At 72.5% G+C, this 57,671-nt stretch carries 48 protein-coding genes and 1 tRNA gene (1 of these 49 only partly in view); 8 read left to right on the forward strand and 41 right to left on the reverse strand.

From position 1 onward, the window contains the following. Together AC061S_RS00260 and AC061S_RS00265 are read right to left on the reverse strand one after the other, a co-directional pair. A protein-coding gene (locus AC061S_RS00260; protein ID WP_478684076.1) for a serine hydrolase domain-containing protein crosses the window boundary here: on the reverse strand, window positions 1-909 show its 5' portion. It extends 255 nt beyond the left edge of the window; only the first 909 of its 1,164 coding nucleotides appear in the window; its start codon is at window positions 907-909; the stop codon falls past the left edge of the window. A 100-nt stretch (window positions 910-1,009) separates the two neighbouring features. Further along, window positions 1,010-1,663: a TetR/AcrR family transcriptional regulator gene (locus AC061S_RS00265; protein WP_478683727.1), complete on the reverse strand. Its 654-nt coding sequence runs from the start codon at window positions 1,661-1,663 to the stop codon at window positions 1,010-1,012. Between the two features lie 114 nt (window positions 1,664-1,777). Here AC061S_RS00265 and AC061S_RS00270 point away from each other — a divergent pair, with 114 nt between their 5' ends. Both AC061S_RS00270 and AC061S_RS00275 read left to right on the forward strand, forming a co-directional pair. Continuing rightward, window positions 1,778-2,410, forward strand: a complete 633-nt coding sequence (locus AC061S_RS00270) for an NADPH-dependent FMN reductase (RefSeq protein WP_478683728.1) — start codon at window positions 1,778-1,780, stop codon at window positions 2,408-2,410. Between the two features lie 13 nt (window positions 2,411-2,423). Next, entirely contained in the window at window positions 2,424-3,923 is a 1,500-nt protein-coding gene (locus AC061S_RS00275) for a DHA2 family efflux MFS transporter permease subunit (protein ID WP_478683729.1), read from the forward strand. Between the two features lie 30 nt (window positions 3,924-3,953). Here the strand turns inward: AC061S_RS00275 and AC061S_RS00280 are convergent, their stop codons facing one another. From AC061S_RS00280 to AC061S_RS00370, 19 genes are all read right to left on the reverse strand, one after another. Beyond that, the gene (locus AC061S_RS00280) at window positions 3,954-4,850 is read right to left on the reverse strand and encodes a hypothetical protein (protein WP_478683730.1); all 897 of its coding nucleotides are present in this window, start codon (window positions 4,848-4,850) and stop codon (window positions 3,954-3,956) included. Window positions 4,851-5,072: 222 nt separating this feature from the next. Further along, the gene (locus AC061S_RS00285; protein ID WP_478683731.1) at window positions 5,073-6,977 is read right to left on the reverse strand and encodes a GMC oxidoreductase; all 1,905 of its coding nucleotides are present in this window, start codon (window positions 6,975-6,977) and stop codon (window positions 5,073-5,075) included. Continuing rightward, a complete protein-coding gene (locus AC061S_RS00290; RefSeq protein WP_478683732.1) occupies window positions 6,974-7,408 on the reverse strand; it encodes a hypothetical protein in 435 nt (144 codons plus the stop codon). The genes AC061S_RS00285 and AC061S_RS00290 overlap by 4 nt, the downstream gene beginning before the upstream one ends. A 195-nt stretch (window positions 7,409-7,603) precedes the next feature. Beyond that, window positions 7,604-8,560 carry a sensor histidine kinase gene (locus tag AC061S_RS00295; RefSeq protein WP_478683733.1) on the reverse strand — a complete coding sequence of 319 codons (957 nt, stop codon included), beginning with the start codon at window positions 8,558-8,560 and terminating at the stop codon, window positions 7,604-7,606. Between the two features lie 152 nt (window positions 8,561-8,712). Then, window positions 8,713-9,396: a response regulator gene (locus tag AC061S_RS00300; RefSeq protein ID WP_478683734.1), complete on the reverse strand. Its 684-nt coding sequence runs from the start codon at window positions 9,394-9,396 to the stop codon at window positions 8,713-8,715. A gap of 23 nt (window positions 9,397-9,419) precedes the next feature. After that, entirely contained in the window at window positions 9,420-12,092 is a 2,673-nt protein-coding gene (locus AC061S_RS00305; protein ID WP_478683735.1) for a M16 family metallopeptidase, read from the reverse strand. Then, window positions 12,082-12,729 carry a GOLPH3/VPS74 family protein gene (locus AC061S_RS00310; RefSeq protein ID WP_478683736.1) on the reverse strand — a complete coding sequence of 216 codons (648 nt, stop codon included), beginning with the start codon at window positions 12,727-12,729 and terminating at the stop codon, window positions 12,082-12,084. Before AC061S_RS00310 ends, AC061S_RS00305 begins: the two co-directional genes overlap by 11 nt. Continuing rightward, a complete protein-coding gene (locus tag AC061S_RS00315; protein WP_478683737.1) occupies window positions 12,668-13,654 on the reverse strand; it encodes a phosphotransferase in 987 nt (328 codons plus the stop codon). Before AC061S_RS00315 ends, AC061S_RS00310 begins: the two co-directional genes overlap by 62 nt. Beyond that, a complete protein-coding gene (locus AC061S_RS00320) occupies window positions 13,651-14,313 on the reverse strand; it encodes a flavoprotein (protein ID WP_478683738.1) in 663 nt (220 codons plus the stop codon). The genes AC061S_RS00315 and AC061S_RS00320 overlap by 4 nt, the downstream gene beginning before the upstream one ends. Beyond that, window positions 14,310-15,368: an LLM class flavin-dependent oxidoreductase gene (locus AC061S_RS00325; RefSeq protein WP_478683739.1), complete on the reverse strand. Its 1,059-nt coding sequence runs from the start codon at window positions 15,366-15,368 to the stop codon at window positions 14,310-14,312. Before AC061S_RS00325 ends, AC061S_RS00320 begins: the two co-directional genes overlap by 4 nt. Further along, complete coding sequence (locus AC061S_RS00330; RefSeq protein WP_478683740.1) at window positions 15,365-17,152, reverse strand: ABC transporter ATP-binding protein; 1,788 nt, start codon at window positions 17,150-17,152, stop codon at window positions 15,365-15,367. The genes AC061S_RS00325 and AC061S_RS00330 overlap by 4 nt, the downstream gene beginning before the upstream one ends. Continuing rightward, window positions 17,149-18,420 carry an ABC transporter permease gene (locus tag AC061S_RS00335; RefSeq protein ID WP_478683741.1) on the reverse strand — a complete coding sequence of 424 codons (1,272 nt, stop codon included), beginning with the start codon at window positions 18,418-18,420 and terminating at the stop codon, window positions 17,149-17,151. Before AC061S_RS00335 ends, AC061S_RS00330 begins: the two co-directional genes overlap by 4 nt. After that, window positions 18,417-19,316 (reverse strand): ABC transporter ATP-binding protein, encoded by a 900-nt coding sequence (locus tag AC061S_RS00340; RefSeq protein ID WP_478683742.1) that lies wholly within the window; start codon window positions 19,314-19,316, stop codon window positions 18,417-18,419. Before AC061S_RS00340 ends, AC061S_RS00335 begins: the two co-directional genes overlap by 4 nt. After that, window positions 19,309-20,295: a methyltransferase gene (locus AC061S_RS00345; protein ID WP_478683743.1), complete on the reverse strand. Its 987-nt coding sequence runs from the start codon at window positions 20,293-20,295 to the stop codon at window positions 19,309-19,311. Before AC061S_RS00345 ends, AC061S_RS00340 begins: the two co-directional genes overlap by 8 nt. A gap of 157 nt (window positions 20,296-20,452) precedes the next feature. Continuing rightward, on the reverse strand, window positions 20,453-20,620 hold the full coding sequence (locus AC061S_RS00350; protein WP_327681803.1) for a hypothetical protein: 168 nt from the start codon (window positions 20,618-20,620) through the stop codon (window positions 20,453-20,455). Between the two features lie 87 nt (window positions 20,621-20,707). After that, on the reverse strand, window positions 20,708-20,911 hold the full coding sequence (locus AC061S_RS00355) for an LxmA leader domain family RiPP (protein ID WP_478683744.1): 204 nt from the start codon (window positions 20,909-20,911) through the stop codon (window positions 20,708-20,710). A 73-nt stretch (window positions 20,912-20,984) separates the two neighbouring features. Beyond that, a complete protein-coding gene (locus AC061S_RS00360) occupies window positions 20,985-22,028 on the reverse strand; it encodes a T3SS effector HopA1 family protein (RefSeq protein ID WP_478683745.1) in 1,044 nt (347 codons plus the stop codon). After that, the gene (lxmK, locus tag AC061S_RS00365) at window positions 22,025-23,155 is read right to left on the reverse strand and encodes a class V lanthionine synthetase subunit LxmK (protein WP_478683746.1); all 1,131 of its coding nucleotides are present in this window, start codon (window positions 23,153-23,155) and stop codon (window positions 22,025-22,027) included. The genes AC061S_RS00360 and lxmK overlap by 4 nt, the downstream gene beginning before the upstream one ends. Before the next feature lie 98 nt (window positions 23,156-23,253). Next, window positions 23,254-23,889: a LuxR C-terminal-related transcriptional regulator gene (locus tag AC061S_RS00370; protein ID WP_478683747.1), complete on the reverse strand. Its 636-nt coding sequence runs from the start codon at window positions 23,887-23,889 to the stop codon at window positions 23,254-23,256. 385 nt (window positions 23,890-24,274) lie between these two features. Between AC061S_RS00370 and AC061S_RS00375 the strand changes: the two genes are divergently transcribed. Together AC061S_RS00375 and AC061S_RS00380 are read left to right on the forward strand one after the other, a co-directional pair. Further along, window positions 24,275-24,739 carry a hypothetical protein gene (locus tag AC061S_RS00375; protein ID WP_478683748.1) on the forward strand — a complete coding sequence of 155 codons (465 nt, stop codon included), beginning with the start codon at window positions 24,275-24,277 and terminating at the stop codon, window positions 24,737-24,739. 7 nt (window positions 24,740-24,746) lie between these two features. Then, complete coding sequence (locus AC061S_RS00380) at window positions 24,747-24,983, forward strand: hypothetical protein (RefSeq protein ID WP_478683749.1); 237 nt, start codon at window positions 24,747-24,749, stop codon at window positions 24,981-24,983. Between the two features lie 92 nt (window positions 24,984-25,075). Here the strand turns inward: AC061S_RS00380 and AC061S_RS00385 are convergent. From AC061S_RS00385 to bldG, 11 genes are all read right to left on the reverse strand, one after another. After that, window positions 25,076-25,149 (reverse strand) — tRNA-Thr (locus tag AC061S_RS00385). A 105-nt stretch (window positions 25,150-25,254) separates the two neighbouring features. Further along, entirely contained in the window at window positions 25,255-26,826 is a 1,572-nt protein-coding gene (locus tag AC061S_RS00390) for an alpha/beta hydrolase (protein ID WP_478683750.1), read from the reverse strand. 234 nt (window positions 26,827-27,060) lie between these two features. Next, window positions 27,061-28,272: a DNA polymerase III subunit delta' gene (locus tag AC061S_RS00395; RefSeq protein WP_478683751.1), complete on the reverse strand. Its 1,212-nt coding sequence runs from the start codon at window positions 28,270-28,272 to the stop codon at window positions 27,061-27,063. 139 nt (window positions 28,273-28,411) lie between these two features. Then, window positions 28,412-31,660 (reverse strand): dTMP kinase, encoded by a 3,249-nt coding sequence (tmk, locus tag AC061S_RS00400; RefSeq protein WP_478683752.1) that lies wholly within the window; start codon window positions 31,658-31,660, stop codon window positions 28,412-28,414. A 301-nt stretch (window positions 31,661-31,961) separates the two neighbouring features. After that, window positions 31,962-34,796, reverse strand: coding sequence for a type I DNA topoisomerase (gene topA / locus AC061S_RS00405; protein ID WP_478683753.1), 2,835 nt, complete (start codon window positions 34,794-34,796; stop codon window positions 31,962-31,964). A gap of 398 nt (window positions 34,797-35,194) precedes the next feature. Next, window positions 35,195-35,392, reverse strand: a complete 198-nt coding sequence (locus tag AC061S_RS00410; protein ID WP_478683754.1) for a hypothetical protein — start codon at window positions 35,390-35,392, stop codon at window positions 35,195-35,197. Between the two features lie 151 nt (window positions 35,393-35,543). Further along, window positions 35,544-37,121, reverse strand: a complete 1,578-nt coding sequence (locus tag AC061S_RS00415) for a DUF7059 domain-containing protein (RefSeq protein ID WP_478683755.1) — start codon at window positions 37,119-37,121, stop codon at window positions 35,544-35,546. Between the two features lie 143 nt (window positions 37,122-37,264). Continuing rightward, window positions 37,265-37,831 (reverse strand): small secreted protein, encoded by a 567-nt coding sequence (locus tag AC061S_RS00420; RefSeq protein WP_478683756.1) that lies wholly within the window; start codon window positions 37,829-37,831, stop codon window positions 37,265-37,267. A gap of 164 nt (window positions 37,832-37,995) precedes the next feature. After that, window positions 37,996-40,413, reverse strand: coding sequence for a sodium-translocating pyrophosphatase (locus AC061S_RS00425; RefSeq protein ID WP_478683757.1), 2,418 nt, complete (start codon window positions 40,411-40,413; stop codon window positions 37,996-37,998). Between the two features lie 633 nt (window positions 40,414-41,046). After that, window positions 41,047-41,487 carry an ATP-binding protein gene (locus tag AC061S_RS00430; protein ID WP_478683758.1) on the reverse strand — a complete coding sequence of 147 codons (441 nt, stop codon included), beginning with the start codon at window positions 41,485-41,487 and terminating at the stop codon, window positions 41,047-41,049. A 101-nt stretch (window positions 41,488-41,588) separates the two neighbouring features. Continuing rightward, window positions 41,589-41,930: an anti-sigma factor antagonist BldG gene (bldG, locus tag AC061S_RS00435; RefSeq protein WP_243339893.1), complete on the reverse strand. Its 342-nt coding sequence runs from the start codon at window positions 41,928-41,930 to the stop codon at window positions 41,589-41,591. Window positions 41,931-42,011: 81 nt separating this feature from the next. Between bldG and AC061S_RS00440 the strand changes: the two genes are divergently transcribed. Continuing rightward, entirely contained in the window at window positions 42,012-44,648 is a 2,637-nt protein-coding gene (locus AC061S_RS00440; protein ID WP_478683759.1) for a DEAD/DEAH box helicase, read from the forward strand. Between the two features lie 134 nt (window positions 44,649-44,782). On the opposite strand, the gene AC061S_RS00445 is transcribed toward AC061S_RS00440, so the two are convergent. The 7 genes from AC061S_RS00445 to ssd all read right to left on the reverse strand — a co-directional run bounded on the left by AC061S_RS00445 (window position 44,783) and on the right by ssd (window position 49,810). Further along, complete coding sequence (locus AC061S_RS00445) at window positions 44,783-45,145, reverse strand: Rv3654c family TadE-like protein (protein ID WP_478683760.1); 363 nt, start codon at window positions 45,143-45,145, stop codon at window positions 44,783-44,785. Next, window positions 45,142-45,495 carry a TadE family type IV pilus minor pilin gene (locus AC061S_RS00450; RefSeq protein WP_478683761.1) on the reverse strand — a complete coding sequence of 118 codons (354 nt, stop codon included), beginning with the start codon at window positions 45,493-45,495 and terminating at the stop codon, window positions 45,142-45,144. Before AC061S_RS00450 ends, AC061S_RS00445 begins: the two co-directional genes overlap by 4 nt. Next, a complete protein-coding gene (locus AC061S_RS00455; protein ID WP_478683762.1) occupies window positions 45,482-45,706 on the reverse strand; it encodes a DUF4244 domain-containing protein in 225 nt (74 codons plus the stop codon). The genes AC061S_RS00450 and AC061S_RS00455 overlap by 14 nt, the downstream gene beginning before the upstream one ends. A 123-nt stretch (window positions 45,707-45,829) precedes the next feature. Beyond that, window positions 45,830-46,606, reverse strand: a complete 777-nt coding sequence (locus tag AC061S_RS00460; protein ID WP_478683763.1) for a type II secretion system F family protein — start codon at window positions 46,604-46,606, stop codon at window positions 45,830-45,832. Continuing rightward, complete coding sequence (locus AC061S_RS00465) at window positions 46,606-47,490, reverse strand: type II secretion system F family protein (RefSeq protein WP_478683764.1); 885 nt, start codon at window positions 47,488-47,490, stop codon at window positions 46,606-46,608. The genes AC061S_RS00460 and AC061S_RS00465 overlap by 1 nt, the downstream gene beginning before the upstream one ends. Further along, on the reverse strand, window positions 47,487-48,635 hold the full coding sequence (locus tag AC061S_RS00470; protein ID WP_478683765.1) for a TadA family conjugal transfer-associated ATPase: 1,149 nt from the start codon (window positions 48,633-48,635) through the stop codon (window positions 47,487-47,489). The genes AC061S_RS00465 and AC061S_RS00470 overlap by 4 nt, the downstream gene beginning before the upstream one ends. Continuing rightward, window positions 48,632-49,810, reverse strand: a complete 1,179-nt coding sequence (gene ssd / locus AC061S_RS00475) for a septum site-determining protein Ssd (RefSeq protein ID WP_478684077.1) — start codon at window positions 49,808-49,810, stop codon at window positions 48,632-48,634. The genes AC061S_RS00470 and ssd overlap by 4 nt, the downstream gene beginning before the upstream one ends. A gap of 510 nt (window positions 49,811-50,320) precedes the next feature. On the opposite strand from ssd, the gene AC061S_RS00480 reads away from it, so the two are divergent. Next, window positions 50,321-51,190, forward strand: coding sequence for an HAD family hydrolase (locus AC061S_RS00480; RefSeq protein ID WP_250745380.1), 870 nt, complete (start codon window positions 50,321-50,323; stop codon window positions 51,188-51,190). Between the two features lie 369 nt (window positions 51,191-51,559). On the opposite strand, the gene AC061S_RS00485 is transcribed toward AC061S_RS00480, so the two are convergent. Then, window positions 51,560-52,438 (reverse strand): Fic family protein, encoded by an 879-nt coding sequence (locus AC061S_RS00485; RefSeq protein ID WP_478683766.1) that lies wholly within the window; start codon window positions 52,436-52,438, stop codon window positions 51,560-51,562. Window positions 52,439-52,547: 109 nt separating this feature from the next. Between AC061S_RS00485 and AC061S_RS00490 the strand changes: the two genes are divergently transcribed. Beyond that, on the forward strand, window positions 52,548-53,558 hold the full coding sequence (locus AC061S_RS00490) for an ATP-binding protein (protein WP_478683767.1): 1,011 nt from the start codon (window positions 52,548-52,550) through the stop codon (window positions 53,556-53,558). Here the strand turns inward: AC061S_RS00490 and AC061S_RS00495 are convergent. Continuing rightward, a complete protein-coding gene (locus tag AC061S_RS00495) occupies window positions 53,512-54,861 on the reverse strand; it encodes a polysaccharide deacetylase family protein (RefSeq protein ID WP_478683768.1) in 1,350 nt (449 codons plus the stop codon). The two genes, AC061S_RS00490 and AC061S_RS00495, sit on opposite strands and share 47 nt — an antisense overlap. A gap of 235 nt (window positions 54,862-55,096) precedes the next feature. On the opposite strand from AC061S_RS00495, the gene AC061S_RS00500 reads away from it, so the two are divergent. Further along, on the forward strand, window positions 55,097-57,532 hold the full coding sequence (locus AC061S_RS00500; RefSeq protein ID WP_478683769.1) for a bifunctional SulP family inorganic anion transporter/carbonic anhydrase: 2,436 nt from the start codon (window positions 55,097-55,099) through the stop codon (window positions 57,530-57,532). Window positions 57,533-57,671: the final 139 nt, after the last annotated feature.

Below are 57,671 nucleotides of genomic sequence, written 5' to 3' on the forward strand. Positions count from 1 at the left end.
CGGCAGGGCCGGTACGACATCCAGGCGCTCGGCCTGGGTGGCGGGGGTGAGCAGCTCGCCCGTGGCCAGCACCTTGGCCCACCGCCGCAGGTCCGGAAGGTCGGAGATCATCGCTCCGGCGGCCCAGCCCCAGGAGGGGTTCCAGTCGGCCGCGTCCTCGGTCTTCCCCGAGGCCGTCTGGTCGGTGTAGCCCTGGGCGTGCGGGGTCGGGAACTCCGCGCCGGTCGGGAAGAGGGTGTTCTTCAGCCCGGCGGGCTCGATGACCTCCTCGGTGATGTAGTCGGCGAGCGTCTGCCCGCTGATCTTCTCCACGACGAGCCCGATCAGGATCAGGTTGGTGTTGCAGTAGTCGAACTGCGCGTTCGGCTCGAAGAGCACCGGGTGCTTGAAGGAGTAGTCGAGCAGCTCCTGCGGGGTGAAGGGCCGCCGGGGATCGGTGGTCAGCGCCTTGAAGAAGTCCTCGTCGGCCGAGTAGTTGAACAGCCCGCTGCGCATGCCCGCCAGCTCGCGCAGCGTGATGCGGTCGCCGTTCGGCACGCCCTCGATGTACGTGCCGATGGGGTCGTCCAGCCCGATCTTGCCCTCGTCGACCAGCTTCAGCATCGCGGTCACGGTGAAGGTCTTGGTCTCGCTGCCGATCCGCATGTTGAGGCCGTCGGTCATGGGCGCCCCGGTGGCCTTGTCCGCCACGCCGAAGGCCCGTACGTACGCTCCCTTGCCCGGCGCCGACAGGGCCACTTGAACCCCGGGCACCTTCGCCTCGTCCATCACCTTGCGGATGGCGTCGTCGAGTTGGCGCGCCACCGCGGGGGTGAGCTGCGGAAACTCGTCGGAGACGGCCGGACTGCTCGCCGCCGGGGGTGTCGGCACGTCCACCGCGTACCCGACACCGGCCCCCACGGGCACCATCAGGAGCCCCACTGCGGCCGCTCCCACAGCCGCCCTGCGCAACCGTGTCGTGCTCACCCGTCCAACGTAGCCCCGGGGCGGGGGCCGGGCGACCGGGGGCTCAACCGGCCCGGTAGGCCCGCAGGAAGGCGCCCACGCCGCCCGCGATCAGATGGTCGGTCTGCTCCCTGGGGAAGGGCACGACCCCGTAGTGCGAGAGCTGCGAGATGGAGTGCGCGGTCAGCGCCATGAAGTGGGCGCCCGCCAGCATCGCGTCACCGCGTACGTCGAGCAGCCCGGCGGCGTCGAGGCCCGCCATCGCGTCCGCGAGCGCGCGGGACACCGGGCCGGGGCCGGCGTTCACCCAGGCCTCCAGCACCTCCGGCGGCACGTGGTCGGCCTCGGCGTGGATGTGGCGGACGAGGGCGAAGTGGTCGGCGTAGTCCGTCATGAGGCCGATGATCCGCTGGGCGAAGGCGACGAGGTCGCGCTCCAGATCCTCGGGGCGGGGCGGGCGTTCGGGGTTCAGGACGGCTTCGATCTGGGCGATCTGGGCGTCGCTCACCCGTCCCGAGGTCCAGGTGACGACGGTGGCGAAGAGCATCGCCTTGCCGCCCGGGAAGTGGTTGTAGAGCGTGCGGGTCGAGACGCCGGCCGCGGCGGCGAGCTCGTCGACCGTGGCCCGGGCGTAGCCCTGACGGCCGAAGACCCCGCAGGACGCGCTCGCGATGGCGACCTGCTTCTCCAGCTTCTTGGCATGGGTGCCGCTGCTCACTTCGCCTCCACAGAAAAAGTACAACGACCGTTGCATTTTTTACAACGCTCGTTGTAGTTTACCGGAGGAGCGGCCGTACCGAACGGCCGCCTCGCCAACGAGGGGGACCCTGCCATGCCCGACACCGCTTCCGACACCGCTTCCGCCGCCCCCCACGAGGACGCGCCGCTGCGCGTCGCCGTCATCCTCGGCAGCGTCCGCGAGGGCCGTCAGGGCCCCGCCGTCGCCGACTGGTTCCTCGGCGCCGCGGGCGCCCTCGGCGGCCTGGACCTCGACCTCATCGACCTCGCCGACGTCGACCTGCCGCTGGTCATGCCCGGCTGGGGCGGCACCCCGGACCCGCGGGCGGCCGCCGCCCTCGCGGAGGTCAGCCCGCGGCTGGCCGCCGCCGAGGCCTTCGTCATCGTCACCCCCGAGTACAACCACAGCTTCCCGGCCGTGCTGAAGAACCTCATCGACTGGCACCGCGAGGAATGGCACGCCAAGCCGGCCGGCTTCGTCTCCTACGGCGGCCTCGGCGGCGGCCTGCGCGCCGTCGAGCAGCTCCGGCTGGTCTTCGCCGAGCTGCACGCCGTGACCGTGCGCGACTCCGTCAGCCTGCACGGGCCGTGGTCCGGGCTCGGCCCGGACGGCGCACCGCGCGACACCGCCGTGGCCGAGGGCGCGGTCAAGGGCATGGTCGGCCAGCTGGCCTGGTGGGGACGGGCGCTGCGCGAGGCCCGCGCGAGCCGCCCGTACCAGGGCTGAGGGGGGCACGGGGATGCGTACGATCCAGGAACCCGGCGGCCCCGAACCGACTGCGGGGCCCGCGGGCGCCGCGGGGCCCGCCGACACCGCCGACCCGGCCAGCGCGTCGGCGTCATCGACTTCATCGGCTTCATCGGCTTCATCGGCTTCATCCGCGCGGCTGCTCCGGCGGACCGCGGGCGTGGTCATCGTCGGCTCGGTCATGTCGGTGCTCGACATGACGATCGTCAACGTCGCCCTGCACCGCCTCTCCGAGGCCTTCCACGCACCGCTGGCGACGATCCAGTGGGCCGCCAGCGCGTACACGCTCGCGCTCGCCGCCGTCATCCCGGCCTCGGCCTGGGCGATGGGCCGGTTCGGCGCCAAGCGGACCTACCTGGGCGCCCTCACCCTGTTCTCGCTCGGATCGCTGCTCGCCGCGTGCGCCTGGAGCGCCGGGAGCCTGATCGCCTTCCGCGCGGTACAGGGCCTCGGCGGCGGGCTGCTCATGCCCGTCGGCATGGCCATGGTGATGCGCACGGCGGACCCGGCCCGGCTCGGGCGGGTGATGGCCCTGCTCGGGCTGCCCATCATCGTCGGGCCGGTGGCCGGGCCCGTGCTGGGCGGCTGGCTGGTCGACTCCGCCTCCTGGCAGTGGATCTTCCTGGTCAACCTGCCCGTCGGGGCGGTGGCCCTGATCCTCGCCGCGAAGCTGCTGAGCTCCGACGCCCCGAGCGAGCAGGCCGCCGCGCCCCGGCTGGACGTACCCGGCCTGCTGATGCTCTCCCCCGGCCTCGCCCTGCTCCTCTACGGTCTGGCCCGGGGCGGGGAGGGCGGCACCTTCACCGCGCCCGACGCCCTGCTCCCCACCCTGGCGGGCGCCGCGCTCGTCGCCGCCTTCGGCCGCCGCGCGCTGACGGCCCGCGAGCCGCTGCTCGACCTGAGGCTGCTGAGCGACCGCACCTTCCGGGCGGGAATCGCCACGCTCACCCTCTTCACCTGCGGCTACTTCGGATCCATGCTGCTCGGACCGATGTACTGGCAGCAGGGCCGCGGCATGAGCGCGACGGCGGCGGGGCTACTGGGCGCGCCGACCGGGCTCGCCGTCGGGCTGGTCATGCAGATCGCCTCGCGCCGCGTCGACAAGGTCTCCCCGCGCCGGCTGATCCGGGCCGGGATCGCGGTGGGCGCGCTGGGCATGGCCCTGACCGCCCTCCAGGCCGGGTCCCCGGAGGTGGCGCCCTGGCGGTTCGCCGCGGCTTCGGTGGTGATGGGCATCGGCGCCGGAATGGTCCTGATGCCCACGATGACCACCGCGAGCCGTGACCTCCCGAGGGCCCGCCTGACCGCGGCGAGCACCATCCTCAGCATCAACTCCCAGATCGGCGCCTCGGCGGGCACGGCCCTCCTCTCCGTCACCCTGAGCAGCGCGGGCACGACCCCGGCGGGCTTCCGCACCACGTACGCGATCGCAGCGCTCCTCCTCGCCCTGGCCCTGCTGCCCGCTTCCCGACTCCCCGACCGGCACCCCTGACCGGCACCCCAACCCGCCGGCGGCGTCCTCTCAGGGAGCCGCGGCAGTCGACCCCTCCTCGGGATCCGGCGCCGCGGGTCCGAGGTAGTAGGGCCGGTTGTGAGCGGCGACCGGCGGTGACTGGTAGGTCCACGCCCCGGCCGCGGGGGTGTCGCCGATCAGCCGGGTGAGGTCCTGACCTGCCTCCGCAGCGGTGTCGTGGAGGGTGAGCCTGACGCGGGCGGTGGTGGCCGGGCCGAGGGTGTACTGCCGGTAGGGCTGGTAGACGTTCATCGGCCCGGCCAGTGCCCTGCCTCCCTCATCGGTGCCGTAGCCGGTGATCGGGGTGTTGTTCGCCGGAGTGTGGTCCAGCCCCGTCAGGTCGGCTGTGAAGGAGAGCAGGTCGGCCTCGTGCCGGGTGATGCTCGCGCCGTCCGGGGCGGGCGAAGCCTTCTTGCAGCGGACCGACCAGGCATCTCCACCGGGTCCGTTGAGCGAGGGCATCGTCGTCTCGAACCAGCCGGGGTACTTGGGCTCGGCGTACAGCTTGCGCCCGGCATCGATGGCGAAGGGGTTGTCGCACAGGACGTGGATGCGGGCGATGCCGAGCAGCTTGGTCTGGTCGTAGCCGTGGGCGTACTCCTCGTACGTCAGGCGGGGCAGCCGGCCGCGGGCCTCCGTCGGGAAGGCGACGATGTTGCACTCGATCTCCTGCGTGACACCGCCGCCGAAGGCGTACTGGGCGAAGTAGAGCTGGTAGTTCAGGGACACGAGCGCGCGCCCCTCGAACTCCGCGGCGCTCAGGGCCGGGTGGTGTTTGGCCAGGAGTTCGCGCACCGGCTGTGGATCGACCAGGTAGTCCAGCCCGATGTGGTGCAGGGCTCCGTAGTGGAAGGGGAGCTGGAAGGGGGCCGCGACGGGCGGCAGGGACAGCGGACCGGGGGTCATGAGGCGGCTCCGGGAGTGGCGGGTGTGAGCGGGGTGGCGGGCGTGAGCGGGGTGGCGGGGCCTAGTGCTGTGGCCGGAAAGGTTTGCCGGGTCGCGGTGTCCGGTGCGGTGCATCGCAAGGCGGAGGACCCCGACTCGTACTGGACGTACCGTCGTGGTCCGACAACACGGCGAGGTGCCGTGCCGGGCGCCGTGACACGGTGAACCTTTCCGGTCACAGCACTAGGGACTGGCCGGGGCCTGCGGACTGGCGGGGGCCCGGCCTGCGAGGGCGGCGGGCCTGTCGCGTGCCGCGAGATCCCGTTCGATCCGTTCGGCACTCCGCAGGGCCAGGGCGGCCATCGTCAGGGTGGGGTTGGAGGTGGCGACCGACGGCATGCTGCCGCAGCCGACGGCGTACAGGCCCGGATGGTCCCAGCAGCGCTGCCACTCGTCGACCACGGAGGAGGCCGGCGAACCGCCCATGACGTGGGTGCCCGCGGCGTGCCCGGCGCCCCGGTAGGCGTACGGCCGCCCGTCGTGGACGAAGCGGCCCGGCCAGCCCGGGCCGGGGGCGTAGTCGGTGCGGTCCTCGGCGCCGAGGAGCGCGAAGATCTGGTCGGAGACCGCCCTGGCCGCCGCCATCCCGTCCTTGACGTGCTCCGAGAGGTCGTACGTCACCACGGGACGGGGCAGCCCCAGCGCGTCGCGGCGCTCGTGGTCGAGGGTGATCCGGTTGGCCGGGTCGGCGCTCTGCTCCATCTCGAACTGCAGCGAGAACTGCCGCCCGACGCGGTCCTCCAGGGCGGTGCGCAGCTCCGCTCCGAACAGCCCGCGCCCGTCCCGGCCCCCGGTCCGCAGCAGTTCGGCCACGTCTCCGTCGACCGGCCCCTTCGCCCACACCCAGCCCCAGTTTCCGATCTCGACGCGGAACGGGGCGCGGGAGCGGCGGGCCGGGCCGAATCGGAAGCCCTCGAGGCCCGAGGTGGAACCGGGACCGCGATAGGGCCCGACCGGTTCGGGCATCAGCCCCCAGGTGAGCAGGACCGGATGGTCCATCAGGTTGCGGCCGACCTGGTCGCTCCGGTTGGCCAGGTCCGAGAGCAGCAGCAGCCGGGCGTTCTCGACGGCGTGCGCGGCCAGTACGACGACGTCCGCCGCGGCCCTGGCCGTCACCGCACCCGCTTCTTCCCCCTCCGTGCCGTACGAGAGGTATTCGACACCGGTGGCACGGCCGTTGCCGTCGACGAGGACCCGGCTGACCACGGCACGGTCGACCAGCCGTACGGTCGGCCCCCACTGGCCCTGGGTCTTCAGCGGCGTGTACTTGGCGTGCGACGGGCAGATGGGAATGCAGCTGGCGCTGCCCGCGCAGCGGCTGCCCGCCTCCGGCCGGCCCCCCGCGCCGGCGGGCACGTACCCCGCCCCACCGTCGTACGAGGGGTTCGGTTCACCGTTGCGCCCGTGCGGCGTACCGGTCACCCGCAACGCGACCGGTAAGCGGCCGGCCGGGTCCTTGACCCACCGCCCGTCGAGCCGCTCGGCCATGACCCGGTCCAGGTAGCCGGCGGGCAGGGAGCGCATGGGGAAGACGTAGCCGTCCGGAAACGGCAGACCGACGTGGACGCGCTGCTCCTCGACGTCGGCGGCCACCCCGATCTCCCGTTCCGCGGCCCGGTAGTAGGGCTCCACCTGGTCGTAGCCGATCGGCCAGCTGCGGCCGTAGCCGAAGTCCTCGGTCCGGAAGTCCTCGGGATGCATCCGCGGGGTCAGCCCGGTCCAGACGTTCCCGGTGCCACCGTTGACGCGTACGTACCCGCTGCCGTACGGGAGTTCACCGCGCTGGAGCAGATGGCCTTCGGCCCGGTAGCCACCGCCGGCCCGGCCCGCGATGTCGGTGACCTCGGGCCAGGGCGCCGCCGGATGGGCCCGATAGGGGGAGCCGGGCACCTTGGCCGTCGCCGAGTAGTAGGTCTCCAGTGCTTCGCGGTGGCCCCGCACCGGATCGGCCGCACCCGCTCCGGCCTCCAGCACCAGGACCCGCCGGCCCTGCTCACCCAGCGCTTTGGCCACCAGCGACCCGGCGATCCCCGCACCCACCACGATCACGTCGTAGCGCGGCCCGGCCGGGGCTCCGTCCCCCCTCACCGGCCCGCCTCCGCGTTCCGGGAACGCGCAGCGGGCGGCTCGGCCCACGACCCGAAACCCGGCTGCGCGGTACCGGGCGCGTCCCCGCCGAACGTCTGCCAGACCAAGCCCCCGGCGTACGCCCGCGCCGACACCACGAACGGTTCCCCACCTCCGACTCCCGGCCAACAGCCGGTGTACCAAAGGTGCGTGACCGCCCTGGCCGCCTCCAGCAGCCCCTCGTCCCGCACCCCGTCCAGGCCGCCGGCCTGCTCCAGCGCACCGGCGATCCGTCCGATGCCCCCGGCCTCGATCCGCCCCGCCACGACGGCCGCATAGTCCTCCGCCAGCCCCAGGGCCTCCAGCTCGGCAGCGCCGAACCCGGTCAACACGGCGGACACGGCAACGAACTCACCGACCAGGTCCACTACTTCCCCACGCACGTCCGCCACACGCCCTTCTCCCCAGCCGCTCCGGCAGTCCGCAGTCCGGGCCCAGCTCCGAAGGCGGCACATGGCTGTGATCAATGCCCCGCCCCGAGCCGGGCCAAGCGCTCGGATCCGGACAGACTCCACGGCCACGGCAAGCGGGGCGACTCCCGCGCGGTCCCGGTCAGCGCCGCGTTCGCGTGCCGAGGCGTCGGCCGTTCACGGCCTGGCGCCCGTCGGGAGGCAGGCGCTGACCAGGAATCCGCCGTCCTCCGTCGGGTGGGCCTCGAAGGCGCCGCCCAGGAGTTGGGCGCGCTCGCGCAGCCCGACCAGGCCATGGCCGCCGTGCGGGAGGTCCGGGGGCCGGACCGTGGGGTCGGGCGGACCGCTGCGGATCTCCACGCGCAGCCCGTCGGCCTCCTGGCGGATGGCCATCCGCACCGAGGCGCCGGGTGCGTGCTTGCGCACGTTGGTCAGCGTCTCCTGCACCGTCCGGAACGCGGCACGCTCCACGGACTCCGGGAACCGGCCCGTGAGGCCTTCGGCGACGTCCCACTCGACCGTGAGCCCGCTGTCCTCGATCAGCCGGGGGATGTCGGAGAGGCGGGGCTGCGGGCCGAGCTGTTCGCAGTTCCCGCCCGCCGCACGCAGGACGCCCACCATCTGGCGCAGTTCGTTCAGGGTCCGGACGGACAGCTCTCGGATCGTCGCCGCGGCCTCCCGGGCCGCCGGGTCGCGGGCCAGCACCGTGAGGCCACCCGCCTGGAGACTGATCAGGGAGACCTGGTGGGCGACCACGTCGTGCATCTCGCGGGCCAGCCTGACCCGTTCCGTGGCCAGTACGCGCTCGGCCAGCAGCCGGTCCTCGCGGCCCCGGGTGCGGGTGAGCTCCGCCAGGCGGGCCGCGAGTTCCCGGCGGGTGGTGACGAAGAGGCCCAGGACGATGGGCCCCCCGGCGGTCACGAACGCGTCGATGATCTGCAGCGCGACCTCCCGGGACGGGGACAGCACCGGGTTGCCGATGGGGTAGGGCAGGAAGTGGGCGGCGGCGACCAGCACCGCGCACCCCGCCAGGAGCCGGCGGTCGCCGCGCCGGCAGGCGACGGTGTACAGGGCGAAGAGCGAAGCGAAAACGGTGTAGCCGATGTACAGCCCCGGCAGCGTGGCCAGCAGCACCGTCAGCGGAAAGCGGTGGCGCAGCAGCAGGCCCGCGGCGGCGAACAGCGACAGCCCCAGTGCGGGACTGGGCGAGACACCGTTGACCAGCAGCGCTTCGACGGCGGCCGCCGCGACCGGGCCGATCCTCGTCAGCCACGGCGGAAGGGTGCTCAGCTCAACGCTCCGCGGCCGAGGTGCGGGCCGTCCACGAGCCCGGCGCGGTCGGCGACCACGGCGGCCTGGACCCGGTTGATTCCGCCGAGCTTGGCGAGCACGACGCTGATGTGGTCCTTGATCGTGCTGCTCGCGAGTTCCAGACGCTCGGCCGCCTGCAGGTTCGACAGGCCTTCGCCGAGGAGCGCCAGCACTTCCCGTTCGCGCGCCGTGAGCGTCTGCACCGCCTTCACGGCCTGTTGATCCGCGTCGGTCGCGGGGTCCAGGTAGTGGTCGATGACCGTACGGACGACGCCGGGGGCCAGCACGCTGCTCCCGGTGGCCAGGATGCGTACGGACTGGACCAGGAGCTCCGGGTCCGTGTCCTTGAGCAGGAACCCCGTCGCACCGAGCCGCAGGGCGGGCCCGAGGTACTCCTCCGCGTCGAACGTGGTCAGCATCGCGACGGCGGGAAGCTGCGCAGCCAGGGCGGCCCGCAGCCCGCGCAGCACGCTCAGGCCGTCCACCTCCGGCATCCGGATGTCCAGCAGCACCACATCGGGGCGGTGCGCGACGACGGTGGCCACCGCCTGCCCTCCGTTGCAGTCCGCGACGACCTCGATGTCGCTCGCGGAGGACAGGATGAGCCGCAGCACGGAGCGGACCAGCTGCTCGTCGTCCACCACGACAACGCGGATCACGGTCTCTCCTCCGTCAGGACACTTCAGCGCCTCACTCTACGGAGTTCCGTTTCGTCCGCCTGCCCCGGGCCCGTTCTCCCCACGAGCACTCCGGCCAGAGGTCGCGCCGCGAACAGTTCGGCCCCGACACGGGCGACGTCCGCCGTGCTCGCTTCGCGCATCAGGCGCGGCAACCGGGCGGCCCAGGCGGGCGCCTGACCATAGGCGACCGTCCGGCACAGGACGTCCGCCACCCCTGCCTGCGAGTCGAAGACGGACAGCAGCTGCCCCGCGCAGAAGGCGCGGGCCGCGGACACCTCGGCGGTTCCCGGCGGATCCTCGGCCATGGCCAGGGCCTCTGCCCGCAGTTCCCCGAGGGCCTCCGGTACCCGTGCTTCCGGTAGCCATGCCCGTACGTACGCGCGCGGCCGGTCCCCGAGGACATCGCGTCCGGCGAGCGCCACGTAGGCCGACGTACCGCGGCGGGCGAGCCGGGCGGCGAGACGGGACCCGAAGTACCCGCCGAAGACCGCCGTCGCGACATAGCGCGCCGCCTCGTCCGGACCGTTCATCGAGGCGGGCGCGTACAGCGTGAGGTGGGCGCCCGGGTAGTGGTCCTGGCGCACCACGAGCAGGTCCGCGCCGTCGTCGGGCCGGGAAGGTTCCGCCGGGGCCTCCTCGGCACCGGCCGAGGTCCACGGGGCGAGCAGGTGTTCCGCGCGCGCCGCCAGCCGGGCGCCGTCCAGCGCGCCGACGGCGATCAGGGTTGCGCCCGCGGGGTTCACGACCGAGCGGTGCAGCGCGGCCGGATCGTCCAGGGCGGCCGCGGGCCGGTCCGCCGGCCGACGGCGCAGAGCGTCGTCGGCCACGCGGTCCGCGGGGCGCAGGAGCGACGGGCCGCGCGGTACCGGCGGGGCAGCCGATGTCCGCGGCCGCGCGCCCTCACGGGCCGCCGGTTCCGGGGCGGAGGCGAGTTCGGCCAGGACGGACAGCCAGGTGTCCACGTCCGACGGTGCGACGTGGCCGGTCGCCTCCAGCCACTGGCCGTCGGTGGACCACTGGATGTCGCCCCGTACGGATGCGGCTCGCCAGGCCGTACGGGCCCGCTGGTTGAGCAGGCGCAGCAGCGCGTCCACCTCGTCGGGCCGGGTCCAGCCCAGCACGCCGAGGGGCTTCCTCAGACGCAGCTCGACCACCGGGGTGCGGGTGTGGACGGCCACCAGCCGCAGGCCGTTCCCCAGGGTGGCGTCCGCGCTGACGGCGAGGTCCGGGTCCTTGACGGGGCGCTCGGGCTCGGGCTCCGGCACGGGCACGCGCCGCGGTCCGGCCGGGCTGCTGCCCAGCTGCGCAGCGGTGCGGTGCGGCCGGACCGCCATCGCGGGGGCCACGGCGGGTGACGACTCCGGGGACGCTGCGGGGGACACGGGCGCGGACGCTGCGGGGAAAGCGGGCGCGGAGCGGACCGCCGGCGCCGGGCGGGTGCGTACCGGGCCGGGTTCGATCACCAGAACCGCCTTGTGCGCGCGCAGCAGCCCGCGCGCGGCCTCGGCCACCTGGGACGGGCCGATCTCCGAGAGCCGCAGCGGGAGCTCGTCGAGGAGTTCGGCGCGGCCGAAGAGCGTTTCCAGCCGGCCCAGCGCGCGCGTGCGGACCTGGAGGTCGTCGTGGTCGCGATGGTGTTCCAGGACCAGTGCGCCGACGGCCCGGGCCACGGCGTCATCGCGGCCCTCGCCCTCGGCCCACGCCCGCCAGTGCCCCTCGATCCGTGCCAGCAGATCCCGCGGCGAGCTCCCCGCCGCCGGCCGGCCGGTGAGGACCAGGGTGTCGGGACTCCTCGCGTCCAGGGGGCCGAAGAAGCCGCAGCTGCTGTCGACCTCGCCGTCGCCGGCCAGCAGCCCGGCCAGCACCCGGTGTGCGAGATAGCCGGTCAGGTCACGGCCGGGGTCGGGGAGGCGGTAGCCGACGGCGACGGCGGTCTCGGAGACCCCGGCCTCGGTGCACACGCTCCACCGGTCGGCCTCCGGCACCGGCTCGTCCAGCTCCGGGCGGGGCGGCACCGGGCGGTCGGGTATGTCCCCGAAGTGGCGCTCGACGAGCTCGAGCCCGGCACGGAGGCCGAAGCCGCCGCCCACGGTGAGTACCGCGTTGGACGGGGCGTAGTAGGTGTCGAAGAACTCGGCGCACTGGTCGGGTGTGGTGTGCCGCAGCTCGGCGATGTCCCCGTAGCCGTCGTGGGCGTTGGCGTGCGACGCGTAGAGCAGGCCGGGCAGCAGCGGCCAGGGGAATCCGCCGTAGGGGCGGGCCACGGTCGCCTGGTGGATCTCCTGTGCGACCCCGTCGAGCTGCTCGGCGAGGCTGTCCGGGGTGAACCGGGGCGCCCGCATCCGGTCCGCCTCGCTGAACAGTGCCTGCTCCAGCGCCTCGGCCGGTACGGCCTGGTAGTAGTCCGTGTAGTCCTGGTGGGTGGTGCCGTTGGCCTCACCGCCCGAGGCGTGCACGTGGTCGTAGAACGCGCCGTTCGGCAGGCTCTCGCTGCCCCGGAACATCAGGTGCTCGAAGAGGTGGGCGAAGCCCTCCCTGGCAGGGGGTTCGGAACGGAATCCGACCCCGTAGTGCACGCACACCGTCACGCGCGGGGCGCCGGGGTCGGGTGCCAGCAGCACCCGGAGCCCGTTGGCCAGGGTCACCCGGTGCAGCGGCGGGCGCTCACCCCGCATGGGCGATCTCCACCGTCTCGCGGAGTTCCGGAAGGATCCTGCGCAGCGCCTCGAAGGCCGGGCCGCCGCGGCCGGCCAGCGCTGCGAGCCGCTGCCGGTACGCCTTGGTCTCCGCCTCGCTGATGACGGTACGCAGGCCGCCCGCCGCGGCCAGCGTGACCAGAGCGGCGTCGCGGTCGGCCACCGCGTCGGCCGGCTCCTCGCCGCGCAGCGCCCGGACGGCCTGGTTCCGCAGGAGGTCGCCGGCTTCGGTGGACCGCAGGTTCACGGTCGTCACGGGGACCAGGCCGCCGAGGCGGTGGGCGTCGAGGCTCAGGAAGCCCGCCTCCGCGAGCCGTTCCCGCACGGCGGTGAGGGTGGGCTTCACGCCCTGGTTGATCCATCCCTTCCAGGCCAGGGGCCCGGAGCGGGCGATGAGCCCGAGCAGGTCGTCGAGCGCCGGCTCTCCCGTCGGCTCCCCCTCGGCCGCGGCGGGCCTGCCGTCGGCGTCGGTGAGCAGCCCTCGCAGGGCGAGCTCGGCGAGGGCCCCGGCCCGCACCACGTGGCCGATGGTGTCGGTGCTGGTGAGCTTCTGGTTATCCGTGTTCCACGCCAGCAGGTACAGGCCGGACGGAAGTGAAAGCTGGTGCTGCTGCATGGGAGCCCTCCTGGGGGCGGACGGGAATGAGATCGATGAGAAAGGTGAGGAACGCGGCGAACCGCTCGAACTCGACCGGGTGCCAGCCGATGTACGCGATGTAGTCGTGCAGATGGAGGGCGACCCGTACGGCCGCGTGCCGGGGCCAGGTGGAGCCCAGCGGCCGTCCGTAGCCCTCCTGCAGCGCGTCGCTGAGGCGCTGCCACTGCCGCGCATCACCGCCCAGCTGCCAGGAGAGTTCGACGATCTCCCCGAGCGCCCAGCCCAGATCGGAGTGCCAGGGTCCCAGGCACAGGTCCTCGCCGATGAGCAGTTCGGCGCGACCCGAGGAGGGATCGACGACGAGGGATCCCAGTCCGGGCGCGCCATGGGCCACGACCAGCGGCTCGGTCGCCCCGCCGGGGTCGGCCCCGTCCGCGTACGCCGGGGCGCACCAGGCGCGCAACGTCGCCCAGCGGGCGGGCCCGAGCCGGTCCTTCAGCATGGCCCCCGCCTGGGCGGCCCACACCTGCGGCGCGCGGCCGCTCAGCCAGCGCTCCAGCCGGACCAGTCCGCGCGACGGCGCGGCGAGCCGCGGTCCGGTGACGGGAGCCGGAACGGCGTGCAGGGCGGCGAGCAGGCCGCCCAGCTCGCGCACCGCGGGCTCCAGACCGGCGTGCGCGCCGTCCCGGAGCAGGCAGCCGGCGACGGATTCGCCGCCGCCGAGGTCGTACGTGCGCTCCTGCTGCCCGCCGCCCGGCCGGCCCGGCACCAGCCGGGCGCCACCGGGGGTTTCGAGGACCGCGAGCGTGCTGTCCAGGGCGCCGTTCACCGGGGAGAAGGGCGCGGGGGCCAGCGCACCGGGGGACCTGGTCCAGCGGTGTCCCCCGCCGTCACGGCGGGTGATCGTGGTCCGGAGCAGGCCGGTGGCGAACTCGGTCGTCATACCGGGCTCCCCTCCGCCAGCAGCGCGGCCGTCGGCGGCAGGGGCGCCGCCGCTCCGGCCCGCTCGGCGAGTTCCACCCTGCGCCGCTCCAGCAGTTCGATGACGTCCGGCATCAGCGCGGGCACCCACGCGTCGGACCGCCCGGTGGTCGCGCTCACCCCCGAGCGGGGCGGCGCGACCACGACGTTGCGCCGTGCGGTCAGCGCGGTCCAGTGCGCTTGGTAGGCGGCGCTGTCCAGGCCACCGGGCGGCAGCGCGGGCGCCACCGCGACGGGTGCGGCCGTGCACTGCGCGGCGAGCAGCGCGGGGGTGTCGGCCAGACCGAGCGCGAGACGGGCGACGAAGTGCAGCGTCGCCGGATGGACGACCACCGCTTCGGCCCACTCCGCCCATGCGACGTGCCGGGCGTGTGCGGTGTCCTCGGGCCAGGTGTCCGTGAGGACGTCACCACCGGTCCGTGCCGCCAACGAGGCCCGGCTCACGAAGCGTTCGGCGCTCCGCGTGATCACCGTCTTGATCTCCAGACGGGGGTAGGAGGCGCGGAGCCACTCCGCCCAGAACGGCAGGTCCGAGACCGAGATCGACCCGGTTCCGACCAGGAGCAGCCGGGAGACGCCGAAGTCCGGGACACCGTCGACGGCGGGCGCGGGGTGGTTCACAGCACACCCCCGCGCGAGGCCGTGGCGAAGCGGCCGGCGTCGGCCGGTGCGCCGCCCTCGCCCGCCGCGGCGCCACTCCCGCCGGACACGGCGCCCCGCGGGAGCGCGCCCAGGAGCGTCTCCAGTTCACCGAGAGCCGCGGGCAGTCCGTAGCGCCGGCACAGTCCGGTGACGTTCAGCACGATCTCGTCCACGCCGGCCGCCCGGTACTCGTCGAGCACGGCCAGGATCTCGTCGACGTCACCGCTGACGAAGCCACGCCCGGCGATCACCGCCTTGGCCGACCCGGGCAGGTCGTCCGGATCGACGTCGATTCCCGACCGGCGCAGCATGTCCTGGTAGTGCGGCAGTTTCAGATGCCCGGTGTTGCCCGCGAGCAGCAGTTCCACCGGATCGCGGTCGGCCGCGCGCAGCGCCAGGGGGACCATCGCCACCAGCCGCGGCACCGGCCTCCCGGCCGCCCGCGCGCCCTCGCGGAGGGCGGGCGCGATGACCTCCCGCAGGTAGCGGGGCGGGGTCATCCACGTGATGGCGACATCGGCGACCTCCCCCGCGACCCGGGCCATCCTGGGCCGCAGCACACCGAGTCCGACCTCTACGGGAGGACCGGGCTCCGGCACCAGCTCGACATGGCAGGTGAAGTACTCGCCGTCGAGCTCGACCCGGCGTCCCGCCAGCAGCCCGCCGACGATGGTCAGGTACTCGCGTACCGCGGTCAGCGGGCTGGCGTAGGGGGCGCCGAGCACGCTGCGCTGCAGGACGGCCGCGCCCGGACCGTACCCGGCCACCACCGGATGGCCGGTCGCGAGGGCCAGCGAACGCGCCTGCAGCGCAGCCTCGTAGGGGTGCCGGAACGGCATGAGGGTCACGCCCGTGCCTACGGGCACCCGGAAGCCGGAGGCGGCCAGATGGTTGAAGGTCTGGTGGGGTTCGACGACCAGCGCCTGCCCCTGCCACAGCCGGTACGCCGAGCTGTGCTGCACGAGGGCCGCCAGCGGCAGGGCCTGCTCCGACCTGGTCGGCATGAACGGCATCAGGACGGAGATGGTGCTCACGCGGTCTCCAGGGTGCTGAGGAGCTGGCCGGCGACCAGTTCGGTGTACGCGGGGCAGCTGCCGAGCAGACCGGTGTGCGTGCCCTGGGCGATGACCTGCCCCTGGTCCATGACGATCACCTGGTCGGCGTGCTGCACGGTCGAGATGCGGTGTGCGACGACCAGGACGGCACGGTCGCCCGCGAGGTCGTCCACGACGCGGCGCAGCTTCCCCTCGTTGACGCTGTCGAGCTGCGAGGACGGCTCGTCCAGCAGCACCAGCCGGGCGTCGGTCAGGGCCACCCGCGCGAGCGCCAGCCGCTGGCGCTGCCCGCCGGACAGGTCCTCGGCGCCGCCCAGCACGGTGTCGAGGCCGGCCGGGAGCCGCCGGATCTCCTCCTCCAGGCCGACCTTGGCGAGCGCCTCCATGAGCGTCCGGTCCGGCAGGGCGTCCTCGCGACCGAGGTTCAGATTCATCCGGATCGAGTCTCGGACGAGGGTGAAGCCCTGGTCCACATAGGCGAGTTGTCCACGGAGTTCGCCGAGCGGCAGGTGCCGCAGGTCGTGGCCGAAGACCTCGACCCGCCCGGAGTGCGGGGTCATGAAGTGCTCGATGAGGCCCAGCACGGTGGACTTGCCCGCTCCCGAGAGCCCGACGACGGCGGTGAGGCCGGCGGCGGGCACGGTGAGGTCCACCTCGTGCAGCACGGGCTGGTCGCCGTAGCCGATGCTGACGCGGTCGAACCGCACCGCGGGCGCTCCGGGCCGTGCCGGAGCGAGCGCCGTCCGGCGGCCGGCCGGCACGGGCTCCACGCTCTCCACGGGCAGGGCGAAGACGCTCTTGAAACGCTCCTTGGCCACCATCCCGGCTTGAATGGTGGAGGCGCCCGAGGCCGCCATGATCAGCGGCGCGGTGAGCTGCAGCAGGTAGAGGAGGAAGGCGACGAAGTCCGCCAGGTCCAGGTCTCCGGAGACCAGTCGGGCCCCACCGCCGATGAGGACGGTGAGCAGCGCGATCTGCTGGCCCAGGTTGATCACCGGGACCACGAGGGACTCCAGTCTGGCCACCTCGGTGCCGAGCCGGGACAGGCTCTCCGCCCTGCCCGCCAGGACCCGCGCGACCTGGCGCTCCGCCCGGTACGCCTTGATGACGGTCAGCGCGTCGAGGGCGGTCACGAAGTGCTGGGTGAGGGAACCGAGTTCCTCTTGAACGGCGCCGTACTTCCGGCGCAGGCCCACGACCACGACGGCCACGATCGCCACCGCCGTGACGAAGCCCGCCATGGTGATCAGCAGGAGCATCCAGTCCAGGATGCCCATGATGACGAGCGTCCCGACCAGGGTGATGCACGCCATCGGCAGCTGGATCGGCCCGATGTCGAGGGCGCCCTTGAGCTGCATGGCGTCCGCGGTCAGCCGCGACGCCAGGTTGCCGCTGCCCTCGCGGCGCGCGTCGGCCATCCGCAGTCCGAGGCCGTGGCGCATGGTGCGGATGCGGAGCCGGCAGATCAGGTTCTCGCCCAACTGGGAGAGCAGATACGCGGCCAGTGCCCCGGCCGCCGCGGCGCCCACCCCGACTCCGGCCATCGCGGCGGTCGTCCAGGTGAGGCCCTTGCCCTCCTGGACCTCCCGCACCAGGGTTCCGACGACCATCGGCAGCGCGAGGGTCGCCGCCGCCGAAATCAGCGAGAGGACGGCGATGGCCGCCACCTTCAGGCCGTTGCCCGCGGTCAGTTCGTGCAGGATCCGCAGCTCAGCGGACTCCGCGCGCGCCCCTTCAGCGGCCGCCGTGCCGTCGGTGCTCATGAGCCGGCCCCTTCACGGGCGCGCCGCAGCGCTTCCCGGGTCTTGATGATTCCGCCGTGCTGGAGGATCGCCGCCATGTAGATGCGGCCGCCGACGCGCAGCAGTACGCCGATCGCCACGGCCATCAGGAGCGCCGCCGCCACGATGTCCCACCAGGGCACCGGGTCCGCGGCCATGCGTACGGGCATCACGGCCCACGAGCTGCCGGGGACGATGGAGAAGATGCGGGTGAGGGTCGGGCTGAAATCGATGAACGGGAGCAGCGCGGCGGTGAAGCTGATCGTCTGCAGGAAGCTGACCGGACCGGCCGCGTGCTGGATGTCCTCCTGCCGGGAGACCATGGCGCCGGCCAGGGCCCAGAGCGTGGCGAAGAGGAAGTAGCCGGGGACGAACCAGGCGATGACCAGCAGCCCGGTGCCGATGGCGTCGGCGGGGGCGTCGAGCAGCCCGGTGATCAGCGCGAAGCCGATTCCGCACACCATGATCGCGGTGATCTGGGCGAGCGCGACGACCCCGATGCCCAGCACCTTCCCGGTGAGCAGGTGCCAGGACCTGACCTTGGCGAGCAGGATCTCCACGATCCGGCTCGACTTCTCCTCCAGCACGCCCTGTGCGATCCCCTGGCCGAACATCAGCATCATGAAGAAGAGGAGCATCACGCCGATTCCGGCGGTCATCGTCCGCTGGAAGTCGCGTTCCACGTCCGGGTCGAGGGCCGTCACCTGAAGCGGCTTGACGGTCAGGGCCTCGGCGATCGGGCCGTCCTGCAGGCCGCTGTTCCTCAGGCGGTCCACGGTGACGGTCGTGCGGTGAGCCTCCTGCACGGCCGTGCCCAGCTCCTCGGGAAGCTTCTCCTGGACGACGATCCGCCCGTCGCCGACGAGCGCGGCCTCGGCCTTGCCCTCCTGGACCGCCCTGCGTGCGGCGTCCGCGTCGGCGTACTGGACGATCTCGACGCCGGGGCCGCCGGCGGCACTCTGCGCCGTCAGGGCGTCCGTGAACCCGCGCTGCTGTCCGACGACTCCGACGGTGGACTTCTCGTCGCCGAAATCGAAGGCGGTCTGCAGTCCGAGTGACCCGCAGAACACCACGATCATGATGACCAGCGAGACCCACATCTCCTTGCGCCGGAACTGGGTGGATATCTCGCGCTGGGCGACCATCCAGACCAGCGTGCCGCTGCCCAGCCGGTCGGCCCGGTACGTCTGCGCCTGCGCCTGTCGCTGCCCGTGCGGCGTCGTCTTCGCCCGTCGCTCCGTAGTCGTCATGACGCCACCGCATCCCGGAAGATCTCTGCCAGCGTCGGCTCGCGCCGCGAGAAGTGCACGAGTTCGCCGAGGCTCTGGGCCGCGGCCAGTACGTCCCGTACCGGCACGTCCTGCTCGACCTCCACCGTGACGGCCCCCTCGTCGTCCGTTTCCCGGGACACGATCCGCGTGCCGGGCAGCTCGTCCGCCCAGCCCCGTGGTGCGCCGGTCAGGGCTATCCGTATCTGCCGGCTGCCGGTGCCGCGCCGCAGCTCGGCCACGGTTCCCTCCGCGACGACGGTTCCGTCGCGGATGATCCCCACCCGGTCGCAGAGCCGTTCCACGAGTTCGAGCTGATGGCTGGAGAAGACCACGGGGACGCCCTTGCCGCTGAACTCCACCAGGGCGTCGGCCATCGCGTCGGTCGCGACCGGGTCCAGGCCGGAGAAGGGTTCGTCCAGGATCAGCACTTCGGGGTCGTGGATCACCGCGGCGATCAGCTGGACCTTCTGCTGGTTGCCGAGCGAGAGCTTCTCCAGGGTGTCCTTGGGACTCATCTTCACTCCGAGCCGTTCGATCCACTCATCGGCCCGCCGCTTGGCGACCGCGGTGGTGATCCCGCTGAGGCGGGCGAAGTAGACGAGCTGGTCACGCGGGCGCATCGTCGCGTACAGACCGCGCTCCTCCGGCATGTAGCCGATGCGGCGGCGGATCTCGGCATCCACCGAGACGCCGTTCCAGCGGACTTCGCCGGCGTCCGGGGACAGCAGGCCGAGCGCGATGCGCATCGCGGTGGTCTTGCCCGCCCCGTTCGCTCCGCAGAAGCCGAAGAGCTCGCCCGGACGGACCTCGAAGCTCAGCTCGCGCAGTACGTGCTTGGCCGCGAAGCTCTTGGTGAGCCGGTCAAACTCAAGCACGCGTGTCCCCCGCCCCGAATTCGAGGAGCGACCGGACGCGCGTGCCGGGCCCCTCCCAGGTGAGGGTCAGCCCCGCGGCGGCGCCCAGTTCCTTCAGCCGGCCGACGGTGCGTGACGCGGTCGGTACGGTGGCCGAGACCCAGAGGTCGGTGGCCGCGGCGCTCTGGCCGGAGCTGTCCAAATCCAGGTTGATCTCGGCGAGCAGCACCTTTCCCGCCGGGCCGGCCGCCTCGCCGCATCTGCCGAGAATCTCCACCGCACGCTCGTCGGTCCAGTCGGCGAGGATCCCGGAGAGCAGGTAGACATCGGCTCCGGTGGGGAGCGGGTCGAAGAAGCTGCCCGCCACCGCCTCGCCCCGGTCGCTCAGGCCGGCCTCGGCGATCCTGCGGGCGGCGATCTTGGAGACGCCCGGCAGGTCGAGTACGGCGCCGGTCAGATGCGGGTGCCTGCCCAGAAGTTCCATGAGGAGTGTGCCGTTGTTGCCGCCGACGTCGATGACGCGGCGCACGCCGCTCCAGTCGTAGGCGTCGACGATGAGGTCCGCGTCGAAGGCGATGCGGGTCAGGCCTTCCTTGTCCAGCGCCTCGGCGAACGCCGGATCCCCGTTGATGTCGTCCCAGTACTCGCGTCCGAACGCGGCGGCATAGCTCGACTCACCGGTCCGTACGGTGTGCAGCAGGCCCACGAGTCCCAGATCGGCTCGGCCGAACAGCCCTTCCGCGCTGAGGAACTGGCCCATGCTCTGCTCGCTGTCCCGGCGCAGGGGCTCGCCCAGTTCGGTCAGTTCGAAGGCGTCCTCTGCGTCGCGGCGAAGGAGGCCGAGTTCGTCGAGGTAGCGGAGCAGCTTGGCGAGCATCACGGGGTTCGCGCCGGTGCGCTCCGCGAGCGTCCGCGCCGTCAAAGGACCGTGAGCCAGATGGTCGGCGAGCTGGAGTGCCGCGGCGGCACGGATCGCATTGGGCCGCAGCAAGTCGGCCATGTCCAGGAGAGTCGCGGCATGTGATGTTGTGTTCACGATTCTTGTTTCCCTCATGGCCGTGACAGCCAACTCGTCTCGTCGGTACGCTGTGTTCTTCGAGCCGACGGTGGCCCCGCAATTAGCGTTTGCGGGGCCACCGTTGCTACGAGAGGTCGATCTAGCCGGGACCATTGGTCGTGATGTAGCTGATCGCAAAGCTCGCGGCGGCACCACAGAAGGGGGTCGTCGCCGGAGCGTCGACCATGGCGGTCACATTGAGCTCATCGGTCTCGGCGTACGACGTGTAGCCCGTGACCATCTCTTCGATGAGAAACTTCTCGTTCATTGAATTCACCTCCTCTTTTTCTGACCTACGTGTGTGCGGGAGGGGCTGTTCAGCCGTGCGGCTGGATCAGCAACCCACCTTGCTGGATCAGCAACCCACCTTGTACGTGGCACCGCCGACGGCGCTGGCCGCGGCGGAGATGAGCCACTTGCCGGCGGCGGCACCGGTGACGGCGGCACAGGCGGGGGTGGTGGCCGGCGCGTCGACGGCCGCCTGGGTGTTGAGCTCATTGGCGGTCGCGTACGCGTCGTAACCGGCGATGAGCTCCATCATCGAGGCGTTGTCGCCCATGATTTTTCTCCCTGTTTCAGTGACTGGCTGATGCGAAAGCAGAGAATGCGTGCACTCACTCCCTGCAACCGCCTCAGAACAACCGGGGCGATGTGGAATTGCGCGCCGGATCGGCGGGGTCGATATTGGCCTCCGCGAACTGGGACAGCAGCTCGCGCTCCACGGAGATTCCGGACTTCCTGCTGTCGAGTACGGCCTTGGCGACCGCACTCGCGCGGTGCTGGCCGAAGCTCAGTCCCTGCATCGGCTGACGCCGGTCCTCCGGTTCCCAGGCCAGTGCGACACCGGGCCCGAGCCGATGGGTGAACACCGAGGTCTCCTCCCCCACCCCGGGACTTCCCGCGACGGCCTCGGCCAGCCCCGTGACGGCAGCCCGGGCGTCCTCGTCGAGATAGACCACCAGGGCGTCGCGCCGGGGATACAGCAGCCTCGAGGAGAGCACCTTGGCCCGGTAGGGCACCTTCCGCTCCTCCAGGTGGCTCAGGACCCGGCCCCACACGGAGACGGCGCTCCGCGAGTCGGTGAGGTGGACGTAGAGCCGGACGGTCGCCCCACCGGAGCCGCTCCCGGGAGTGGATCCGTCGACCAGGAAGAACCCGGGCGAGAGCGCGGGGCGCGCGGCCGGCACCCGCAGCGTGATGCGGTCACCGGGAACCCACTCGACGGTCGCTCCGGCTGTTTCGCCGAGTGCCCCCTCCACGGATTCCCGTGCGATACGGATGCGCACCCCGTCCCGCTGCACGACGGCCTCCGCCCCGCCCGCGACGGACCGGGCCGGAGCGGCGTGCACGAGCACGCCGACCGAGGTGTGCTCATGCGGCACGGCCTCGCCGAGCGCCTGCTCGAACTCCGCGTCCCTCAGCTGCCGCGGGAGGTTCTCCGAGTCCTCACGGCGGCCCGCGTGCCAGGTCTCGTAGAGCGCGCCGGCGAGCAGGGACTCCAGGGCACGCGGATCGTCGGCCGTGAGTTCCCGGCCGTCCACGGTCGCGGACACCCCGTCCTCCGCGACCGATATGCCACCGACCGCCGACCGCAGGGCCGCGGACAGTTCGGCCACGGCCAGTCCGGCGACGGCCAGTCCGGCCACGGCCACGGGGTCCTCGTTCACACCACTCATGCCGTTTCCCCCAGTCCAAGCGTGACAGCGAACCGCTCGGGGTTCAGCAATATCCCTCGTCCGACGCCGGCGGCCGCACGTTCGATCCCGGAAATCCGGCCGCGTTGCGGGCTTCCCGCGATCATGCGGTCCAGCATGTGCCAACCGGCGAAAGCGGTGGCCCGCACGGCGAGTTCAGCATCGGCCCGTCCGGCGCTCTCGCAATATCCGTCCCAGAACTGCCGGATACGTGGGCGCAGCCGCTCGATCTTTTCCGCGCCCCGCCGCAGGACCGACTCATGCGTGAGGTCGGCATCCACGAAAACCGCATCACCGCGAGAGGTCGCGATGTCCAGGATGGAACGGTAAAGCCATTCACCGGCGAATCCGCCGACATCGCGCGCCGGGTCGGCCAGCCGGAATTCTTCCCAGTCCGCGACGTAGAACGCCTCGTCCGTGACCAGCAATTGATCCACACGCAGATCGCAGTGGGCCGGCACCCGGGATGCTTCCGCTTCCCGGGCACGCAGGTCCGTCACCGCCGCGATCAGCGCGGGGTCGCTCTGCATGAGCCGCCAGGTCTGCAGCTCCCCGAAGCTGAGGTTGTCGAACATCCGCTGCGGCAGCGCCTGCAGCAGCGCCGGAGAGGGCAGTTCCAGTACGGAACCGTCCAGGTCGGAGGGCTGTCGCACCGGGCTGCCGTGCAGCAGGCCGATGGCCCCGCCGACCGCGTGGGCCAGCGCGTCGTCGAACGTCTCGTCGACCATCAACTCCGCGCCGCTCCGCGCGCCTTCGAGATACTCGAAGGCCACGATCCCCGCCTCCTCGTCACAGCCCAGGAACTCCGGACCGCGCAAGGCACTGGAGGAGAGTTCCGCGGAGAACCGCTCGAAGGACAACAGGCGCCGCATTCTTGCGCGTACGTCGTCACCCCCGCCGACCAGACGCTTGACGAATACCTTGCGTCCGCCGGCCGTGTCACCCGCCCACACTTCATTGCGGCCCACCGGAGCGACGAGTGAATCCCGGTCGAACGGACCGAGCCCCAGCCTTTCCAGAAGTACGTCAACTTCGGGCGCCTTCCCCAGATCGACCGGCGCAAATCCCGGCCGTCTCGTGGAGACGCGCTCACGTGTCGGATTACCCATAGCCATTCCCCCCGTCCGGCTGCCTACAGGTCTCACTCTCTCCTGACCGGTTGGTGATGCCAACCCCCCTTTCGGGGGGATGGAATACACATCGGCGATCAGAGGTGCGCGAGCTCGCACTTGGCCGCCACCACGGCCGCCTGTATGCGGTTGGCGACCCGCATCTTCCCGAGGATGCGGCTCACGTGCTCCTTGACCGTCTCCGGGCTGAGGAAGAGCCGCTGGCCGACTTCGCCGTTCGACAGCCCCTCGGCGACGAGGGACAGCACTTGCCGCTCCCGCTCGGTGAGCAAGGCGATCCGCTCCCGCGGCGACGAGGATCCGATCACCGACATCGGTCCCCCCGGCACGAGCCGCGCCATCGCGGCGGATACGGCCCAGCAGCCCGAAGCGACCAGCTGAAGCGCCCGGACGAGGTCGAGGGGCTCCATGTCCCTCGTCAGCACACCCTGGGCACCGGACCGCAGCGCCAGATCCACGTCGGCGGCGGCCCCCGTCGCGAGCAGCGCGACCTTGGGCGAGTCCGGCACCGCCCGGAGGTACTCCACCACCGTGCGCAGCTCTGCCGAGGGGATGTCCGCGGTGTCGATAAGAACCAGATCGATCCGGTCCCGTGCGGACCGCTCCAACGCCCGGTAGCCGGCCCGCTCCCCCACGACCTCGAGGTCGTCGACCTGGTCGACGGCCTCCCGGATGCTGCGCCTCAGTGGAAGGGAGTCAGAAATGATGATCAACGAACTCTTGTACACTATGCCCCGTTTTATCGCGCTCAAGCCAAGGTCGTGGCGCATGGTCAGTTGCGCCACACCAGCGAGCCTAGGCAGCGGCAGGGGACACCACATCAACTGCCCGAACGATCCGACCCCCGCCGCCCGGCGGGTTTACGTACATTGCGTTCACGACCCCCGAAGGGCACGTCGAGCACCCTCTCGGACTCCCATCCGGTCCACGCACCACGCACGCACGCAGAAACCAGAACGCCGAGGGCGGCGGTTACGGGTGGTCAGCATGCCAATCTTTTGATCACTTTTCGTAGTGGACTGCCCCCTCGAGGGCAGAACTCCGAGTCGACGACAAGCGTTCCCTTCTGACAGACACACTCCGCCTGAAGGGACACCGATGGGCAAGCTCTTAGCAGCCCGGATCCTCGCCACTCTCGCCACGACGGTCGGGCTGGCCGTCTTACCTCCAGTTGAGGCGCATGCCGGGGCGATCGGCTCGACACCCGTCACCGGCTTCGACTACCAAGTCGGCGGTGTCACCATGAAGGTTCCGACGGGCTGCATGTTCACTCACATCGTCCGCGGCGAAGGCAAGAAGATCACGTACCAGAATGCCGGCGTCGACTGCGGTTTCGTAGGAGCCCTGAATTCAGGCTTCTGCAACTGGCGCATCGACTTCACCTACGCGGACACCGACAACAAGACCTACCGCACGTCCCGAGGCAAGACGCACACGGAGTGCGAGATCCATCCGATGCGCGACAACTCCCCCCAGACACTGCCTCGTTACGGCAAGGCGTGCGCTCACGTCAGCGTCAACGGTGTGCGCCGGGTCAGTCAGTGCCACCACATCACGAAGTGAGCCGCACATGACCACACAGCCCCCGCCCGAAGACCCCGCCTGGGAAGCCAAGCGCCGCCGCGCGGGCCTGGCCGCCTTCCTGGTCGCCACGGCCCTGTCCTTCGCGTTCTTCGCCTTCTTCCCGGGTCTCCCCCACGTCATCGACTGGGGCTCGATCGTCACCTCGCTCGCCGTAGGCGGCCTGGCCCGCTGGGCATGGCAGTCCCACCTGTCGAGAAGACGCACCGCTCACCCGCAGAGCTGATCGCGCACCACGCCCCCGAAGCATCGCCAGTTCGGGGTTCGCGGGCATGAAAAAGCCCCAGGTCACGGCGAGTGAGTCCTGGGGCTAATCCGAGCCGCCTTCGGGATTCGAACCCGAGACCTACGCATTACGAGTGCGTTGCTCTGGCCAGCTGAGCTAAGGCGGCACCGCTGGGGAGACAAGAATTTCCCTGGTGGGAGGCTCTCATCAGCAGCGGCGCCAAGTCTACAGGGTTAAACGGGGTGCCCCGAACACGGGCCGCCGACGGGGGTCAGCACTTCTTCCGGTCCTCCGGAGCGGTGCCCTCCAGGAGGTACCGGTTGATCGCCGAGTCGATGCATTCGCTGCCCCGGCCGTACGCCGTGTGGCCGTCGCCGTCGTAGGTCAGCAGGACGCCCGAGTCGAGCTGGCTCGCCAGGGCCTCGGCCCACTTGTACGGGGTCGCCGGGTCGCGGGTGGTGCCGACCACCACGATCGGCGGGGCGCCCTTCGCGTGCAGTGCCTGCGCCGTGCCGGTGGCCTTCGCCGGCCAGTACGCGCAGTTCAGCGAGGCCCAGGCCAGGCCCGCGCCGAAGACCGGAGAGGCCTTCTCGAAGGAGGGCAGCTGCTTCTCGACCGCCTCGGGCCCGGCGAAGGCCGGAGGCTGGTCGAGGCAGTTGACGGCGGCGTTCGCCGACATGAGGTTGGCGTACTTGCCGTCCTGCTCGCGCTCGTAGTAGCTGTCGGCGAGGGCCAGCAGTCCGTCGCCATCGTCGCCGTTGATCGCGGCCCCGAGCGCCTCGCGCAGCTGCGGCCAGGCGTTCTCGTCGTACAGCGCGGCGATCACCCCGGTGGTCGCCAGCGACTCGCCCAGCGCGGTGCGCGAGCGGTCGGTCGTGGGGACCGGCTGGGCGTCTACCTTGCGGAAGAACTCCTTCAGGCGCTCCGCGATCTGCTCCGGGCTGCCCTGGCCGAGCGGGCAGTCGGTCTGCTTCGCGCAGTCCGCGGCGAAGGCCCGGAAGGCGGTCTCGAAGCCCGCCGTCTGGTCCCGGTTCAGTTCGACCGCGGGCCGGGAGGGGTCCATCGCCCCGTCCAGGACCAGCCGGCCGGTCCGGCCCGGGAAGAGGTCGGCGTACGTCGCTCCGAGGAAGGTGCCGTACGAGGCTCCGACGTAGTTCAGCTTCTCGTCGCCCAGCGCCGCACGCAGGACGTCCATGTCGCGGGCGGCGTCGACCGTCGACACGTGCGGCAGGACCCGCTGCGAGTGCGTCCGGCAGGCGGCCGCGAACTCCTTGAAGGCGGCCACCAGCAGGGCCTGCTCCGCCGGCGTGTCCGGCGTCTGGTCCACCTGCGTGTACTTGTCCATGGCCGGGCCGTTCAGGCACTCCACGGGGCTGCTGCGGTCCACGCCGCGCGGGTCGAAGGAGACCATGTCGTACGCGGCGCGGACCGGGGCCGGGTATCCGATGCCCGCGTACGCCTGGAGGTAGCCGATGCCGGAGCCGCCCGGGCCGCCCGGGTTCACCACCAGCGAGCCGAGCCGCTTGGCGGGGTCGGTGGCCTTGCGGCGGGCCACCGCGATGTCGATGTCCCCGGCCTCCGGGTGCTCGTAGTCCAGCGGGACCTTCATGGTGGTGCAGTCGAAGCCGGGCACGCCGCACTCGCGCCAGCTCAGCTTCTGGTCGTAGTACGGGCGCAGCGCGGCCGGGACGGCGGCAGGCGCGGCCGACTGCGCCTCCGAGGCCCCGCCGGAGGACGCGGCGGCGCGGGGTGTTCCCGAACCGCCCGAGGTGCACCCGGAGAGCAGTAGCCCCGCAGCAGCGATCACGGTCCCGGTGGTGCGCAGCAGGCGACTGGTGTCCATTCCCGGAGCCTACGGCCTGCGGGCACGGCCGGGGCGGTGGCACCCGCGCCGGGCGGCGGGCGGCCGCCCGGGCGCGGGGCACCGCCCCACACGGACCGGCGGCGTCTCCGCCCCGCCACGCGGGCCCCTCGAACGGGTGAGGCCGTCAACCGGAGTCGCAATCGCAGCCGTCACGGAAGCCGTCACCGCGGCCGTCACCGCGACCCTCACCGCGGCTACGGCAGGGGCCGCGCGTCAGCCCGCGCGCAGCGACATCGTCATCGCCTCGACCGCGAGCAGCGGGGCGACGTTGCGGTCCAGCGCCTGCCGGCACGCGATGATCGCCTCGATCCGCCGCAGCGTCCGCTCCGGGCCCGACTCCCGGGCGATCCGGTCCAGGTCTTGGCGTATCTCCTCGTTCGCGATGGCCAGCGAGGAGCCGAGCTGGAGGGCCAGCACGTCCCGGTAGAAGCCGGTGAGATCGGTCAGCGCCAGGTCGAGGCTGTCGCGCTGCGTGCGCGTGCGCCGGCGCTTCTGCCGGTCCTCCAGCTCCTTCATCACGCCCGCCGTGCCGCGCGGCATCCGCCCGCCCGTACCCGCTCCGGCGCCGAGCGCGGCCCGCAGCTCCTCGGTCTCCTTGGTGTCGACCTCTTCCGCGACCTGCTTGGCGTCCTCGGCGGCGGCGTCCACCAGCTCCTGTGCCGCCTTCAGGCAGTCGCCCACGTCGGTCACGCGCATCGGCAGCTTCAGTACGGTGGCGCGCCGTGAGCGGGCCGCCGCGTCGGTGGCGAGCCGGCGGGCCCGGCCGATGTGCCCCTGGGTCGCGCGCGCGGCGGCCCGCGCGACGTCCGGCTCGATGCCGTCGCGCCGCACGAGCACCTCCGCGACGGCGGCCACGGGCGGGGTGCGCAGCGAAAGGTGCCGGCAGCGGGAGCGGATGGTGGGCAGCACGTCCTCCAGCGAGGGCGCGCACAGCAGCCACACGGTCCGCGGAGCGGGCTCCTCCACGGCCTTGAGCAGCACGTTTCCGGCGCCCTCCGTCAGCCGGTCGGCGTCCTCCAGGACGATGACCTGCCAGCGTCCGACGGCCGGGGAGAGCTGCGCCCGGCGCACCAGCGCCCGGGTGTCCTTCACGCCGATGGACAGCTGGTCGGTACGGACGATCTCCACGTCGGCGTGCGTACCGATCACGGTGGTGTGGCAGCCGTCGCAGAACCCGCAGCCCGGCTCGCCACCGAGGGCGCGGTCGGGGCTGGTGCACTGGAGCGCGGCCGCGAAGGCGCGGGCGACGGTGGCCCGCCCGGAGCCGGGCGGGCCGGTGAACAGCCAGGCATGCGTCATCTTGGAGGCGGCCGGCGGCGGGGTCCCCGCTTCGATGGCGGTGACCAGGCCGTCGGCGTCCACCGCGGCGGCGGCAAGCTGCGTCTGGACCCGCTCCTGTCCCACCAGGTCGTCCCATACGGGCATCCCGCCCACCGCCTTTCCCTCGCGTACCGTCCGTGCCGTCTGCTCACCCAGTGTGGCGGCTCCCACTGACATTCCCGGTCAGCCCGCCCCCACGACGACGACCACCGCCGTCACGGCGTGGTCGGCGTCACCATCGCCGTCAGCGGCGGCGCGGTCCCTGGCCGTGCTCGTCCTCGTCGTCCCGGCGCGGGCCCAGCAGCTCGTCCGCGAGCGTCGGCAGATCGTCCAGCGGAGTCTCCTCCGCCCAGTCCGAGCGGGGCCGGCGCGGCCGGCCGTCCTCGGCGAGGAGCGGCAGTTCACGGGTCGCGTCGTTGCCCGAGTCGCGGAATATGCCCGGCGGGACCCGGTCGGCCGGGTTCTCCTCAGGTCGCTGGGCCGTCGGCCGCGACGCGGAGTACGAGGCCCGGGGCGGCGCCGGCCTCTGCGCCGACTCTCCCGCGCGCGTCCCGGTACCGGTACCCGCGCCCTCGGGGCGTACGGGCGGCAGGACCGCCGTCTCGTCCGCCGGACCCGTCGCGCGGACGGGCGGCAGCACTGCCGTCTCGTCCGCAGGACCCGCCGCCGGATCGGCCTTGGGGACCGGGACCGTCTGGGTGACGTCGTCCGGCTGCACGACCCGCTTGACGACCGGCGTCTCGATCGTCACGGCCTCGTCGAGGTGCGGATCCTTGCGCAGGTCGGCCTTGGGCGCGGCAGCCGCGGGAGCCACCGGGGCAGCAGGTGCAGCCGCCGGCACGGAAGCCGAAGCCGCCGCAACCGAGGCAGCAGCAGCCGCAGCCGCAGCGGACTTGGCCGCCGCCTCCGCCGCCGAGGCCTCGGCCAGCCGCCGCGCCTCCTCTGCCTTCAGCAGGGCCTCCTCGGCCCGCCGCTGCTTCTCCAGCCGGCGCTCCTCGGCCTCGGCGTGCAGCCGGGCCTCCTCCTCGGCCTGCTTGCGCAGCCGCTCGGCCTCCACCGCGCGGGCCTTCTCCTCGGCCTCCAGCCGCAGCCGCTCGGCCTCGGCCCGCTCGCGGGCCTCCTCCTCGGCGCGCAGCCGCTCCTCGCGCTCCTTGCGGGCGGCCTCGGCCTCGGCGGCGATCCGGGCCTCCTCCGCCTCGCGGGCCTTGCGGGCCTCCTCCTCGGCCAGCAGCCGGGCTTCCTCGGCCTTGCGCGCCGCCTCTTCCTCGGCCTTGCGCTTGGCCTCCTCGATGGCGAGCCGGCGGGCCTCCGCCTGCGCGGCCACCTCGGCCTCGGACAGCGGGAGCATCCGGTCCAGGCGGTGGCGCACGACGGTGCTGACCGACTCCGGGTCCTGGCCCGCGTCGACCACCAGGTAGCGCCCGGGGTCGGCCGCGGCCAGGGTCAGGAATCCGGACCGCACCCGCTGGTGGAACTCCGCCGGCTCCGATTCCAGCCGGTCCGGCGCCTCCGTGAACCGCTCCCGGGCCGTCTCCGGCGACACGTCGAGCAGCACGGTCAGATTCGGTACGAGGCCACTGGTGGCCCAGCGCGAGATGCGGGCGATCTCGGTCGGGGACAGGTCCCGGCCGGCGCCCTGGTAGGCCACCGAGGAGTCGATGTAGCGGTCGGTGATGACCACCGCGCCGCGCTCCAGGGCGGGCCGTACGACGGTGTCCACGTGCTCGGCGCGGTCGGCCGCGTACAGCAGGGCCTCGGCGCGGTTCGACAGGCCGGCGGAGGACACGTCGAGCAGGATCGAACGCAGCCGCTTGCCGACCGGGGTGGCCCCGGGCTCGCGCGTGACGACGACCTCGTGGCCCTTCGCCCGTATCCAGTCGGCCATGGCCTCCACCTGGGTGGACTTGCCGGCGCCGTCGCCGCCCTCCAGGGCGATGAAGAACCCGGCGTCGGACGCGGCCTGGACCGGCTCCCCGCCGCGCAGCGCCTCGCGCAGGTCACGGCGCAGCGGTACGCCGCTGCGGTCGTCGGCCTTGGCCAGGACGATGACGGCGACCGGCAGCAGCAGGGCGCCGACCAGCATCAGCGTGAAGGCCGCGCCGCCGTGCGCGAAGACGACCTCGCCGCCGGCCAGCCGGTGCGGCCCGATCAGGGCGGCCAGCAGCGGGGCGGCCACGGCGCCGACGGCCACGGAGACCCGGACGACGGCCTGCAGGTGCTCGGTGACCCGGGCCCTGCGGAACTCCTCGGTCTCCTGGTCGAGCAGCGTGTGCCCGGTGTTGGCGGCGACGCCCGCGGCGGTACCGGCGAGCAGCGAGAGGAAGACCACCGTCGAGGTGTCCGGAACCAGCCCGGTCAGCAGCAGGGCCAGCCCGGTCACCCCGACGGCCAGCGCCAGCAGGCGGCGCCGGGACAGGGCGGGGAGGACCTTGCCGGCCTGGCTGGCGCGGATGCCGAGCGCGGTGCCGCCGAGCAGGGCCAGTACGAACAGCGAGAACGCGGCCGCTCCGCCGCCCAGGTCGGTGGCGTGCAGGACGGCCACGGCGGCGGCGGAGGCAACGGCCCCGGCGACGGCAGCGCAGACGAGGACGAGCAGCGGGATGGCCCCCGTGCGCCCCTTCTCCGGCCGGTCCCCCGCCTTGGGGGCGCGCAGGCCCTCCAGCGGGGAGCGCGGACGCGGGGTCTTCGTGCCGGCCGGCACCAGCGGGAGCAGCAGCGATACGGACGCCGCGAAGAGGCCGGAGGCCACGTACGACCCCAGCGCCGCCTGGTTCTCGGCGAACCAGCCGAGGCCGAGGCCGAGTGCCTTGCCGATCAGGGTCGCAGCGAGCAGCGCGGCCGCGGCGATCGGCAGGGCCGCGAAGGAGGTGCGCAGGTTCAGCCGGCGCAGCGCGTCGAGGTGGTCGGGCAGCGGCCGTACGGTCGCCCCCTCCGGCGGCGGCGTCGGCAGCAGGCCGGGCGCGGTGCTGTCCTTGGCCAGCGCCCACAGCCGCTCGGCGGCGCCGGAGACGAAGACGGTGGCGAGGAGGGCGGTCAGCGCGTGGGTGCCGATCCAGTCGAGCCACAGCGGGGCCACGACGAAGAGTCCGAGCCGGACCCCGTCGGCGCCGATCATCGTCCAGCGGCGGTCCAGCTTGCCGCCGGGGGCGGTGAGCTTGGCCAGGGGTCCGAGGAGGACCGCGCCGAAGAGGACGGTGGACACCACGCGGACGCCGAAGACGGCGGCGACGGCGAGGGCCCAGCCGGTGTAACCACCGCCGAAGGGCTCCTGGTCCACGGCCGCCTGGAAGACCAGCAGCACCAGGACCAGCAGGGCGAGGGCATCACCGATGCCGCTCACCAACTGCGCGCTCCACAGTCGGCGCAGACCGGGGGTGCGCAGCAGGGCGCGCACCGCGCGCTCGCGGGAGTCCGCGGCGAGGGCTTCGTCGTAGGTGGGGGCGGTGTCGGTGTCGGTGTCGGTCACGACCGTTGGCTGCTCGGCTCGCGTCATCCGCCCAGCCTATCCGCTGCGCTGTGCGGGTGCGGAGGGCTGTGGACAAGGTCCGGTGTGACCCCCGACCCACCGTCCCGACCCACCGTCCCGACCCGGCGTCAGGGGGTCGGTGCCGCTGCGCGGGGCTGGTCCCCTACCCGCCCTTCCACCGTTCCCAGGGCGAAGCCCTGACCCGTCGGGACCCGGGCTGCGCCCGGAACCCCTGGGGCTCCGCCCCAGGCCCCGGTCCTCAAACGCCGGACGGCTGAAAACAGGGCCCGTGCGCATCGCACGGGCCCCGTTGGTGACTACTCGACGCCTACTCGTCCGCCGCAGCGGCCGCCGTCTTCTTCGCGACGGTCTTCTTCGCCGTGGTCGCCTTCTTCGCCGTCGTCGTCTTCTTGGCCGCCGTCGTCTTCTTCGCGGCAGCGGTCTTCGTCGCCGCCGCCTTCTTCGCGGGAGCCTTCTTCGCCGGAGCCTTCTTGGCCGTCTTCTTCACGGGGCCCTTGGCGCGCTTCTCCGCGAGCAGCTCGTAGCCCCGCTCCGGCGTGATCGTCTCGACGTCGTCGTCCCGCCGCAGCGTCGCGTTCGTCTCGCCGTCCGTCACGTACGGGCCGAACCGGCCGTCCTTGACGACCACCGGCTTCTCGCTGACCGGGTCGGTCCCCAGCTCCTTCAGCGGCGGCTTCGCGGCCGCGCGCCCCCGCTGCTTCGGCTGCGCGTAGATCGCGAGCGCCTGCTCCAGGGTGATGGCGAACAGCTGGTCCTCGGTCTCCAGCGACCGCGAGTCCGTGCCCTTCTTCAGGTACGGGCCGTAGCGGCCGTTCTGCGCGGTGATCTCCGCGCCCTCCGCGTCCACGCCCACGACCCGGGGAAGGGACATCAGACGCAGCGCGTCCTCGAGCGTGACCGTGTCCAGGCTCATCGACTGGAACAGCGAGGCCGTCCGCGGCTTCACCGCGTTCTTGCCCGTCTTCGGCGTGCCCTCGGGCAGGATCTCCGTCACGTACGGCCCGTAGCGACCGTCCTTCGCGACGATTTCGTTCCCGCTGATCGGGTCCTTGCCCAGCTCGAACTCGCCGCTCGGCTTCGCGAAGAGCTCCTCCGCGTACTCGACCGTCAGCTCGTCGGGGGCCAGCTCCTCCGGGACGTCCGCCCGCTGGTGGCCCTCGGCGTCCTTCTCACCGCGCTCCACGTACGGCCCGTAGCGGCCGACGCGCAGCACGATGCCCTCGCCGACGGGGAAGGAGGAGATCTCCCGGGCGTCGATCGCGCCCAGGTCGGTGACCAGCTCCTTCAGACCGCCGAGCGCGTCGCCGTCGGCCGGTACGACCTCGGTCGCGTCCTCCGCGCCGAAGTAGAACCGCTTCAGCCACGGCACGGACTGGGCCTCGCCCCGCGCGATGCGGTCGAGGTCGTCCTCCATCTTCGCGGTGAAGTCGTAGTCGACGAGCCGGCCGAAGTGCGTCTCCAGCAGGTTGACCACGGCGAACGACAGGAAGGACGGCACGAGCGCCGTGCCCTTCTTGAAGACGTATCCGCGGTCCAGGATCGTGCCGATGATCGACGCGTACGTCGACGGGCGGCCGATCTCGCGCTCTTCCAGCTCCTTGACCAGCGAGGCCTCGGTGTAGCGGGCCGGCGGCTTGGTCGAGTGGCCGTCGACCGTGATCTCCTCGGCCGACAGCGCGTCGCCCTCGGCGACCTGCGGGAGGCGCTTCTCACGGTCGTCGAGCTCGGCGTTCGGGTCGTCCGCGCCCTCCACGTAGGCCTTCATGAAGCCGTGGAAGGTGATCGTCTTGCCGGAGGCCGAGAACTCGACGTCGTGAGATGTCCCCGTACGGCCGTCCGCGGAGCGGCCGCCGATCTTCACGGTCACCGAGTTGCCGACCGCGTCCTTCATCTGGGAGGCGACGGTCCGCTTCCAGATGAGCTCGTACAGACGGAACTGGTCGCCGGTCAGACCGGTCTCGGCCGGGGTGCGGAAACGATCACCCGAAGGACGGATCGCCTCGTGCGCCTCCTGCGCGTTCTTGACCTTGCCCGCGTAGACGCGCGGCTTCTCCGGCAGGTACTCGGCCCCGTAGAGCTGCGTGACCTGCGCCCGCGCCGCCGACACCGCGGTTTCGGACAGCGTGGTGGAGTCGGTACGCATGTAGGTGATGAAGCCGTTCTCGTACAGCTTCTGCGCCACCTGCATCGTCGCCTTCGCACCGAAGCCGAGCTTGCGCGAGGCCTCCTGCTGGAGCGTCGTCGTGCGGAACGGGGCGTACGGGGAGCGGCGGTACGGCTTGGATTCGACCGACCTGACGGCGAACGAGGTCTCCGCCAGCGCGGCGGCCAGCGCCCGGGCGTTCGCCTCGTCGAGGTGCAGCACCTCGCTCTTGAGCTGCCCGGTCGAACCGAAGTCGCGGCCCTGCGCCACGCGCTTGCCGTCCACCGTGTTCAGGCGGGCGACCAGCGTGGACGGGTCGGAGGCGTCACCGGCGCGGCCGGTGGCGAAGGTGCCGGTCAGGTCCCAGTACTCGGCCGAGCGGAAGGCGATGCGCTCGCGCTCCTTCTCGACCACCATGCGGGTGGCCACCGACTGGACGCGGCCCGCCGACAGCTTCGGCATGACCTTCTTCCACAGGACCGGCGAGACCTCGTAGCCGTAGAGGCGGTCGAGGATGCGGCGGGTCTCCTGGGCGTCGACCATGCGCTGGTTGAGCTCGCGCGGGTTGGCGACGGCGTCGCGGATCGCGTCCTTGGTGATCTCGTGGAAGACCATCCGGTGGACGGGGACCTTGGGCTTGAGGACTTCCTGCAGGTGCCACGCGATGGCTTCGCCCTCGCGGTCCTCATCGGTGGCGAGGAAGAGTTCGTCGGACTCGGCCAGCAGCTCCTTGAGCTTCCTGACCTGGGCCTTCTTATCGGCGTTGACGACGTAGATCGGCGCGAAGTCGTGCTCGACGTCCACACCGAGACGGCGGACCTCACCGGTGTACTTGTCGGGAACCTCGGCCGCGCCGCTCGGGAGGTCGCGGATGTGCCCGACGCTCGCCTCGACGACGTATCCGGGGCCGAGGTAGCCCTTGATGGTCTTCGCCTTGGCAGGGGACTCGACGATGACGAGTCGGCGGCCGCCCTTTGCGGTCTCGCTAGTCGGGGACAACTTGGCTCTTCTCTCCGGTCGGCACTCGGTCGCAGTACGGCGACGCTGCGGAGTGTGACGGTACAACCCGCCCCCGTGTCAAACGGCAGAAGCCCGCAACGGCCACTCGAACGGTAACCCGACAAGTGCCATTTCTGCCGCCCGGATGCCGCGCCAGGCCCTCCGCACTCACCGGGCAGAGTGGCCGGAGGGCCGTCTGGCCCCGCCTCCGGACCCCTCTTCACGTCGGTGTTTCTCCGTGCGTACGGGTCCTGCGCGCATTCCGGACGAGCGGGAGAAACCCGGCGCGCCGCAGGCGCGGGGACGGTATCCGGCCGATCCGGCGGCCTTCGAGGCCGGTACCCGCCCGACCTGCGCCGGTACCCGCCCGACGCCGGACCCCGACGCCAACCCCGGCGTCAGATCCGTCCGAGGCACCAGACCCCGAGAGCCAGCGACACCCCGCCGGCGAGCAGTGCCGGCGGTACGGCCACGACGGGGCGCACGCCCTCGGCCACCGGCGCGCCGCGTAGGGCGCGCGCCCCCGTCCAAGCCAGCAGAGCGGCCCCGAACAGCAGGAACACGGCCGCCGCGAAGATCGCCGGACCGTGCTCCATGCCGTTCCCCTCGTTCCCCCGGGCCGCTCCCGGGATCCCCCCGGATCCCGCTGAACGGAGGATTTCAGCCGGGGGCGTACACCAGACGAACCCGGGGTTACATCCCGGCTCCGGCTGCCCGGTGCCGGGCGGCGCACGGCGGCCGCCTGCCCTACTCCCCGCCGGCGCCCGCTCCCGCTCCCGCTTCCGTTTCCGCTCCCGCCCCGGCCACCGGCTCCAGGAACCCCTGCTCCACCAGCAGCCGGATCGCCTCGGGCGTCCGGTCCCGCAGGACCACCGGGTCCTCCTCCACCAACTGGGCGATGGCGTCCAGAATCCGCCCCGCGCTCAGTGATCCGTCACACACCCCGGCGAATCCGGCCCCGACCGTGTCGACCTTGGTGGCGCGCCGCATGCCCCGGTTCTGGCGGAGCACGACGTGTTCCGGATCCTCCGCGCCGGGCGCGCCGACCTGCTCCTGCACGACCTCCTCGGTCAGCCGGAAGTAGCCCGCGAGCAGGGCCGCGTCATCGTGGTCGCGCAGGTAGTCCTGGCGCGCGAAGTGGGCGAGGACGGCCTCCCCGAGCGGCTGTTCCACCGAGTGCGGCCACTCCTCGACCACGATCGACGGCTCGGCGGCGTCGCTGCGCCGCAGCGTGATCCAGCCGAAACCGACCGCCTTGGTCTTGCGGGCTTCGAACTCGTCCAGCCAGTCCTCGTACCGCTGTTCGTACTCGACGGGGTCGGTGCGGTGGTCACCCGCGTCGCGCAGCCACAACTCCGCGTACTGCGTCACGTCCTGCACGTCGCGCTGCACGATCCAGGCATCGCAGCCGCGCGGCACCCAGGCCCGTACCCGGTCGTGCCAGTCCTCGCCGTCCACGTGCTGCCAGTTGCCCAGGAACTGCGCGAATCCGCCCTGGTTGAGCCGGGCTCCGGCCTCCTGGACCAGGGTCCGGCACAGGTCGTCGCCGCCCATCCCGCCGTCGCGGTACGTCAGCCGGGCCCCGGGGGAGATCACGAAGGGCGGATTCGACACGATCAGGTCGTACGTGGCCCCGCCGACCGGCTCGAACAGCGACCCGGCGAGCAGTTCCGCCTCGGGGGCCCCGGACAGTGCGAGCGTCAACCGGGTGAATTCCAGCGCCCGCGGGTTGACATCGGTCGCCGTGACCCGCGTCGCGTGCTGGGCGGCGTGCAGCGCCTGGATCCCGGATCCGGTGCCGACATCGAGGGCCGAGCCGACCGGCGTGCGGACGGTGATCCCGGCCAGGGTCGTGGAGGCGCCGCCGACCCCGAGGACCACACCCTCCTCGCGGCTGCCGATGCCGCCGGCCCCGCCGACGGCGCAGCCGAGGTCGGACACGATGAACCAGTCCTCGCCGTCCGGACCGCCGTACGGGCGCACGTCCACGGTGGCGTGCACCTCGTCACCCTCGCGCCGCAGCCAGCCGTCGGCCAGCGCCGCGTCGACGGGCAGGGCGGCCGCGGCGTGCACGTACGGCACCGGCTGCCGCAGCAGGAACAGCCGGGTCAGGCTCGCGAGCGGCCCGTCGCCGCGGCTGCGCGTGGCGCGCAGGGCGGGAACCGTCTCGCTGCGGGCCAGCGCGGCGTACGCCGGGGCACCGAGCAGGTCGAGCAGCCCGTCGGCGGTGAAGCCCGCGGCGAGCAACGCGGCGCGGAGCTCGGCCGCGCGGGCCGACGAGGGGAGGCGGGCGGGCAGACCGGGGGGAAGGCTGGTGGTACTCACCCGCCCATTGTGGCCGCTGCCGCCGCCAATGCCCGCGCCACACGGCCTGCGGCGCCGGCGGACATGCGCCGGGGCGGCCGGGGTCCCGAAGGATCCCGGCCGCCCCGGTGTGTGCGGCGCCGCCGGCAAGGCGGCTGCCCGCGCTAGGACTTCGCCGGCGACGGAGTCGTCACCTGGCAGCCCTTCTGGCTGTTCATGGCCTTGTCCAGCCCGCCCGCCTTGAGCTGGTCGAGGGCTTCCTTGCCGCCCTTGGTCGCTTCCTCCAGGCCGTCTGCCACCACCTTGAGGCCCTCGGCGAACTTGCCCTGGTCCTTGGCGTCGAGGGCGTCCATCTTCGCCTTCAGGTCGGTGTAGCCCGCCGACGTCGACTCGAAGCCCATGACAGCGGCGGCCTGGGTCTTCTCGCCGTCCTTGACGGGCGGAACTCCCGCGCCCGTGAGGGCCGTACCCATCGCCTTGTACGACTCGGACATGGTCCCGAAGGCCGCCGAGTCGGTCGACTGGACCTCCTCGGGCTTACTGCTCTCGGTCGCCACCCGCTTGATGTCGGCGTTCGCCTGCTCGATCTTCTTGAGCTCGGGCTGCCAGCTGTCGCAGACCTTCTTGGCCCAGGCGTCGGTCTTCTTGTCGCCGTCGTCCCCGCCGCAGCCGGACAGGACGAGCATCAGCACCGCAGCGCCCGATACCGCGGCCGCAAGCTTCTTGTTCACCGGATTGGTCCCTTCGAAGGCTCTCGGCCCGGAAGATACACGCCCACCATCCGGGAAACGCAAAGGCGGACGGACGGCGCGTCAGTCCGCGCCCCCCGTCCGCCTTTCGGGCGTACGGTCGAGTCGAGCCGGGTCGGGGCCGGTTCAGGCCCGCGACGGCCGTCTCAGGAAGAGACCGCCGCGGCCGGGTCGCCCTGCTGGCCCACCCGCTCGGCGGGCGCGCCCTCGCCCGCCCCGTCGTCGCCCACGGCGATGCCGCGGCGCTTGGAGATGTACACCGCGCCGACGATGACGCCGATCGAGAGGACCGCCACGATCGCCCGCACGGTCGGGCTGGCGTCGTCGCCGTAGCTGAACTGCACGATCGCGGGGGCGATCAGCAGCGCCACCAGGTTCATGACCTTGAGCAGCGGGTTGATGGCGGGACCGGCGGTGTCCTTGAACGGGTCGCCGACGGTGTCGCCGATGACGACGGCCTCGTGGGCCGCGCTGCCCTTGCCGCCGTGGTGCCCGTCCTCGACGAGCTTCTTCGCGTTGTCCCACGCGCCACCGGAGTTGGCGAGGAAGACCGCCATCAGGGTGCCGGTGCCGATCGCGCCGGCGAGGAAGGAACCGAGGGCTCCGACGCCGAGCGTGAACCCGACGGCGATCGGGGTGAGGACCGCGAGCAGCCCGGGCGTGGCGAGTTCGCGCAGCGCGTCCTTGGTGCAGATGTCCACGACGCGCCCGTACTCGGGCTTCTCGGTGTAGTCCATGATCCCGGGGTGCTCCCGGAACTGCCGGCGCACCTCGTAGACCACCGCGCCCGCCGAGCGGGACACGGCGTTGATGGCGAGGCCGGAGAACAGGAACACGACGGCCGCGCCCAGGATCAGCCCGACCAGGTTGTTGGGCTGCGCGATGTCCAGGCTGAGGTTCATCTCCCCCGCGGTCTTGGCTCCGACCTCCCTGACCGCGTTCGCGATGGCGTCGTTGTACGAGCCGAAGAGCGCGGCCGCGGCGAGCACGGCCGTGGCGATGGCGATGCCCTTGGTGATGGCCTTGGTGGTGTTGCCCACCGCGTCCAGGTCGGTCAGCACCTGCGCGCCGGCGCCCTCGACGTCCCCGGACATCTCCGCGATGCCCTGGGCGTTGTCGGAGACCGGGCCGAAGGTGTCCATGGCGACGATGACGCCGACCGTGGTGAGCAGGCCGGTGCCGGCCAGTGCCACGGCGAAGAGCGCCAGCATGATCGAGGTGCCGCCGAGCAGGAACGCCCCGTAGACGCCGAGGCCGATGAGCAGCGCCGTGTAGACGGCGGACTCCAGGCCGACCGAGATGCCGGCGAGCACGACCGTCGCGGCGCCCGTCAGGGAGGACTTGCCGATGTCCCGGACGGGACGGCGGTTGGTCTCGGTGAAGTAGCCGGTGAGCTGCTGGATCAGGGCCGCGAGCACGATGCCGATGGCGACGGCGACCAGCGCCAGGATCCGCGGGTCGCCGGAGTGCCCGGAGATCGCCGCGTCGTCGACTCCGACGAGCTCCTTGTAGGTGCCCGGCAGGTACGCGTAGACGGCGATCGCGACGAGGACCAGCGAGATGGCCGCGGAGATGAAGAAGCCGCGGTTGATGGCGGTCATTCCGCTGCGGTCGGTACGCCGCGGGGATACCGCGAAGATGCCGATCATGGCGGTGACGACCCCGATGGCGGGGACGATCAGCGGGAAGGCCAGGCCCAGGTCGCCGAAGGCGGCCTTGCCGAGGATCAGGGCCGCCACGAGGGTGACGGCGTACGACTCGAAGAGGTCGGCGGCCATTCCCGCGCAGTCTCCGACGTTGTCGCCCACATTGTCGGCGATGGTCGCGGCATTGCGCGGGTCGTCCTCCGGAATGCCCTGCTCGACCTTGCCGACCAGGTCGGCGCCGACGTCGGCGGCCTTGGTGAAGATGCCGCCTCCGACACGCATGAACATCGCGATGAGCGCGGCGCCGAGGCCGAAGCCCTCCAGGACCTTGGGCGCGTCGGCGGCGTAGACGAGCACGACGCAGGAGGCGCCGAGCAGGCCGAGGCCGACGGTGAACATGCCCACCACGCCGCCGGTGCGGAACGCGATCCGCATGGCCTTGTGGGAGACCTCGGTCAGGTCCTTGGCGGGCTCGCCCTCGGCGGGGGTGGCCTCGCGCGCGGCGGCGGCGACGCGGACGTTGGCCCGGACCGCGAGGCGCATGCCGATGTAGCCGGTGGCGGCCGAGAAGATGGCGCCGACGAGGAAGAAGGCGGAACGTCCCGCCCGCTGCGTCCAGTCGTCGGCGGGGAGCAGGAACAGCAGGAAGAACACGACCACGGCGAAGACGCCGAGCGTGCGGAGCTGCCGGCCGAGATAGGCGTTGGCGCCTTCCTGGACGGCGGCGGCGATCTCCTTCATCTTGTCGGTTCCCTCGTCGGCGGCGAGGACCTGGCGGACCAGGATCTGCGCGACGACGAGCGCGGCGATGGCAACGGCCGCAATGACGATCACGATGAGTCGATTGTCATCCGTGAGTACTGCGGATGCCAGGTCAGTGGTGCGACCGGGCGCGATAGGGGTGAAGAGCCCCGTCATTCGTCCTCCTTGACGTGATGAGCTCAAGATGTGGACGGATTGTAGGGAGCGCGACCCGATCAAAACAGTGCGCAGGAAACGGAATTGGCCCGCACTTGCTCCTCACCAATAGATCCGGTCACTCCATTACCCTCGAAAGTGGTAACGGGGCAAAAGCATTGACGCCTGATCACCGCTCCGGAAAACCACCGGAGAACGATCACGAATTGGATCTACGGGCATGCGAAAGGCCCTGCTCGGCAGGGCCTTGAATAAGATCAGAAGATACGTCGGCACGCGCGGCGGAACATCACCGGTGCCCACGCCCTCGGCGCTTCGACGCCTTATCGGCACCCGCCCGGCCCCCCGTCGCCGGCCGGCCCGACTCCGAGAACCGACCGCGACGGTTCCCGGGCGGGGCAAGAAACCGGCCGGGAACCACGAAACCCCCGGGGCGGGACGAGAACCCGCCGGGCAGCACGAGAACCCGCCAGGCGGCGCGAGGGCCCTCCGACGGGCAGCACGAGAGCCCTCCGACGGGCAGCACGAAACCCGCCGGGCGGCACGAGAGCCACCCAGCGGGCACGAAGCAGCTGGGCGACCCGGCCACGGCCGGCCACCCGGCCGAAGCCGGCTCCGGCCTGCTGCGACCGGCTACGGCAGTTCGGAGGTCCCCGAGACGGGCCAGCTCATCCGGATGGTCCCGCCGGTCTCCCCGCTGATGACGTCGACGTCGTCGACCAGGCCGCTGATCACGGCAAGGCCCATCTCGTCTTCGCCGTCGACGTCGGGGTCCAGGACGGCGTCGATTCCGGGCACGGCGGCAGCCGAACCGCCGGCCGGTCCGGGTACTTCGTCGCTGACCGCGATGGAGAACACCTTCTCCTCCTCGGTCAGCACCACCCGGACGGGCGCGGTCAGCCCGTTGGTGCGATGCAGTCCGACGGCACGCGAACAGGCCTCGCCCACGGCGAGGCGGACCTCGTCGAGGACGGCTTCCTCCACACCCGCCCGGCGCGCCACGGCGGCCGCGACCAGGCGGGCCGTCCGGACGTGTTCGGGCTGGGCGCTGAAGCGCAGTTCAACGGTGGCCATGCGCGTCCCCCTCGGACTACGGGCGTGCCTTACAGGGGCCCGGACCGCTTGTGGCCCGGTACCCCCCGCTCCATCATCGGCCGTTTCGCCGCCGAGCGCCGTCAGTCGGTGGCGTTGACGGCGTCTTCCACCGAGTTGTGGATCGGAAACACCTTGGTCAGACCGGTGATTCGGAAGATCTTCAGGATGCGCTCCTGGTTGCAGACCAGACGCAGCGAGCCCTCGTGCGCGCGGACGCGCTTGAGGCCTCCCACGAGCACACCAAGCCCGGTGGAGTCGAGGAAGTCCACTCGCTCCATGTCGACAACCAGGTGGTAGCTGCCGTCGTTCACCAACTCGACCAACTGCTCGCGCAGCTTGGGCGCGGTATACACATCAATCTCGCCACCGACCTCCACGACCGTACGGTCGCCGACAGTGCGAGTCGACAGGGACAGGTCCACGGATCCTCCAGCACCTTGCTATCGAGCGGCGCCCCCAAGGGGCCTCCCCACCCGAAGGTAGGCGAGGGATTGGCTGCCGCGATGGCATTCAATCACTTACCGGCAGGCGCGCACGACGCCTTCGGACCATTGTCCCGCACGCCGGTGACACACTCGGTTCCAATGGCCAACACTCACCGTCCCGGTCCGCCCACGGCACCCGAGGACGTCAGACCCACCCCCGGCACGGTCCTGGACCGGCTGTCACGGGGGCCTTCCCGGGCTGCGCGCATCACCCATACGGAGCACTTGCCCCCTCGAGAGGGTCGTCATGCGGTCTGGCCCGATCGCATCCGAACTGATGTCGTAGCCGCGATTCAGGCTGCCGGGATCGACCATCCGTGGGAACACCAGGCCTCGGCCGCCGAGCACGCCCTCGACGGGGAGTCCGTCGTCGTCGCCACGGGCACCGCCTCGGGCAAGTCGCTGGCCTACCTGGCGCCCGTGCTCTCGGCCCTCGCCGACGGGGCGGAGGCGCCCAACGGCCGGGGCGCGACCGCCCTGTACCTGGCCCCGACCAAGGCCCTGGCCGCCGACCAGCGCCGCGCCGTACGGGAGCTGGCCGGCCCCCTCGGCAACGCCGTCCGCCCCGCCGTCTACGACGGGGACACCCCGTTCGAGGAACGCGAGTGGGTGCGCCAGTACGCCAACTACGTCCTCACCAACCCCGACATGCTGCACCGGGGGATCCTCCCGGCCCACCCGCGCTGGGCCTCCTTCCTGCGGGCCCTGCGCTACGTCGTCATCGACGAGTGCCACACCTACCGGGGCGTCTTCGGCTCCCACGTCGCCCAGGTCCTGCGGCGGCTGCGCCGTCTGTGCGCCCGCTACGGCTCCGATCCCGTCTTCCTGCTGGCCTCCGCCACCGCGAGCGACCCGGCGACCGCGGCGTCCCGGCTGACCGGGCTGCCGGTGGTGGAGGTCTCCGACGACGCCTCCCCGCGCGGCGAGGTCGTCTTCGCCCTGTGGGAGCCGCCCCTGACCGACCTCAAGGGCGAGCGGGGCGCACCTGTACGCCGTACGGCCACCGCCGAGACCGCCGACCTCCTCACCGACCTGGTCGTGCAGGGCGTCCGTACGGTCGCCTTCGTCCGCTCCCGGCGCGGCGCCGAGCTGATCGCGGTGATCGCCCAGGAGCGGCTCGCCGCCGTGGACCGCTCGCTGCCCCGGCGGGTCGCGGCCTACCGCGGCGGCTACCTGCCCGAGGAGCGCCGGGCCCTGGAGCGGGCCCTGCACTCCGGGGACCTGCTCGGGCTGGCCGCTACGACCGCCCTGGAGCTGGGTGTGGACGTCTCCGGCCTCGACGCCGTCCTGATCACCGGCTACCCGGGCACCCGCGCCTCCCTGTGGCAGCAGGCGGGCCGGGCCGGACGCGCGGGCCAGGGCGCGCTGGCCATCCTGGTCGCCCGCGACGACCCGCTGGACACCTACCTGGTCCACCACCCCGAGGCCCTCTTCCAGCAGCCCGTGGAGGCCACGGTCCTGGACCCCGACAACCCGTACGTCCTGGCCCCGCACCTGTGCGCGGCGGCGGCCGAGCTGCCGCTCACGGAGCCCGACCTCGACCTGTTCGGCCCGGCGGCACGCGACCTCCTCCCCCAGCTCGAAGCCGCGAAACTGCTGCGCCGCCGGGCCACGGCCTGGCACTGGACCCGCCGGGAACGGGCCTCGGACCTCACCGACATCCGGGGCGGCGGCGGACGCCCGGTCCAGATCGTCGAGGCCGGCACGGGCCGGCTGCTGGGCACGGTCGACGAGGAGGCCTCCCACACCGCCGTCCACGACGGGGCGGTCCACCTCCACCAGGGCCGCACCTACCTCGTGAAGCACCTGGACCTGGAGGACTCCGTCGCGCTGGTCGAGGAGGCCGACCCGCCGTTCTCCACCACGGCCCGCGACACGACCGCCATCTCCGTCCTGGAGACCGAGACGGAGATCGCCTGGGGTCGGGGCAGGCTCTGCTTCGGCTCCGTGGAGGTCACCAACCAGGTCGTCTCCTACCTGCGCCGCAAACTGATCACCGGCGAGGTGCTCGGCGAGGCCAAACTGGACCTCCCGCCCCGCACCCTGCGCACCCGGGCCGTGTGGTGGACGGTCACCGAGGACCAGCTCGACGAGGCCCGGATCAACCCGGAGATCCTCGGCGGCGCCCTGCACGCCGCCGAGCACGCCTCCATCGGACTGCTCCCGCTCTTCGCCACCTGCGACCGCTGGGACATCGGCGGGGTCTCCGTCCCGCTGCATCCCGACACCCTCCTCCCGACGGTCTTCGTCTACGACGGCCACCCGGGCGGTGCCGGCTTCGCCGAGCGCGCCTTCCACACGGCCCGCGCCTGGCTGACGGCGACCCGTGACGCGATCGCCGCCTGCGAGTGCGAGGCCGGCTGCCCGTCCTGCATCCAGTCCCCCAAGTGCGGCAACGGCAACGACCCCCTGCACAAGCGCGGCGCCGTCCGCCTGCTCACCCACCTCCTCTCGGAATCCCCGGCCCCAGCCCCCCAGCCCGCCGGCGACCCCCTGAGCCCCTCCGAGCCACCGGGCCGAACCGGGCCGAACACCCGGGCCGAACACCCGGGCCGGAGCCGCCGGGGCAGGGCCGCCGGGCCGGACCCCAGGCTTCGTGGACTTGCCGGCGATTGGCTGGATATCGCCCCTGGTGCCGCTCTGACACGGCCCTGACGGCGGCAACCGGCCCGGACCACGACTCGTACCCCGGTCCCCGGCGCCCGCCGGACGGGCCGCCCTGGCCCCCGCGGCATCGGGCCTGTCGGACCCGGCCCCCTGGAGGCCCCCTCACCGGGGCTCACCGGGGCTCACCGGGGCTCACCGGGCAGCGGCGGGCCCGCGCGGGAGCGCAGCTCCGGTCCGAAGGGGCCCGTCGGGGCGCGGGCGGTGACCTCCGCGACCTCGCCGGTCACCACGCACTCGGTGACCCGCGCGCCCTGCGCCACCGCCACCCGTACCGCCGTGGCGCAGGCGGCCTCGGGGCCGTGGGCCCAGCTCACCGCCGCCGCGAGGGCGGCCAGGTCGGCCGCCGCGGCCGCCCGGTGCCGGGAGACCACCGCCTGCCCGAGCAGGAGCACCCCGCCGAACACCGCCACCAGCACGGTCGCCACCACGACCCCCCACACCGTGGCAGAGCCCCGGTCCCGCGCGTCCGCACGTGCCCCGGTCACGGCGGCGGTCCCACGGTGTCCTCGGCCAGGGCGGCCGCCAGGGCGGTGAGGCGCACCGGCAGTGCGGCCGGGCCCGGGGCGGGGGCGGAGACGCGGACCCGCCACAGGTCACCCGTCCGCGAGAGCTCCACCCGCGCCCCGGGCGGGGCCGCGGCCAGGGCCGCCGCCACCGCCGCGCCCGCCGGCTCCGACCGGGCCGCCGCCCGGGCACCGGCCCGAGCGGCGTCCACACACCGGATCTGCGCGGCGGCCGCCATCAGCGCCCACACCAGCAGGGCCGCGAACAGCACCAGCGCCGGAATCACCAGGGCCGCCTCCGCCGTCACATATCCGCGGTCAGAACGGCGCATCGAGTGCCTTCCCGATGGTCGACTGAAGTGCCGTCGAGACCAGTTCACTCGTCACCACCTTGTACAGAACAGCCGCGAACGCACACGCCGCGATCGTGCCCATGGCGTATTCGGACGTGGACATTCCCGCGTCGCCCCCGCGGCCCCTCACTCCCGCCCGTCCCGTCAGTGCCACCAGCACCGTCCGCACGCGAAACCAGATGATCGACATGACAACCTCCCGTTGATTCGGCTTTTTGACGTGATCTCAGACGGTCATTTCAAGTGGCCCATTCGCCCGGCCATTCGGGTGATCCATGAGGTGCCCTCTTTGGATCGCCCTTCTCGTGGCCCTTCAGGTGCCGGAGAGGAGACCGGAGGCCATTCCGATCACCACCGGCGCCACTCCCAGCGCGAGGAAAGCGGGGAGGAAACACAGGCCCACCGGCGCGGTGACGAGGACCGCCGCCCGCTGTGCCCGGGCCCCCGCCCGGCGCGCGCGGTCCGCCCGGAGCGTCGACGCGAGCCGGGAGACCGGTTCCGCGGCGGGCGCCCCCGTGCGCGCGGAGCGCTCCAGGCACTCGGCCAGGGCCCGCGCTCCCGGTATCTCCGCCAACCTCCCCCACGCGGCTCCCGGTTCACCGCCGAGCCGCAGCTCCGCCCCGGCCATCGCCAGCCGTTCGCCCACCGGGCCGCCCAGCGACTCGCCCACCGCCTCGGCGGCGTCCACCGGTCCGGCCCCGGCCGCCAGGCATGCGGCCAACAGGTCGGCGGCGAAGGGAAGCTGGCGCTCCGCCTCCGCGAGGTCCACCCCCGCGGCCGGCCGTCGCCGCGCGAGCCACCTGCGGAGCGCGAAGCCCGCCGCGCAGCCGGCCGCCGTTCCCGCGAGCCCGCCGATCAGCGCCCAGGCCGCCACCAGGGCTCCGGCCGGCCCGGCCCAGGCCGCGACCGCCGCCCGCAGCCGGGGCCCGGGCAGCGGTCGCCTGCGCGCCGCCTCCACCGCGAGCAGCCGGGCGAGCCGTCGCCGGGCCGCCCGCTCCCGGATGCGCGCCGCCACCGCCGATGCCGCCCACAGCGCCACCGCCCCGAGGCACAGGGCCATCCCCAGCCTGTGGATCGCGAAGCCGTCCATCACCGCTCCCCGACCCGTACGATCCGCCGGCACCACAGCAGCCCCAGCGTCTCCAGCACCGCGCCCGCCAGCAGGCAGCCCCACCCCACCGGCGTGTGCAGGAGCACCCGCAGCGGATCGGCCCCGAGCCCGGTACCGATCAGCAGACCGACTCCCGGGAGGAGGGCCAGCACCGCCGTCGTCGACCTCGCACCCGTGAGCTGGGCGCGCAGTGACTCCTCCCGGTCCCGCTCGGCCCGCAGGGCCCCCTCCAGCCGGTCCAGTCCGGCGGCCAGCCCGGCGCCGCCGTCCACCGAGACCCGCCAGCAGGCAGCCATCGCCGCCAGCCCCTCCGCGCCGGGCTCCCGCGACGCCTGCCGCAGGGCTGCGGCCACGTCCCCGCCGAAGGCCGCGGCCGCCAGGACCCCGGCCTCCGCGGCGCCCGGCCCGCCGGGGCCCGACACCGTCCGGCGCATCGCCTCGGTCAGCGCCCGGCCGGGCTGCGCACCGGCGCGCAGCTCGCCCACCACCGCTCCGCACAGGGCCACCACTTCGGCGGCCCGCGCCGTCCGGGACCGGGCCCGCTCCCTGGCCCGCAGCCACCGGCGCACCAGCGGCACCGCCGCCGCCCCCGCGAGCAGCGGGATCACCGACCCGCCCAGCAGCGCGAGCGCCAGCCCGGCCCCGAGGCAGGCCCACTCCCGGCTGCGCCCGGCCCGTACCCGCACTCCGGCCGCCAGCCGCTCCCAGAGCGCCGGCCCGGCCGGTACCGGCGGCCCCGCCCCGGTCAGCACCGCCCTGGCCCGCCGGGACACCCGGTCGGCCCCGGCCAGCGCCCAGGCGGCCGCCCCGGCGCACAGCACCCCCGCGAACACCGGCAGCGGCACCACCGCCCCGGCGCTCACCGGGCACCTGCGAGCAGCGGGCGCAGCCGCTCCCAGCCCCGGTCCCGTACGAACCCCCGGGCGCCCCAGCGCAGCGCCGGAACGGTGACCACGAGTCCGGCGGGATCCCGCTCCAGGACGTGCACCTCGGCGACCCGGCGCCGGCCGGCCCGGTCCCGTACGAGGTGAACCACCAGGGTCAGGGCCGCCGCCAACTGGCTGTGCAGGGCGGCCCGGTCGAGCCCGGCGGCCGTCCCGAGGGCCTCCAGCCGGGCCGGCACATGGGCGGCGGCATTCGCGTGGACCGTGCCACAGCCGCCTTCGTGGCCCGTATTGAGGGCGGCCAGCAAGTCCGCCACCTCGGCGCCCCGGACCTCGCCGACGACGAGGCGGTCCGGCCTCATCCGCAGCGCCTGGCGGACCAGGTCGGCGAGGGTGACCTGGCCGGCGCCCTCCTGGTTGGCCGGCCGGGTCTCCAGCCGGACCACGTGCGGATGGTCGGGCCGCAGCTCGGCCGAGTCCTCGGCGAGCACGATCCGCTCCCCGGGGCCGACCAGTCCCAGCAGGGCGCTGAGCAGGGTGGTCTTGCCGGTGCCCGTCCCGCCCGAGACCAGGAAGGACAGCCGGGCCCGCACCATGTCCCGCAGCAGCCGCTGCCCGCCGGGCGGCAGCGTCCCCGCGGCCACCAGCTCCTCCAGAGTGAAGGCGCGCGGCCGCACCACCCGCAGGGACAGGCACGCCGATCCGACGGCCACCGGAGGCAGTACGGCGTGCAACCGGGTGCCGTCGGGCATCCGGGCGTCCACCCAGGGCCGGGCGTCGTCGAGCCGGCGCCCGGCGACGGCCGCGAGCCGCTGGGCCAGCCTGCGCACGGCGGCGGCGTCGGCGAAGGTCACCCCGGTCAGCTCCAGCCCGCCGCCGCGGTCCACCCACACCCGGTCGGGGGCCGCCACCAGGACGTCGGTGACCTCGGGGTCGGCGAGCAGTGCCTCCAGCGGCCCCGCGCCGACCAGTTCGGACCTCAGTTCGACGGCGACCCCGAGCACCTCCGCGTCACCCAGCAGCCGGCCCTGGGCCCGCAGGGCCGCCGCCACCCGCGCCGGGGTGGGCTCCGCCCCGCTCTCGGCGAGCCGCTGGCGCACCGCGTCGAGGAGTACGGCGCTCATGCCGCCACCCCCTGGCCGGAGCCGAGCGCGCGCTGCCAGAAGCCGTCGCAGAAGCGGGCGAGGGCGCCCCTGCCGTGCGCTCCCGGGGGCTCGCCCTCGGCCACCCGGCCCGGGAGTCCCACCTCGACCGGCACTTCGCCGGCCAGCGGCACCCCCAGCAGCCCGGCGACGGCTTCCGCGTCGAGCCCGCCGGGCGCAGGGCCCCGTACGACCACGCGGACGTCGCGGGCCACCATCCGGACTCCGGCGGCCACCCGGCCGGCCGCGGCCACCGCCCGCAGCTCGCCCCGCACCACCATCAGCACCAGGTCCAGCTGCGCGAGCACTTCGGCCACGGCTTCGTCGACCCGGCGCGGCAGGTCGACCACGACGACCCCGCCACGGCGCCGCGCGGCGGCCACCACCGAGCGCATCGCGGCGGGCGGCACCACCACCCGGTCCCCGCGGTCCCAGCTGAGCACCCGCAGGGCATGCAGCTCGGGCAGGGATTCCGCCAGGGCTCCGGCGCCGACCCGGCCGCGCGAGGCGGCGAAATCGGGCCAGCGCAGCCCTTCGGCGGCTTCGCCTCCGAGGAGGACGTCCACACCGCCGCCGAGGGGGTCTCCGTCGATGAGGATGGTCCGCTCCCCGGCCTTGGCGGCCCGCAGGGCCAGAGCGCAGGCGAGGGTGGAGGCCCCGGCTCCGCCGCTGCCCCCGATCACCCCGACCGTGAGGGCGGGGCGCCCGGCCCCCTCCACCACATCGGCGATCCGGTCGACGAGCCGGCTCTCGGCGTCGGGGAGGGTCAGCACCTCCTCGGCGCCGATCTCCAGCGCCCGCTGCCATACGTGGGGGTCGTCCAGGTCCCGGCCCACGAGGAAGACCCCGTCCCGCCGGGGTGCCCCGCGCACCCGCCGGGCGGCGTCGTCGCCGACGAGGACGAGCGGTGCCGATTCCCAGCCGACCCCCGCGACCCCCGTGACGCCCGCGACACCCGCGGCACCCCCGCCGCCCCCGCCACGCCCGTCGCCACTCTCACGATCGGCTCCGCTTTGCTCGGGCACCGCGTGGTGCACATGCGGCTCGGCCCCTGCGGCGGCGCACAGCCGCAGCAGGTCGTCGAGCAGCAGGGGGTCCTCGGTGATGATCAGCGGCCGCCCGCCGGCGGCCGCAGGCCCGCCGACACCGGGATTCAGCCCGCCCCCGCCCGCCACCGCGAGATCCCGGACTTCACACGACTTCGATCCAGCCACGATCTCCGCCTCCTTCTCACCGCAAATCCAGCGCCGCGGACTTCGCGGCCGGAATCACCGTGACGGGATCGGAGAAAAGAAGTGGATCTTGCTCTAAAACCGTGGACATCCGCCCCATTGTGAATAACCCGCTCACCCCAACAGGTGAGTTCCGGAGCGCGCCGGAACGACTACGCACCGTGACGAGTTCGAGGGGGTGAGGGCCTTCGACGCGCAGGCCCCTCGAAGACGAGGAGGCCCGAGGAATGATCACTTGGGGTCGAAAGCAGGGACGCGAACCGCGTCCGGACATGCGACGACCCCCGCCGGGGGGGAGAGCGGGGGTCGTCCCCACGGTCCGACTCGGGGGGGGGAGGAGCCAGACCGGGTTAGCACGGTCGCGAACGATCCGTGACTTCCATGGTGTACCCGAGAGGCTTCTCAGGCAAACCCACGCGCCGCACTTTACGCCGAATGGTGGGCGCATATGCTCGGGTCGTGGAAAATCAGCCCTTGCCGCACTCCTTGCCTCGCACCGCAGCCTTCTTCGACCTGGACAAGACGGTCATTGCGAAGTCGAGCACTCTGACGTTCAGCAAGTCCTTCTACCAGGGCGGCCTGATCAACCGAAGGGCCGTGCTGCGCACCGCCTACACGCAGTTCATCTATCTGGCCGGCGGCGCCGACCACGATCAGATGGAGCGGATGCGGGAGTACCTGTCCGCCCTCTGCAAGGGGTGGAACGTGCAGCAGGTCCGGGAGATCGTCGCCGAGACCCTGCACGACCTCATCGACCCCCTGATCTACGACGAGGCCGCCTCCCTCATCGAGGCCCACCACACCGCGGGCCGCGACGTGGTGATCGTGTCCACCTCCGGAGCCGAGGTCGTCGAGCCCATCGGCGAGATGCTGGGCGCCGACCGCGTCGTCGCCACCCGGATGGTCGTGGGCGAGGACGGCTGCTTCACCGGCGAGATCGAGTACTACGCCTACGGCCCCACCAAGGCGGAGGCCGTACGGGAACTCGCGGAGTCCGAGGGGTACGACCTCTCCCGCTGCTACGCGTACAGCGACTCCGCCACCGACATCCCGATGCTGGAGGCGGTCGGACACCCGCACGCGGTCAACCCCGACCGGGCACTGCGACGGGAGGCGGTGGCGCGCGAGTGGCCGGTACTGGTGTTCAACCGGCCGGTACGGCTGAAGCAGCGGCTGCCCGGGCTGTCGATGCCCGCACGGCCGGCCCTGGTCGCCGCCGCCGCGGTGGGCGCGGCCGCGGCCACCGCCGGGCTGGTCTGGTACGCGAGCCGGCGGCGCGCACTGGCGGCCGCCGCACCCCGCTGACCTGCACGTACACCGGATGTCCGGTACATCCCGAATCGCACCGGAAAGCAAAGAAATGCGGCCAGGGGTTTCGCTCCACTCCGAAGCGGAGTACAAAGGAGTCAAGGCCCGCGAGACCAAAGAACATCCGAGAGGATCATCTTTAAAACGCAGTATGGCCCACGGACCGAAGCATGAACGCCGAGCACCCACGCGACGTCGACCCGTCGATTACGGGCCAGCCGCACCAGGTGACGGGCAAAGCTCCCGACCTGATGGGCAATCATCGAGGACGCTTGGTAACTGGGCGTAAATGCCAGCGGCGACACCAGAGCAGTACGGTGTCGCCGCAACCCATGTCCGGACCCGTCCGGCCCCGCCAGGCCCCCGTCAGGCCGCGCCGCGCTGGAGCGCCTCGCAGACCGCCGTCGACTCCCGCACCCCGAGCTCGATCGCACGGCCGCAGTGCGCGATCCAGGCCGACATCCCCTCCGCGGTCCCGGAGACGTAGCCCTTGAAGGCCTCCACATAGGCCTCCCGGCCCTGTTCCGCGTGGCCGACCTCCGCCGGACAGATCGCCTTCGGGTCCAGGCCGCTGTTGATGAGCACGATCCGCTCCGCCGTCCGCGCCACCAGGCCGTTGTACGAGCCGAACGGACGCAGCGCGAGCAGTTCGCCGTGCACCACCGCGGCCGTGATCAGCGCCGGAGCGGAGCCGCCCGCGATGACCAGGCGGGAGAGCCCGTCCAGCCGGCCCGCCACCTCCTGCGCGTCGGGCAGGGGCAGGTCGATCAGCGGCTCGTCCACCGGCTCACCGGCCAGGCGGGGCCGGCCGACCACGTCGCCGTCGGCCGTGGAGCCCGAGGCCACCAGATGGAGCCGCGCCAGGACCCGTAGCGGCGACTGGCGCCAGATGCTCAGCAGCTGGCCCGCCTCCGCCGTCAGGCGCAGGGCGGCACCCACCGTGCGCGCCTCGGGTTCCGAGCCGAAGTCGCTCCGGCGGCGGACCTCCTCCAGCGCCCAGTCGGCCCCGGACAGCGCCGCGCTCCCGCGGGCCCCGCGCAGTGCGGCCTCCGAGGTGATCTCCCCGGCACGGCGGCGCATGACGCGGTGGCCGTAGACCCGGTCCACGGCCTTGCGTACGGAATCCACGGACTCGGCGACGCCCGGCAGACCGGCCAGCGGGGCGAGCGGGTCGGCGGCGCCCCCCGAAGAGGCGGAGGAGGTGGAGGAGGCGGAAGAGGCGGCGGAAGCAGAAGCGCTACTCATAAGTAAGGAGCCTACGCACTGCTCCCCCATAGCACCGACCCCTCCTTGGAGTGGTCTTCTTCACTCAGGCATGCAACACAAAGCCACCGACCCACTACCCTTCGTGAACATGAAGATCGCTTTCGTGGGGAAGGGCGGCAGCGGCAAGACCACGCTGTCCTCCCTTTTCATCCGCCACCTCGCATCGAACGAAGCCCGCGTCGTCGCGGTGGACGCCGACATCAACCAGCACCTGGGCACCGCGCTCGGACTCAGCGAGGACGACGCCTCCTCGCTGCCCGCGCTGGGCGCGCACCTGCCCCTCATCAAGGACTACCTGCGGGGCTCCAACCCCCGCATCGCCTCCGCCGACACGATGATCAAGACCACTCCGCCCGGCACCGGCTCCCGGCTGCTGCGGGTCGACGAGGACAACCCCGTCTACGACGCCTGCGCGCGCACCCTGACGCTCGACGGCGAGCCCGTGCGGCTGATGGCGACGGGGCCGTTCACCGAGTCCGACCTCGGCGTGGCCTGCTACCACTCCAAGGTCGGCGCGGTCGAGCTCTGCCTCAACCACCTCGCCGACGGCCCCGACGAGTACGTCGTCGTCGACATGACGGCCGGTTCGGACTCCTTCGCCTCCGGCATGTTCACCCGCTTCGACGTGACCTTCCTGGTCGCCGAACCGACCCGCAAGGGCGTCTCCGTCTACCGCCAGTACAAGGAGTACGCGCGGGACTTCGGGATCACCCTCAAGGTCGTCGGCAACAAGGTGCAGGGCCCGGAGGACATCGAGTTCCTCCAGGACGAGGCCGGTGAGGACCTCCTGGTCACCGTCGGGCAGTCGGACTGGGTGCGGGCGATGGAGAAGGGCCGCCCGGCCGCCTTCGAGCTGCTGGAGGCCACCAACCGGCTGGCCCTGCAGGCGCTGCAGGACGCCGCGGACGACTCCTACGCGCACCGCGACTGGGAGCGGTACACCGAGCAGATGGTCCACTTCCACCTGCGCAACGCGGAGAGCTGGGGCAACGCGAAGACCGGGGTCGACCTGGCGGAGCAGGTCGACCCCGGTTTCGTCCTACGGGAGCTGCTCACTCCTCGTTCTGACTCGCTTCAGCCGGCTCCGCAGCCGGCTTGACCCCGGCGGGGGCGGCCGGCTTGGCCGGCGGCCCCGCCGTCAGGAAGGTGTTCCAGCCCGCCTTCGGCGCCTCGCCGACGTCGAGGGTGCGCATCCACTCCACGACCTTCGGGTCCTGGGCGTCCAGCCAGTCCACCAGCTCACGGAAGGGCACGCAGCGGACCTCCTTCTGCGTGCACATGGTCTTGATGGAGTCCTCGACGGCACGCATGTAGGTGCCGCCGTTCCAGGATTCGAAGTGGTTGCCGATGATCAGCGGCGCGCGGTTGCCCTGGTAGGTCCGCTCGAAGGCCTTGACCAGGCCGTCGCGCATCTGCTCACCCCAGTACGCGTGCTGCGAGGGATCGCCCTGCGTGGTCGTACCGGACTGGTTGACCAGGTAGTTGTAGTCCATGCTGAGCGTTTCGAAGGCGCGGCCGGGCATGGGGACCAGCTGGAGCGGGATGTCCCAGAGGCCGTCCGTCTTCTTCGGCCAGATCTGCTTGCTGATGCCGCTGGAGTCGTAGCGGAAGCCGCCCATCTCCTTCGCCGCCAGCATGAAGTTCTTCTGGCCTTCGAGGCAGGGGGTGCGGGCCCCGATCATCTCCTTGTCGTAGTCGAACGGGAGCGCCTCCATGCCCTTGAGGGCCGGTGAGTTCGTCTTCCAGTTCTTGACGAAGGACTTCGCCTGGTTGATCTCGCTCTTCCACTCCTCCACGGACCAGGTCCCGACGCCGCCCTCGGGGCCGCAGAAGTGGCCGTTGAAGTGGGTGCCGATCTCGTTGCCCTCCAGCCAGGCCTCGCGTACCTGGAGAGCGGTGTCCTTGATGCCCTGGGGGTCGCCGAAGCCGATGTCGGAGCGGCCCGGGGAGTGCTGGGGCGCGGTGTAGAGGGAACGCTTCTCCTCCGGGAGCATGTACACGCCGCTGAGGAAGTACGTCATACGGGCGTTGTACTTCTTGCCCACCTCACGGAAATGCGAGAAGAGCTTCTGACTGTCTTCTCCCGCACCGTCCCACGAATAGACGACGAACTGCGGCGGCTTTTCGCCGGGCTTCAGCTTCTCCGCCTTCTGTACGTTCGGCTGCAGGCCCGTGTACGAGGTCGAGCCGTCCCCGATGAGCCGCTTGACGCTGCCGGGCGCCGGGCCCTCCGGCGCGGCCGCGCCCTTCTTGGCCGCCTGACCTCCGGGGGCCGGACGGCCGGCGGGCTCCGAGGTGCTGCACCCGGCCACGCCCAGGACCAACGCCGTGGCGACCAGACCGCCGCCGACCCTCAGCGTCGCGGCCCTTTTCGTGGCGCCCCTCTTCGTGGTGGCAGTCATCCGCCGCACCTCTTCCCTCGCAGTTCCGTCGCAGGACTTCCGCGCCGCAACGTCCCATGCGGTCCGTTTTAAGGAAGGTGTGACAAGCCGGATTAAATGCCTATTCACTCGTGCGCGCTAATTCCTAGGCCATTTGCCCGTATTACCTACCACCGGCCTTTACTCTCCATTACCGTTCGTTTACCGAGTGTTGAGAATCCCGCCGCTTCACCCCTCCCCCGAGGAGACGGGACTTATGACGAGCACCCCCACCACCACCTCCCCTCCACCCGTCGCGAGAGACCGCTCCGCCGGCCTCTCCGCCGACCTCTCCGCCTCCATCGCCGTCTTCCTGATCGCCCTGCCGCTCTCCCTCGGCATCGCCCTGGCCACCGGAGCGCCGCTCCAGGCAGGGCTCGTCGCCGCGGCGGTCGGCGGGATCGTGGCAGGACGCCTCGGCGGAGCACCCCTCCAGGTGAGCGGCCCCGCAGCCGGGCTCACCGTCGTCACCGCCGAGTTGATCCAGCACTACGGATGGCGCACCACCTGCGCCATCACGGTCCTCGCGGGCTGCTGCCAGCTCGGCCTCGCCGCGCTGCGGACCGCCCGGTCCGCGCTGATGGTCAGCCCGGCCATCGTCCACGGCATGCTCGCGGGCATCGGCGTGACGATCGCCCTGGCGCAGCTGCACATCGTGCTCGGCGGCACCCCGCAGAGCTCAGCCCTGGCCAATGTCCAGGGGCTGCCGGCCCAGTTGGCCGACCTGCACCCCGTCGCGCTCGGCATCAGCGTGCTCACGCTGGTCGTGCTGCTCGGCTGGCCCCGGCTGCCCGGCCGGGTCGGGCAGGCCCTGCGCAAGGTGCCGGCCGCACTCGCCGCCGTGGCCACCGCGACGGCCTTCGCGGCCCTCGCCGGGCTCTCCCTGCCCCGTGTGGACCTGCCGTCCTGGCGCAGCCACGCACTGCCCGAGCTGCCCGAGGGGCCGGTCCTCGGCATCATCGCCGCGGTGCTGACCATCACCCTGGTCGGCAGTGTGGAGTCGCTGCTCTCCGCGGTGGCCACCGACAAGCTGATCGCCGCCGAGCGGACCACGGGCAAGCGCCCCGCCCGGGCCGACCTCAACCGCGAACTGCGCGGCCAGGGCGCGGCGAACATCGTCTCGGGCGCGCTGGGCGGCCTGCCCATCACGGGTGTGGCGGTCCGCAGCGTGGCCAACGTCAAGTCCGGTGCGGTGAGCCGGCGGTCGTCCATGCTGCACGGCTTCTGGGTCCTGCTCGCCGCCGCACTGCTCGTGCCGGTCCTCGACCTGATCCCGCTCGCCGCGCTCGCCGCGCTGGTGATGGCGGTGGGCGTGCAGATGGTGAGCGCCACGCACCTGCGCACCGTCACCCGGCACCGCGAGTTCCTGGTCTACGCCACGACCATCGTGGCCGTGGTGCTCGGCGGAGTCCTGGAGGGCGTCGCCATCGGCATCGCGATGGCCGTCGCCCTGGCCCTGCACCGCCTGGCGCAGACCCGGATCACCGTCGAGCGGCTCGACAGCGGGGTCCACCGGGTGTGGGCGCGGGGGCAGTTGACCTTCCTCGCGGTACCGCGGCTGAGCCGGGTGCTGAACCAGATCCCGGGCAGCGGGCACGCCGTCATCGAACTGGACGGCTCCTTCATGGACCACGCCGCCTACGAGACCATCCAGGACTGGCGGGACTCCCATCTGGCGCACGGGGGCTCGCTGGAGGTCACCGGCCGGTCCGGGGCCAGGTTCTCCGGATCCGACCAGACTGAGCCGACGGAGCAGCCGGACCAGCCGGTGCGGGCCGAGTGGGCACAGCTCGCCGAGCGGGCGCATCGGGGTGCGCAGCGCGGGGACCACCAGTGCTGCCGGCCCTGGACGCCGTGGCAGAACCACTGCGACCACCGGGCCACGGTTTCCCGTACCGCCCCGGAGGACGCCGCGGGCGCGGCTTCGCCCTCCGTGCCCCCCGCGCCCGCCGCACCGGTGGCCGCGCGCGGACGCGGCGCCGGTCAACTGGCCAACGGGATCAGCGCCTTCCAGCGGGACACGGCTCCGCACGTCCGCGAGGAGCTGGCCCGGCTGGCCCGCGAGGGGCAGCGGCCCTCTCAGCTCTTCCTCACCTGCGCCGACTCCCGCCTGGTGACCAGCATGATCACGGCCAGCGGCCCCGGGGACCTGTTCACGGTGCGCAACGTCGGCAACCTGGTCCCGCTCCCGGGGGCCGAGTCCACGGACGATTCGGTCGCGGCGGCCATCGAGTACGCCGTGGACGTCCTGATGGTGGACAGCATCACGGTGTGCGGGCATTCGGGGTGCGGGGCCATGCAGGCGCTGCTCAGCTCCGCGCCCGGGGTGCCCATGACCCCGCTGCGGCGGTGGCTGCGGCACGGACTGCCGAGCCTGGAGCGGATGGCCAGCCGCCATCACGCCTGGGCGCGGATCTCCGGGAGGCTGCCGGCGGACGCCGTGGAGCAACTGTGCCTGACCAATGTGGTGCAGCAACTGGAGCACCTGAGGGTCCACGAATCGGTGGCCCGGCGGCTCGCCGAGGGCACCCTGGAGCTGCACGGGATGTACTTCCACGTCGGCGAGGCCCAGGCGTACCTGCTGTCCGAGGGCCAGGACTTCTTCGACTGCCGGGTCTTCGACACCGTCGGCGCGGGCGCGCTGCGCGGCTGAACGGGCAGCACCCCGTCCGAGCGGGAGCTTTGAACCGATACCCTCCCGTATCCGTGCCACTCAGTGGCCCTTTCCCGCACCCTGCGGTGGGAAAGGGCCACTCGTGCGTGAGCCTTGCCGGTAATAGGTCTACACCAAT

The sequence above is a fragment of the Streptomyces sp. CA189 genome, from assembly GCF_056428985.1.

Coding starts and splice junctions, on each gene's coding strand:
- AC061S_RS00270 (WP_478683728.1), top strand. CDS start 1,778: ATGCCCGACACCGCTTCCGACACCGCTTCCGCCGCCCCCCACGAGGAC.
- AC061S_RS00275 (WP_478683729.1), top strand. CDS start 2,424: ATGCGTACGATCCAGGAACCCGGCGGCCCCGAACCGACTGCGGGGCCC.
- AC061S_RS00280 (WP_478683730.1), bottom strand. CDS start 4,850: ATGACCCCCGGTCCGCTGTCCCTGCCGCCCGTCGCGGCCCCCTTCCAG.
- AC061S_RS00305 (WP_478683735.1), bottom strand. CDS start 12,092: ATGCGGGGTGAGCGCCCGCCGCTGCACCGGGTGACCCTGGCCAACGGG.
- AC061S_RS00310 (WP_478683736.1), bottom strand. CDS start 12,729: ATGCAGCAGCACCAGCTTTCACTTCCGTCCGGCCTGTACCTGCTGGCG.
- AC061S_RS00315 (WP_478683737.1), bottom strand. CDS start 13,654: ATGACGACCGAGTTCGCCACCGGCCTGCTCCGGACCACGATCACCCGC.
- AC061S_RS00330 (WP_478683740.1), bottom strand. CDS start 17,152: ATGAGCACCGACGGCACGGCGGCCGCTGAAGGGGCGCGCGCGGAGTCC.
- AC061S_RS00335 (WP_478683741.1), bottom strand. CDS start 18,420: ATGACGACTACGGAGCGACGGGCGAAGACGACGCCGCACGGGCAGCGA.
- AC061S_RS00345 (WP_478683743.1), bottom strand. CDS start 20,295: ATGGCCGACTTGCTGCGGCCCAATGCGATCCGTGCCGCCGCGGCACTC.
- AC061S_RS00350 (WP_327681803.1), bottom strand. CDS start 20,620: ATGAACGAGAAGTTTCTCATCGAAGAGATGGTCACGGGCTACACGTCG.
- AC061S_RS00355 (WP_478683744.1), bottom strand. CDS start 20,911: ATGGGCGACAACGCCTCGATGATGGAGCTCATCGCCGGTTACGACGCG.
- AC061S_RS00360 (WP_478683745.1), bottom strand. CDS start 22,028: ATGAGTGGTGTGAACGAGGACCCCGTGGCCGTGGCCGGACTGGCCGTC.
- lxmK (WP_478683746.1), bottom strand. CDS start 23,155: ATGGGTAATCCGACACGTGAGCGCGTCTCCACGAGACGGCCGGGATTT.
- AC061S_RS00375 (WP_478683748.1), top strand. CDS start 24,275: ATGGGCAAGCTCTTAGCAGCCCGGATCCTCGCCACTCTCGCCACGACG.
- AC061S_RS00380 (WP_478683749.1), top strand. CDS start 24,747: ATGACCACACAGCCCCCGCCCGAAGACCCCGCCTGGGAAGCCAAGCGC.
- AC061S_RS00390 (WP_478683750.1), bottom strand. CDS start 26,826: ATGGACACCAGTCGCCTGCTGCGCACCACCGGGACCGTGATCGCTGCT.
- AC061S_RS00395 (WP_478683751.1), bottom strand. CDS start 28,272: ATGCCCGTATGGGACGACCTGGTGGGACAGGAGCGGGTCCAGACGCAG.
- tmk (WP_478683752.1), bottom strand. CDS start 31,660: ATGACGCGAGCCGAGCAGCCAACGGTCGTGACCGACACCGACACCGAC.
- AC061S_RS00410 (WP_478683754.1), bottom strand. CDS start 35,392: ATGGAGCACGGTCCGGCGATCTTCGCGGCGGCCGTGTTCCTGCTGTTC.
- AC061S_RS00425 (WP_478683757.1), bottom strand. CDS start 40,413: ATGACGGGGCTCTTCACCCCTATCGCGCCCGGTCGCACCACTGACCTG.
- AC061S_RS00430 (WP_478683758.1), bottom strand. CDS start 41,487: ATGGCCACCGTTGAACTGCGCTTCAGCGCCCAGCCCGAACACGTCCGG.
- AC061S_RS00440 (WP_478683759.1), top strand. CDS start 42,012: ATGGCATTCAATCACTTACCGGCAGGCGCGCACGACGCCTTCGGACCA.
- AC061S_RS00450 (WP_478683761.1), bottom strand. CDS start 45,495: ATGCGCCGTTCTGACCGCGGATATGTGACGGCGGAGGCGGCCCTGGTG.
- AC061S_RS00455 (WP_478683762.1), bottom strand. CDS start 45,706: ATGTCGATCATCTGGTTTCGCGTGCGGACGGTGCTGGTGGCACTGACG.
- AC061S_RS00460 (WP_478683763.1), bottom strand. CDS start 46,606: ATGGACGGCTTCGCGATCCACAGGCTGGGGATGGCCCTGTGCCTCGGG.
- AC061S_RS00470 (WP_478683765.1), bottom strand. CDS start 48,635: ATGAGCGCCGTACTCCTCGACGCGGTGCGCCAGCGGCTCGCCGAGAGC.
- AC061S_RS00480 (WP_250745380.1), top strand. CDS start 50,321: ATGGTGGGCGCATATGCTCGGGTCGTGGAAAATCAGCCCTTGCCGCAC.
- AC061S_RS00485 (WP_478683766.1), bottom strand. CDS start 52,438: ATGAGTAGCGCTTCTGCTTCCGCCGCCTCTTCCGCCTCCTCCACCTCC.
- AC061S_RS00490 (WP_478683767.1), top strand. CDS start 52,548: ATGAAGATCGCTTTCGTGGGGAAGGGCGGCAGCGGCAAGACCACGCTG.
- AC061S_RS00495 (WP_478683768.1), bottom strand. CDS start 54,861: ATGACTGCCACCACGAAGAGGGGCGCCACGAAAAGGGCCGCGACGCTG.
- AC061S_RS00500 (WP_478683769.1), top strand. CDS start 55,097: ATGACGAGCACCCCCACCACCACCTCCCCTCCACCCGTCGCGAGAGAC.